Raw genomic sequence first — 57,671 nt, forward strand, 5'->3', positions numbered from 1 at the left:
TTTCTAGAGCTTGTAAATTGTCATTACTAACTAATTCTTCATTTTTACATGAAGCAAGCACAGTTAATAACGATGCGAAAAGTATACGCTTTGTATATTTCATTGTTGTAATTTGAAGGGTTAATAAAAATTAAAACAAGGTTGAACCGCTACATACAAATTTAAAAATCTTGTATGCTTAAAAGTGAAATAAGACAGTGCTATTGTTAGTGTAACAATAGAATCGATTATTAGTAGCTAGCTTTATTAGTTACAGTAATAGCTTTGGTATTATTTTACAAATTATTTTCGGGGTATTCCTTATTTTAAAAGGTGAAGATTAAGTATCAAATAACTAGTATACTTTAACTTAATCTTCGCTTGTGAGCAAATATATAGATGTTCCTTAAACACAGATATAGATAACTGCTTTTTTCAATTAAATGCTGCTTTTCTTCTGTTAAATTAGAAGCCTCTTTATTTTTTACTCAAAAAATTAATTAAAAAATAATTGATACGATATTAAAATCTTAATCTAATAGATATAATCGATACCAAATAGTTACTGGACTAGTATAGTTATTATGACTATAACCATCGTTAGCTGCATTCCAAAATTCACTATATGGACGACGATCTGTATTGATTGGTTTGTCGTTTACAGTTGATGATCTACCGCTTCCGATCCATGCTTTTCTTTCACTATTATATTCATATGAATTTACAGCTGTTCCGTCTTGACCAGGTAAAACAGTACATTGTGAGTCACATTCTCTAAATATTGAAACGATTCTAAATCTTTCACCATTGATTTCATCTACTTCAAAATCAATAAAAGCACTTTGGTTTCTAATAGGATACCACTGACTGTATTTGTAGAAATCTAAAGAAACATGTTCAAAACCATAACCCCAGTCCATAGAATGAATATCATACCATTCGTTAAGATCTTTATTATGCTTTTGAACTTTAAACCAACCTCCAATTTCTAAACCAGAAGTACCATGATCGTACACATAATAATTTAATTGTACAGCATCTGGATTAAATCTGATAGTTCTTCTAGAGATTAAATCACAGTTTCTTTGTGTATAAGAAACATTACTTGTTACTTTAAAAGGCCTGTTATTAGAGATATAATTTACTTTATATGAAATTGGGTATCCAGGGTTAGTTGCAGATACATTTGCTCCTTTTTCTAAGAAAGATTTTACACCATCTAAGTTACCTGCTATAGCTTGTAAACCAGCAGTAATTCCAGTTTGTGCATTTCCACCAATTTGTTTTACTCTAACAGAGGCCGTATTTAAAGTTTCTTTATATTTAGATTCAGCATCGGCAGTAATACTACCTATACCTCCTTTATAAGCAAATTGTAAGGCAGCTTCCACATTTCTAGCACTTTCTGAAGATTCGTAAATTAAAGTAAATAATCTACCATAAGTAACAGATTCAATATATGCAGAAGGATTGGCATTTTCTGGTGTTACATTTTGATAATCGGTAACATAGTTTTCTAAGTCGCTAGGTACTACACTATTGTTAAACCAACCGTTATTACCAATTAAACCAGCTTTAGGTGTTACAGTAGCAGTAAAAAAACGTTGTTTTAAAGTAACAGCATAGCGTGTTTTTTGCTGACTAAAGTTTAAGCCTAACTGACCAGCTACATCAACACCAAAACCAGAATAACCAGCATTTAGAGCAAACTGTAAATCGCTAGTATTATGAATTCTTTGAATAGAAACTTCAAAAGAAGCAGGGAAAGAAGCCCCAGAATTATAATAGTTATTTAAAATACTATTTAATTGGTTACGAACTGTACCAGGAGTAGGGGATTTAACTACTGTAGATGTAGAAGCTGCAGTACCAGAAATAACTGTTAAACCAATTTCAAGATCATTTCTAGCGTCACCATAAATAGGTACAGAAGTAGGAGCACCGTCTTGAATAGTTCTAGCACCTACAACATTTCCAGGCCAAAGTAAGCTTCCATTAGGGTTGATTAAAAAGAAATCAGAATCGGTTTTATCGAAACTTACTTCTTCAGTTGTACAGTTGGCTTCAACCAAACCTTTACCAGCTGTTTCGTCTTTTATTTTGTTGACAAATAAATTACTGATTCCGTCGGGGATATCATCATTTAAAAATTGCTCTTTAACATTTAGAGCTTGTAAGTTGTCATTACTAACTAATTCTTCATTTTTACATGAAGCAAGTACAGTTAATAACGATGCGAAAAGTATACGCTTTGTATATTTCATTGTTATAATTTGAAGGGTTAATAAAAATTAAAACAAGGTTGAACCGCTACATACAAATTGTTTCAAAATGTATGCTAAAAGTGAAATAAGAGAGCGCTATTGTTTGTGTAACAATAGAATCGATTATTAGTAGCTAGCTTTATTAATTACAGTAATAGCTCTTAGGTATTATTTTATAAATCATATTCGGGGTTTTCCTTATTTTTAATAGAGAAAACTAAGTTGTAAAAAAACTAGTATGTTACAACTTAGTTTTCAAAGTGTAAGTGTATATCTTCCTCAAATAATGCTAAATAAAATGATATTTTTTCAGCTTAAGAGAAAGGGATGTTTTTTGAAAAACTACTTAATTTAGTTTAAGAAATACATATTAAATAGTAATGAAATTCTATCATATTCACCACCATAATATCCATCAATAGAATTTAAAAATTCAAATCTACTTTGTACGTTAGAATCTGGAATTGTAATTTTTTTGCTACGACTATCGTGACCGATCCATTTCTTTTCATTTGCATTGTACTCAAAATTAATAACAGCAGTTCCTCCGTTTGGCTGTACTACCCATTTGTCATCAGCTTCACCTGCAACAGAAACAATTCTGAAACGCTCTCCATTAACTTCATCAATTTCAAAATCAATAAACTTACTGTAATTCCATATTCTATTTGTAGTGTCAAAACGATAGAAGTCTCTTACAGAATGTTCTCTACCGAATCCCCAATAAATAGGATCGTCTACATTATACCAAGTTTTAGTGCGTTTGTTATACTTTTGTACTTTAAAATCTCCAAATAACTCTAAACCAGAAGTACCATGATCATATCCCCAATAGTTAGTAATAACATATAAAGGATTAAATCTTACAGTTCTTCTTGAAACTAACTCACAGTTTCTTTGTGTATAAGAAACATTACTTGTTACTTTAAAAGGTCTGTTATTAGATACGTAATTTACTTTGTATGAAATTGGGTATCCAGGATTTGTAGCAGATACATTAGCACCTTTTTCTAAAAATGCATTGATACCAGTTAAATTACCAGCAATAGCTTGTAAACCAGCTGTAATTCCAGTTTGTGCATTTCCACCAATTTGCTTTACTTTAACAGAAGCAGTATTTAAAGTTTCCTTATACTGAGATTCAACATCAGCAGTAATATTACCAATACCACCTTTGTAAGCAAATTGTAAAGCAGCTTCAACATTTCTTGCGCTTTCTGTAGATTCATAAATTAAAGTAAATAATCTACCATAAGTAACAGATTCAATATATGCAGAAGGATTTGCATTTTCTGGTGTTACATTTTGAAAATCGGTAACATAATTCTCTAAATCACTAGGAACTACACTTTTGTTAAACCACCCATTGCTACCAATTAAACCAGCTCTAGGCGTTACAGTAGCTGTAAAAAAACGTTGCTTTAAAGTAACTGCAAAACGAGTTTTTTGTTCGTTAAAGTTTAAACCTAACTGACCAGCTACATCAACACCAAAACCAGAATATCCAGCATTTAAAGCAAATTGTAAATCGCTTGTATTGTGAATTCTTTCAATAGAAACTTCAAAAGAAGCAGGGAAAGAAGCACCAGAGCTATAATAGTTATTTAAAATACTATTTAATTGATTACGAACTGTACCAGGAGTTGGAGCTTTTACTACAGTAGATGTAGAGGCAGCCGTACCAGAAATAACTGTTAAACCAATTTCAAGATCATTTCTAGCGTCACCGTAAATAGGAACAGAAGTAGGAGCTCCGTCTTGAATAGTTCTGGCACCTACAACATTACCAGGCCATAATAAACTTCCGTTTGGATTGATTAAAAAGAAATCAGAATCTGTTTTGTCAAAACTAACTTCTTGGGTTGTACAATTAGCTTCAACTAAACCTCTACCTGCTTTTTCTTCTTTAGTTGTCTTAACAGATAAATTACTGATTCCATCAGGGATGTCGTCATTTAAAAATTGCTCCTTTACTTCAAGAGCTTGTAAATTTTCATCGCTTACTAATTCTTCATTTTTACAAGATGCAAAAATTGTTAGCAATGAAATAAAAATTATACGATTCGTATATTTCATTTTCATGTATATGAAGGGTTAAAAAATATTTATTAAAAATAAGTTGGTTGAATAATAATTACAGAGAAAACTCTGAATTCCGGAAAGACATAAATACCGTAACTCAATAAAACAATAATAGTATATCGATTTAGTAGCTAGCTTTATTAGTTGTTATACAAAGTTGCCGTTATTTTAGGGATAACGTTCCGGGGGTACTACTTATTTTTCTTAAAAAACAGCTTGTAGATAACTAGTATACTACATTTTACCATGTTTTTTATTGGGGCGCAAATATATACATGTTTTTTGTTTGCCAAAGTTTTTTTACAGGAAAAACATAAAAGAAGTATAAATGAAGTATGTTTTTTTTGGTTTTTTTACCTTTTTTTAACCTTTTTTTTATGTTTATGATAAATGAGAGTGTTAATTCACAGTGTACTCTAAGATAGAAGGAAGTTGTGTTTTGTTATAATATGGTACCGTAATAGCATCTAAAATATCTTCTGTTACGTCAGGATAATTTACTTTTATAATTGTGTCTGATTTTAACCATTTTTCAATTTTTGGCAGCTGTTTCTTATTTAATTTTTTTAGCACCGGTACTCCCATTTCTTTTAATGCTAATGCGTTGCATTGTTGTTCGTATTGATTTTTCATTGGAATTACCATTAATTTTTTTCGTAGGAAAAGCGCTTCAGCAGGAGTTTCGAAGCCAGCACCACATAACACACCATTAGAAGCAGCAATACTTTTTATAAATTCTTTTGCATTTATAGGACGAATAGTAATATTATTATGTAGTTGAAACTGGCTGGTGTGTTTAGAAAATACTTCCCATTTCACTTTTTTGAATTGTGATAAGATTTTAATTAATTTTTTATCACCATATGCAGGTAAGTATACAGTATAATGCCCTTTTCGTGTACTATTTTTATAACGAATTTCTCTACGTATAATAGGTGAAAATGTAGCAGAAGAATAGGTTTTAAAATGAAATCCAAATTTATTTTTAGCTGGTGCGTAATATTTCAATAATAACTTTTCAATTTTAAATTTACCGTATTTAGGAGCATTTTCGTCTGCGACTGCATTTTGATGGCTCAATGAAATAATAGGGGCATTACGAAGTTTGCATGCCCAAGCTGATACAGGTTCAAAATCATTAATAACTAAATCGTATTCGAGTACAGGTAAATTTTTGACTTCTTTCCAGAGGTTTCGGAATTTTGTTTTTTTAAGCGTTTCCCAAATATCAACTCCACCTTTTTTTCCAAAAATAAAACTCAAGCCATATAATTTGTACTTTATTTCGAAAGGAAAAGTGAGTTCAGATTGATAACCGCTCACTAGAATATCTACTTCAGCACGTTTTTGTAAATAAGGTACTATCTCTAAAGCTCTGCTAGCATGTCCGTTTCCAGTTCCTTGAATTGCGTATAATATCTTCATAATTATTTAGAGGATTTTTGAATGTTGAATTCCTGAAGTAAATCAGCAAAGAGTTGACTATTGTTTTTTTCAGTTTTAGTCAAATCCATATCAGAAGTTTCGACATTTTCTGGGACTTTCTTGGCTAATTCATCTTTTTCATATTCGTACAATTTCCATTGTTTATTGTTGTATTCTAATGCTGTCAAATTTTCAATCCAATCACCAGAGTTTAGATAGATTGTTTCTCCTTGTTCGTTTCGAATAATTTTCATCTCTGGTTGATGAATATGACCACATATAACATATTCATAGCGATTATCTATAGCAATATCAGCAGCAGTTGTTTCAAAATTGTTAATGAATTTTACGGCACTTTTTACGCTGTTTTTTATTTTTTTACTGAAAGAGAGTCTATTGTATCCTAGCGTTTCGCTAATCCAATTGACAGCTGTGTTTAACATGATTAAAAAGTCATAACCAACACCGCCCAATTTGGCTAACCATTTTGAATGTTGCATGGTAACATCGAATACATCTCCATGAAAAAACCAGCCTTTTTTTCCATCGATGTCTACTACTAATTTATTCACAATTTCAAAGCTTCCTAACCTAAATCCTTTAAACTTACGGAGCATTTCGTCATGATTACCAGTAATATAATATACTTTAGTGCCAGAAGTAATGAAAGACATTAATTGCTTAATTACTTTCATGTGTGATTTAGGGAAATAACGTTTGTTGAATTGCCAAATATCTATAATATCACCATTTAAAATTAAAACTTTAGGATTAATGGTTTTTAAGTAGTTGTTTAATTCGACAGCTCTACAACCAAAAGTTCCTAGGTGCACGTCTGATATTACGGCAATATCGAGTTTACGTTTTTTACTTTTTTTCATTATTGAAGTACATAAGGTGTTACTAGTTACACCAAAGGGTATATAAACTAATTTGTACTAAATTATGATTTATGTGTTTTTGAATAGTAAAAACTTAATTAATAGATTGTTATAGAAAGTTGAAGTTAAAGTAAGCTTTGTAAATTTTTTGTAAATAAAAAAGCTCAGAGTAAATCTCTGAGCTTTTGTGTTTTATGTTAAGTTTTTGAATATTATTTGTTATACAATACCCAAGTTCCTTGCTCAATTAAAGGAATAGCTTGTTTGTATTTTACTTCTTTCTCTTCGCCAGACATTACGTTTTTAATTGTAACACGCTCGTTACGACCAATTTTTGGTTGTTCTCGAACAACAGTTTCTACAACTTGTTGTTCTTGAGTTTGTTGCTGACGTGCATTACTGAAGGCTTGTTGCGTAGAGTTTTGAACTTCGTCTTTACGCAAATCTAATTGCTCTCTTTGTTGTTCGTGTGCTTCAGAAATTTGAGATTCGTCTTCTGTAGGTAATTTTCCTTTGAATAAGAAAGAAAGTACTTCTTTATTAATTTTATCAATTGTTAACTGGAACAATTCAAAAGCTTCGAACTTATAGATTAAAAGCGGATCTTTTTGCTCATAAGTAGCATTTTGAACAGTTTGCTTTAATTCATCCATTTTACGTAAATGATCTTTCCAGTTTTCATCTATAATGGCTAAAGTAATATTCTTCTCAAAATCTGTTACTAACGATTTGGCTTCTGTTTCGTAAGCTTCTTTTAAGTTTGTAACTACACGAATTGTTTTAGTACCATCTGTAAAAGGAACTACAATTCTTTCGTAACGATCTCCTTCATTTTCAAATACATTCTTGATTACTGGGAACGCTTGAGTAGCATGTCTTTCAGAATCTTTTTTGTAGTTTTCTGAAACAATTTTATACAATTGTTCAATTAATTCTTGCTCTGTTTTACTATTGAATTCTTCTTCTGAGAAAGGAGAAGTCATAGAAGAGAAGCGAATTAATTCAAATTCGAAATTTTGGAAATCTTTAGTTAATTTGTTTTGACGAACTACTGCATCGCAAGTATCGTAAATCATATTAGCTACGTCAATCTGTAATCGTTTTCCATCTAAGGCATGACGACGACGCTTATAAACGAATTCACGTTGTGAGTTCATTATGTCATCATATTCTAATAAACGCTTACGAATACCAAAGTTATTTTCTTCTACTTTCTTTTGCGCTCTTTCAATAGATTTTGTAATTAATCTATCTTGAATAACTTCACCTTCTTTTAATCCTAATCGGTCCATCATTTTTGCAATTCTGTCCGATCCAAATAAACGCATTAAGTTATCGTCTAAAGCAACGAAGAATTGAGAAGAACCAACATCTCCTTGACGTCCTGCACGACCTCTTAACTGACGGTCTACACGTCTAGAATCATGTCGTTCTGTTCCAATAATTGCTAAACCACCAGCAGCTTTTACTTCATCTGAAAGTTTAATATCGGTACCACGACCAGCCATATTGGTTGCAATTGTTACTTGACCTGGTATACCAGCTTCTGCAACAATATCTGCTTCTTTGTTATGAAGTTTTGCGTTTAAGATATTATGAGAGATCTTACGCATCTTTAACATTCGTCCAAGTAATTCAGAAATCTCTACAGAAGTAGTACCTACTAAAACAGGTCTATTTTCACCTACTAGCTTTACAATTTCATCAATTACAGCATTGTATTTTTCTCTAGTTGTTTTGTATAATAAATCTTCTCTATCATCACGAGCAATAGGTTTGTTCGTAGGAATTTCAACAACATCTAGTTTATAAATTTCCCAGAATTCACCTGCTTCTGTAATAGCAGTACCCGTCATACCTGAAAGTTTACGGTACATTCTGAAATAATTTTGTAAGGTTACAGTAGCAAAAGTTTGTGTAGCATCTTCAATTTTTACATTTTCTTTTGCTTCAATTGCTTGGTGTAAACCATCTGAGTAACGACGACCGTCCATAATACGACCTGTTTGCTCATCTACAATCATTACTTTGTTTTCAACAACAACATATTCTACATCTTTTTCAAACAAAGTATAAGCTTTTAAAAGCTGATTCATGGTGTGAATACGTTCACTTTTAACGCTAAATTCACGATATAAATCTTCTTTTAGTTCTGCTTTTTGCTCTGCGGTTGCTTCAGCATTTTCTATTTCGGCAACTTTAATACTAATGTCAGGAAGTACAAAGAATGTTTGGTTCTGAGTTTTTTCAGATAAATGACCAATTCCTTTATCAGTTAAGTTGATTTGATTATTTTTTTCTTCGATAGTAAACCATAAGTCAGCATCAACTTCAGGCATTAATTTATTATTATCCTGCATGTAGAAATTCTCTGTCTTTTGAAGAACTTGCTTAATTCCTTCTTGAGATAAGAATTTAATTAATGCTTTATTTTTAGGAAGTCCTCTATATACACGTAGTAAAAGGAATCCTCCATCTTTTGTATTTCCATCTTTTAAAAGCTTTTTAGCTTCTGCTAAAACACCAACTAAGTATTTACTTTGTAATGATACTAAATCAGCAACTAAAGGCTTTAATTCATTAAATTCATGACGATCTCCTTGTGGTACTGGACCAGAAATAATTAATGGCGTACGAGCGTCATCAATTAATACAGAATCTACCTCATCAATAATAGCATAATTAGGTGCACGCTGTACTAAATCTTCCTTAGAAGAAGCCATATTGTCCCTTAGGTAATCGAAACCAAATTCATTATTAGTTCCATAAGTAATATCTGCATTATAGGCTTTTCTTCTAGCTTCTGAATTTGGTTGATGGAAATCAATACAATCTGTAGATAATCCGTGGAATTCGAAAATAGGAGCCATCCAAGCACGGTCACGTTTTGCTAAGTAATCGTTTACTGTAACAACATGTACTCCTTTACCAGTAAGTGCATTTAAATAGACAGGTAGGGTAGACACTAATGTTTTTCCCTCTCCAGTCATCATCTCAGCAATCTTACCTTGGTGTAAAACAGATCCACCAATTAATTGAACATCATAATGAATCATATCCCAAGTGACTTCTTTACCAGAAGCATCCCAAGAATTTTCCCAAATAGCTTTATCGTCTTGTAATACTATGTGTTCTCTTGAACCAGATAATTCGCGATCAAAAGGAGTCGCAGTTACCTCTAACTCTTCATTTGTAGCAAATCTTTTAGCAGTTTCTTTAACTAAAGCAAAAGCTTCAGGCATAATATCTTCTAATACTTTTTCTGAAGCAGCATAAGCATCGTCTCTCAATTTATCTATTTGTGCATAGATTTCTTCCTGACGATCAATATCAGCTGTTTTAACCTCAGCTTCTAATTTTGAAATTTGTTCTTCAAAAATAGCAGTAGCTGCTGAAATTTTAGATTTGAACTCAACTGTTTTTCCTCTAAGTTCATCGTTTGTTAAACTAGCTATTTGATCTTCAAAAGATTTTACTTTATCTACAATTGGTTGTAATAGTTTTAAATCTTTTTGTTGTTTATCACCAACAAAAAGTTTTATAATTGAGTTTAACATGCTCATTTTGTGTGTGTTTTAGTCTAGCGCTTAGTTTAAGTCCCGTCAATTAATTATTGAGGTACTAAAAATAAGCAAAAAAAAAGCCTCTAAAAGAGACTCTTAAATTTTATTATTATGTTTAATATTCATCTTCGTTCCAAAGATAATCTTCTTCGGTAGGATAATCTGGCCAAATCTCAATGATAGAATCGTAAATCTCACCCTCATCTTCGATGTCCTGTAAATTCTCTACCACTTCTAAAGGTGCTCCTGTACGAATTGCGTAATCTATTAATTCGTCTTTAGTAGCTGGCCATGGCGCATCTGCTAAATAAGATGCTAATTCAAGTGTCCAATACATTTCTAAATCTGTTTTTGTTTTTCTGCAAAAATAAAATTTAAACTGAAAAAGTCAAGTTTTTTTTTGAAAATGTAAAATCAATAAAAAAAGAACTTCATTTTAAAGCTTAGTTGGTATCCATTTTACCTCTTCCGCTTGAAGAAGCAAGGACAACTTTCGTGCCAACACAAAAAGGTAGTCAGAAAGTCGGTTTAAATACATTAAAATACTAGTATCTACAGGTTCTTCTTCATGTAAAGCAACGGCTAAACGCTCGGTTCTTCTACATACGCAGCGTGCTATATGACAGAATGACACTGTTTGATGTCCACCAGGTAAAATAAAATGCGTCATTGGCGGAAGCGTTTCATTCATGGTATCCATTTCGTTTTCTAAAAAATCGATAGATTCTTGATTGATTTTAGGAATATTTAAACGTTCCTTCCCATTTTTCAAAACTTCTTTCTCCGGTGGTGTTGCTAACATGGCACCAAGTGTAAATAACTCATCTTGAATTTTAATTAAAGCATTTTTAGAGACCTCATCAATCTGCTGATCTCTAATTAAACCAATATAGGAATTCAACTCATCTACTGTACCATAACTTTCAATACGTAAATGATATTTAGGAACACGAGTACCTCCAAATAGGGCAGTAGTACCTTTATCTCCTGTTTTAGTATATATTTTCATCTTTTTAGTGTCTGTATTTAATATTGCTAATTTCGTTCTTTATTTACAATGTAAACCAAAAAATAGCGTTTTTTGTTTTAACAAAAAGTGATTGAATAAAAGATTAATTATTATAAATTAATTAAATGTTTAAAAATGTATAAGATTTACAATACAGAGGTGTTTAATTTTTCTAAAATATACTCAGGGCATCGAGTAGGACGCATGGTTTTTTGATTTAGAAAAGCCAAAGTAGTGTTACCAGTACAGATTAATTCATTATGCTGATTATGTATCTCGTATTCAAATTCAATTTTAACTGAAGGCCGCTTTTTAAGTATGGTAGTGATTGATAAATCGTCGTCGTAATAAGCAGACTTTTTAAAGTTACAATTCAGGGAAATAACTGGAAGTATTATTCCTGTTTTTTCCATATATTTGTACGTAACCCCTAGGGAACGTAGCCATTCTGTTCGACCAATTTCAAAATATTGCGCATAATTTCCGTGATACATTACCCCCATTTGGTCAGTTTCTGCGTATCGAACCCTTACAGTTGAATTGTGTTTTATTAACATTAAATTTTTTAGTGAATCTTACATAAAAAAAAAATAATAATCAATACCAATTTGATTTTTTTTTACTGAAATTTATTCACACTTTTGTTCGCCCGTAGGGAGGGGATATAAACATATATTTTTCACAATGTTGATTTTGTGGGATTAATTTTTTTCTGAAAAACTTAAATGAATAAATCTGCTGAATTAGTTTGGTTAAACTGTTTGTCTTTTATAAAAGACAATATTAAGCCTCAGGCGTATAAGACATGGTTTGAGCCTATTAAGCCTGTTAAGTTGTCTGGAGAGGCATTGACTGTTCAGGTTCCTAGTAAGTTTTTCTATGAGTGGTTGGAAGAGCATTACATAAAACTACTAAGGGTTGCTTTAATTAGGGAATTGGGTGAGCATGCAAAATTGATTTACGATGTTCGTATGGAAAATACATACAGTAGCAATAGTCCGCAAACTGTAAAAATTCCAAGTGCGAATAGAAATCCATTGAAACCGCAAAAGGTAACGGTTCCGTTAGAATCTAAACGTGAACTGAAGAATCCTTTTGTAATTCCTGGGTTGCAAAAAGTAAAAATAGAATCGCAATTAAATCCAAATTACAATTTTGAAAATTTTGTAGAAGGAGATTCTAATAGGCTAGCACGTTCTGCTAGTATGGCTGTTGCAAATAAACCAGGAGGAACTTCATTCAATCCATTGTTGATATATGGTGGAGTAGGATTAGGAAAAACACATTTAGCACATGCCATAGGTGTAGATATTAAAGATAAATACCCAGATAAAACAGTATTATACATTTCTTCTGAAAAATTTACACAACAATTTATAGATTCAGTAAAATCGAATACTAGAAATGATTTCATTCATTTTTACCAAATGATTGATGTGTTGATTATAGATGATGTACAGTTCCTGTCTGGTAAAGCTGGTACACAAGACGTATTCTTCCATATTTTTAACCATTTACATCAAAATGGAAAACAGGTTATCTTAACTTCAGATAAAGCACCTGTTGATATGCAAGATATTGAGCAACGTTTATTATCTCGTTTCAAATGGGGACTTTCAGCAGAATTGCAAAGTCCAGATTATGAAACAAGAATTTCGATACTTCAAAGAAAGTTATTTAGAGATGGTGTTGAAATGCCAGAAGATATAATAGAATATATCGCTAAAAATGTGAAGTCTAATGTACGTGAATTAGAGGGAGTAATTATATCTATGATTGCACAAGCTTCTTTTAATAGAAAAGAGTTTACGTTAGAGTTAGCAAGGCAGATTGTAGATAAGTTTGTTAAGAATACTAAGAAAGAAGTTTCTATAGATTATATTCAAAAGGTCGTTTCTAAGTATTTCGATATGGATGTAGCTACTTTACAATCTAAAACAAGAAAACGTCATGTAGTTCAAGCACGTCAGTTAGCGATGTATTTTGCAAAGCGTATGACTAAATCTTCTTTAGCTAGTATTGGAAACCAAATTGGTCAACGAGATCATGCTACAGTATTACATGCTTGTAAAACGGTAGATAATTTAACTGAAACTGATAAGCAGTTTAGAAAGTACGTTGATGACTTAACAAAGAAATTAACATTTTAAAAATATAACACTTTATGAAGATACTTATGGTATGTTTGGGGAATATATGTCGTTCACCACTAGCCGAAGGGATTTTAAAATCTAAAGTATCTTCTGAAGGAGTGTTAGTAGATTCTGCAGGAACTTCAGGTTTTCATGAAGGTGTATTACCAGACAAAAGATCGATAGCAATTGCTAGTATGAATAATATCGATATTACAGATCAACGTTCGAGAAAGTTTATAGTAAACGATTTTGATAATTTTGATCTGATTTATGCGATGGATGTTAGTAATTATAATAATATTCTTAAATTGTCGAGAAATGAAGCAGATGCAGCTAAAGTAAAAATGATTTTAAATGAATCGTATCCAAATCAAAATATAAGTGTCCCAGACCCTTATTACGGGGGAGATGATGGTTTTAAGAATGTTTTTAATATGTTAGATGAAGCCTGTGAAGTAATTGCTTCTAAAATCTAATTCTATTTATGTTAGGTAAATTATATTTAATCCCCACAACTCTAGGTGAAACTGAGCCTTTAGAGGTAATGCCAATTTCTGTAAAAAAAGTTATTGAAACCTTAGATTATTTTATTGTAGAAAATGAAAAATCTGCAAGAAGATTTATCAAAAGAATAACACCTAACAAACCACAACCGCAGTTACATTTTATGTTAATAGATAAATTTTCTCACGAATTAGAAACGAGAAACTATCTAGACGTGTGTCAAGAAGGGATTTCAGTTGGAATTTTATCTGAAGCAGGTGTTCCTGGTGTTGCAGATCCTGGTGCTACCATAGTAAAACAAGCGCATGAAAAAGGAATCCAAGTAATACCTCTTGTTGGGCCATCGTCTATTTTACTTGCTATGATGGCTTCTGGTATGAATGGACAAAATTTTGCTTTTAATGGCTATTTACCGATAGATAAGGCTGATAAAAAAAAGACAATAAAGGATTTAGAAAAACTCTCAAGAGATAAAAATCAATCTCAGATTTTTATAGAAACACCGTATAGGAATGGTAAAATGCTAGATGCATTAAGAGGAACGTTACATCCTAATACACGATTGTGTGTAGCTTGTGATATTTCTTTGCCAACAGAATATATACGAACATATACAATTAAGAAATGGAAATCAGAAAACCCTGATTTACATAAAAGGCCTGCAATTTTTATTATACAGGCCTAGTCAATTTGTTGTCAAAATGTCTTTGTTACAAAAACTTGTTGTAACTTTAAATATTATTACACAGTAGCTTTTTTATCTGCTTTTATGTAGGAAACATCATATCCAGAAAACTTCTTCATATAAGATTCGATAGAAGTTCCAAATGAGTCTTTAAATTGGAATTTACCATAAGAGCGTAAGAATTTTTTTACGTTTCCAGCTCCAGCTAAATGAGCAGCAGCTAAAATTCCTGATTCTGTAATGGTAATACCATTTATACGTTTTCCTACAAAACGGGAAATATCCCTTCTTAAAATCCATTTATTCACCTTACAAAGTGCAGTGAAAGCCCTCTCTTGTAACTCAGGGGTTTTCAGGAATTTTTGTGTATCATAAATCTTAAAACGACGTAATGTACCTTTTCCGAATTGGTATTTTCCTAAATAACCTAATGAGTTTACAACGGTGTATTTACCTTGTGATTCTTTAAAAGCCAAAGCTTCTTTAAATCCAATAAAATCTTTTTCTAAGATTAGTACGTCTTTAGAAGTAACGTAGTTTATTGGCGTAGTTTTATCTATTAATTTCCCCTTTTCTTTTGTAAAACTAGATAGTGTAATGAATATTAGTAATAACCCTAAATTTCTGATAATTAGAATACTTTCTGTTTAGCGGGCGCAAAGATACGGCAAAAATATGGATGGTTAACTATCGCTGAGTTTTGTATATTTTAAGGTTTTATCGCTTTGATAAAAAAACAATGATTATTTTAATGATCTCATAATGAGACGCTTTGTGTAATTGTTAAAAAATCTAAAAAGGAGTTAATAAAATGTGGATAATTTTTTGTTAAAATTATCTTCTAATCCCTTGATTATTAATCCATCTTTGGTATTTAGTAGCATTTCTATTGTGTTGTGCTAGAGTTTTAGCAAACTCATGAAAACCGATATTATCAACACTTGCACACATAAAATAATAGTTGTGTTTTGCTGGATTTAAAACAGCATCAATAGCAGAGATATCTGGCATACCAATAAGTGTAGGAGGGATTCCTACATGTTTATAGGTATTATAAGGTGAATTTTTAGTGTTTTCTATGTCTTTAAATAACACTCTTTTTACAATAAAATCTTGACCATTAATTTCTTTCAAAGCATAAATAATTGTTGGATCTGCTTCTAGAGGCCAGTTACTCTTATATCTATTTAAATATAAACCAGCTACTACAGGTCTCTCAGAAATTTGTGCTGTTTCTTTATGCACAATAGAAGCTAATCCAATTACTTGATCTTTCGTTAAACCAAGTTTACTAGCTTTCGCTAATCTATTTTTATTCCAGAACTTATTGTAATATTTCAACATAGTATTTCTGAAATTCTCTGGAGTAGTATTCCAATAAAATTCATACTGATTAGGAATATACATTCCTAAAACAGATTTTTCTGTAAAATTATTTTTAGAAAGAAAAGATGTGTCTTTAAAAGCATTTAAAAGAGAAATACTATCAGATTCTATTTGTTGAGCAACTCTGCCAGCTAACTTTTCTAAGGTATCTTGATTGTTAAAGGAGACTTTTATGGGAGTTTGGTTACCAGAACGAAATAGGTTGACCAAATCATTCATGCTCATCCCTTTTTTTAAAAGGTACATACCACCTTTAGGTTTTGTAAACTTTTTTTGCTTAGCTACCCATGTAAAATCATCTGAGTTTTCTACAAAATCTGCTAACTTTTCATTTAGGAAAGTCATAGAACTATTGGTAGGTATATATACTTTACTGTCTTTAATAACTGCAGGAGCAAAGATTTTGTTATAAAAATTATAGCCTACTAAACCACCTATTATTAGTAGTATAAATAGAATTCCTAAAATGATTTTACTTTTCATTGATTAATTGAAATAAAATTTCGTCTTTAAAATTACCTTTTGAGAATATCCAATCACGTTTAATACCAGCTTCAATAAAACGATGTTTTTTAAATAGTGCTAAACTCTTTTTATTATCACTAGTAATATTCGCAAACAATTGGTGTAAATGTAAGTCTAAAAAACTATAATTAACAACTATTTTTAGAGCTTCAGAAGCATAACCTTTTTTCTGATAGTTATTATGTATAACAATACCGATTCCTGCTCTTTTATGTTGAGGGTTAAAATCAAATATATCAATTAGTCCAACAGTGAGAAGAGAGTTTTTCTCTTCAATAACCAAACGTAATTGTTTGGCTTCGTAAATGTCTAAGTGGCAGTTTTCTATATATTGTTTTAGTAGAAACTTAGAAAAAGGAGTTTGTGTATGACTTACTTCCCAAAAATCTTGGTTATTTTCTATTCGAAATAAAAAATCAAGATCTTCTGGCTCTATAGCCCTAAGTTGTATGTGTGTTCCAGTAAGAGTATGCATTAAATCTCTATATTTCCTTCAAATACAAATGTAGCAGGACCAGTTAAGAAGATATTATGATATTTCTTGTCTTCTATATCAAAAGAAACAGATAAATCACCTCCTTGAACTTTCAAGTTGATATTGTTATTCTCTGTTTTACCGAGTGTGTGCATCGCAATGGCAGCGGCAGTTGCGCCTGTTCCGCATGCTAATGTTTCATTTTCAACACCACGCTCGTATGTGCGTAAACGAAAAGAATTATTATCGGTTTGTTCTACAAAGTTAACGTTACTGCCTTCTGGACCATAAATATCATTTCTAATTGCTTTCCCTTTGCTATATACGTCAAATACATCTATTTCTTGAACCAGTTCAACATGATGTGGAGATCCAGTATCAGCAAACACATAATTATCATGAATTTGCACACTATCTACGTCAATCATTTGCAAAGAAACAATACCGTTATCGTAAGTAGCGTGATGTAGCCCATCAATAGCATTAAAAGTAGCTTTTTCTTTTATAAGCCCAAGTTTATTAGCAAAAGCAACTATACATCGGCCACCATTTCCACACATAGTACTTTCATTGCCATCAGCATTGTAATAGACCATTCTAAAATCTGTATTATCATCATTTTCAAGTAAAATGAATCCATCTGCACCAATTCCAAAATTACGATCACATAATTGACGAATTGCCATATTATTTTCTTTTGGAAAGATTTTTGATCTATTATCGACTAAAATAAAGTCATTGCCTGTTCCTTGATATTTATAAAAAGCTAAATTCATACGAGCAAATATACATATTTAGTAAGGAATATGGGGTTGTTAAATGGCGGTTAAAGTCCGTTAAAGAGAAGTTAAACACATTGGCTTAAAATGTTAAAATTGTATATTTGAGTAACAAAAAATTTAATATAATGAGAAGAGTATTTGGAATATTGGGAATAGCTTTTTTAGGAGGAGTTTTTGCTTTAGGAGGATATAAATTATTTGTAGAAAGCCCCCAAATCATTGTAGAGAAATCGACAGAACCAGCTTTACAAACTGTAAAAGCGAATTATATACCAGCTGCAGTTAATAATACATCTGTACCAACAGATTTTACAGAAGCGGCAGAATTAACTGTTAATACAGTGGTACATGTTAAAAATACGGCATTAAAAGAAGTGTATAATCCTTTTGAACAGCTTTTTGGAAGAAATGGAAATAGAACACAAAAACAAGTAGGAACTGGTAGTGGAGTAATTATATCTTCTGATGGTTATATTGTAACGAATAACCATGTGATAGCAGGAGCTACAGAATTAGAAGTTACTTTAAATAATAGAAAAAAATATAAAGCAGAATTGATAGGAGCAGATAAAGATAATGATATTGCTTTATTAAAGATTGATACTGACTCTGAGTTACCATATATTGCTTTTGGAAATTCGGATAATGTAAAAATAGGAGAATGGGTTCTAGCAGTTGGAAATCCGTATAATTTAAACTCTACTGTAACTGCAGGTATTATTAGTGCAAAAGGAAGAGATTTACAAGGGAATTCTAACATAGAATCATTTATTCAGACTGATGCTGCAGTGAATCCAGGAAATAGTGGAGGAGCATTAGTAAATACTAGAGGAGAGTTAATTGGTATTAATACAGCAATTACTTCTAGAACAGGTTCTTTTATTGGATATTCGTTTGCTGTTCCATCTAATATCACTAAAAAAATTATAGATGACTTATTAGAATTTGGAGGAGTACAAGAAGCTTTAATTGGTTTTGCGCCTGATTTTGAAAATTCTGAAGAAATAGAAGGAGTAGTTATAGGTGAAGTATTTGAAGATAGTGGAGCATTCAAATCTGGATTAAAACAAGGAGATATCATTACAAAAGTAAATAATGTTAAAATCTCAAAATTCTCAGATTTAAAAGGACAGCTTACAGCTAAGCGTCCAGGAGAAAATGTAAGTTTAACTATTAGTAGAGATGGAGATATATTAGTAAAGAGTGTAGAGTTGACTAAGAGAATAACTTTACCAGTTAGTAAAGTATTGAATACAGAGTTTAAAAATTTAGATGATAACGATAAGAAAAAATTCAAGATATCTAAAGGAGCTAAAATTACAAGAACTAAAGATCCTGCCTTTTTAGAGGTTGGAGTTGGTGAAGGATATATTTTAACAAAAATTAATGGTAAAGAAGTAGAATCTGCTGAAGATGCGGTTAGAATGTTAGATGGAAATTACCAAAGAAGATATATCTTAGAAATGATTAGTCCAAGTGGACAAGTAGAAAGATTTAGGTATTAACTTAAAGTATTAAATAATTAGTTCTTGTAATGTAAAAAGAGCGACAAGACTAGTATTTAAAAAGTATAGAAAAAACTCAACATATTTTGTGTTGAGTTTTTTTGTTTTTAGAGTTACGAAATCGTTTGAAATAACTACTTTTGCAGCAAATTTTTTTAAATTTAGTTAACACAACTATGTCAACAATAACAAATTACGAAAAAGAAGTAGTAAATCAAGCACAAGTTAGAAGAGCTACCACTGAATTCATCAATATTGTAAATGATTTATGGTATGATAAATCAATTGAATTGGTGTTATTTAGAAATCCATTAGTAGATAAAAGAGCTAGTGAAGTTTTAAACTTAATAGATTACGCAGGAGCTTTTGTAGCGAAACCAATTTCAATTCAAGATGCTTTAGAAATAGCTAAAGCAATTCAGTCTATAGATTTACCCGCTTCAAAATTAGATATAGGTAAATTAGCATATGAATATCACTTAATAGATGATGCTAATTTAAATAAGGTAGATTTTGTTAAGAAACAATTAGCAGACGCTACTGAAGCAAATGGTATAGAGCCTAAAGATGTTGTTTTATACGGATTTGGACGTATTGGACGTTTACTAGCGAGAGAATTAAGTAGTAAAATGGGAAAAGGTTCTCAATTACGATTAAGAGCTATTGTAACTCGTGGTAAAATAGATCAAACTGTATTAGAGAAAAGAGCTTCATTATTAAATGTAGATTCTGTACATGGAGATTTCCTTGGAACAGTTCAAGTAGATGCAGAAAATAATGCGTTAATTATTAACGGTACTACAGTTCATATGATTTCTGCTAATGGACCTGAAGAGATAGATTATACTGAGTACGGTATAAACGATGCTTTAATTATCGATAATACAGGAGCTTTTAGAGATAAAGAAGCGTTAAGTCGTCATTTAACAGCTAAAGGAGCAAGTAAAGTATTATTAACAGCTCCAGGAAAAGGAGTTCCAAATATTGTTCACGGAGTAAATCATTTAGAAAATGACCCAGATACAATAGATATTTTTTCTGCAGCATCTTGTACAACAAATGCAATTACACCTGTTTTAAAGGTATTAGAAGATAACTACGGAATTAAGCAAGGGCATCTTGAAACAATTCATGCATATACTAATGATCAAAACTTAGTAGATAACATGCATAAAAAATATCGTAGAGGAAGAGCAGCAGCATTAAATATGGTAATTACAGAAACTGGGGCAGGAAAAGCAGTTTCTAAAGCATTACCAGCATTAGAAGGAAAATTAACTTCAAATGCTATTCGTGTACCTGTACCTAACGGGTCGTTAGCTATTTTAAACTTACAATTAAATTCAGAAACTACTGCTGAAGCTATTAATGCTATTATGAAACAATATGCGTTAGAAGGCGATTTAGTAGAACAAATTCAATATTCATTAAGCAATGAGTTAGTTTCTTCAGACATTGTAGGAACTACAGCACCATCAATTTTTGATAGCAAAGCTACAATAGCAGATGGAAATACGATTGTAATTTATATTTGGTATGACAATGAGTATGGATATTCTCACCAAGTTATACGTTTAGCAAAATACATAGCAAAAGTTCGTCGATATACTTATTATTAGTAGTTAACTACTATAGAAATTTTAAAAAGTCCAGAACTATCTATTCTGGACTTTTTTTTATGAAAAAATAGTACCTTGCATCTGCAATTTTTTAAGTTATCAACCATGAAATCATTTCTTACATTTTTTACTTTTTTATGTATGTTACAACAAATAAACTCTCAAGAACTTCCATATTATGAAATTCCAGAAGCTCCAGCAAATTATACAGCAGGTACTGTTGCTGGTAGAATGATAGACGGATTAGGTTTTCGTTACTATTGGGCAACAGAAGGATTAACAGAAAAAGATTTAGCTTATAAACCAGGAGAAAAAACAAGAAGTATTTTAGATACAGCAGATCATATCTTAGTATTATCTATTATGACATTAAGTGCTTTAGAAAAAACAGATATGGTATTTCCAAAACAAGGTTCTTTATCTTTTAAAGAAATGAGAAAAATGACATTAGAAAATTTTAAAAAGTCAAGCGATATTTTAAAAAAATCTAAAGATTTATCTGAATACGTAATGAAGATTAAAAGAGGTAACGGAGAAGTAGCAGAATATCCTTTTTGGAATCAATTAAATGGGCCTATAGCAGACGCTATTTGGCATGTTGGACAAATTGTATCTTTTCGTCGTTCAGCAGGTAACCCACTACCAAAAGGAGTTAGTTTATTAACAGGGAAAGTTAGAAAATAAATGAATATTAAAGAAAAAATAGCATCTCTAAGAGAAGAACTCAATCAACATAATTATAATTATTATGTATTAGATAATGCAACTATTTCTGATTATGAGTTTGATATTAAATTAAAAAAATTAGAGAAGCTAGAAGAAGAAAACCCAGAGTTTAACGATCCAAACTCTCCAACGCAACGCGTAGGTGGGCAGATTACGAAAAACTTTGAAACAATTACACATAAAAATAGAATGTATTCTTTAGATAACTCATATTCTAAAGAAGACTTACTAGACTGGGAAAAACGTATTCAAAAAATTCTTGGAACAGATGAAATAGAATATACCTGTGAATTAAAATATGATGGCGCTTCTATTAATTTAACTTATGAAAACGGAGAGTTTCTAAGAGCTGTAACACGTGGAGATGGTGTACAAGGAGATGAAGTAACTACTAATATTAGAACAATAAAGTCAATACCATTAGTAATAAAAGAGGATTTTGTTTCTAATTTTGAAATGAGAGGAGAAATCATATTGCCGTTAGATGGTTTTAATAAAATGAATGAAGAACGTGTTGCAAATGGCGAAGAACCTTATAGAAACCCTAGAAATACAGCTAGTGGTAGTTTAAAATTACAAGACAGTGCAGAAGTTGCGAAAAGACCACTAGATTGTTTATTATATCAAGTAGTAACAGAAGAAAGAAAATACGATACACATTATGGAAGTTTAGAAGCAGCGAGAAAAGCTGGTTTTAAAGTGCCAGATACTATTGCTTTAGCACCTTCTATAGCAAAAGTATTAGAGTTTGTTAACTATTGGGATGAAAAACGCCACGATTTGCCTTATGAAACAGATGGAGTGGTAATTAAAGTAAACTCATTACAACAACAAGAAGAATTAGGATATACTTCTAAATTTCCAAGGTGGGCTATCGCTTACAAGTTCAAAGCAGAACAAGTAACCACGGTTTTAAATGAAATTACATATCAAGTTGGAAGAACAGGAGCAATTACACCAGTAGCAAATCTAGAACCAGTTCACTTAGCAGGAACAATTGTAAAACGAGCGTCATTGCATAATGCAGATCAAATAGAGAAGATTGATGTGCGTGTTGGAGATACTGTTTATGTAGAAAAAGGAGGTGAAATTATTCCAAAAATTATAGCAGTAGATTTAACGAAACGTTCTGCCGATTCTCAACCAACCCAATACGCTACGCATTGCCCAGAGTGTGGCACAGAATTGATACGTAAAGAGGGAGATGCAAAGCATTATTGTCCGAATGAATTTGGATGTGCTCCTCAAATTACAGGAAAAATTCAGCATTTTATCAGTAGAAAAGCAATGGATATTGATGGATTAGGTGCTGAAACAGTAGATTTACTATATAAAGAAGGATTGATTAAAAACTATGCTGATTTATATGAATTAAAGGTTGAGCAAATTGTTCCTTTAGAAAGAATGGCAGAAAAGTCTGCACAGAATATGATTGAAGGAATAGAGAAATCGAAAGAAATACCGTTTGAAAAAGTATTATTTGCACTTGGTATTCGATTTGTGGGAGAAACTGTTGCTAAAAAATTAGCAAAACATTTTAAATCAATAGATAATTTATTAGCTGCAGATTTTGAAACTTTGGTAGGAGTAGATGAAATAGGAGATAAGATCGCAGAAAGTGTAATTAGTTTTGCAAAAGATCCTAAAAGCCTTGCACTGGTAGATCGATTGAAACAATATGGAGTACAATTAGAAATATCTCAAGAAGCTCAGGAAAATCAATCAGATAAATTACAAGGTAAAATATTTGTGGTTTCAGGGGTTTTTCATCAAGTAAGTAGAAATGAGTTAAAGAAACTCATAGAAGATAATGGAGGAAAAGTAAGTAGTTCAATTTCTAAAAAAACAAATTTTATTGTTGCAGGAGATAATATGGGACCAAGTAAATTAACTAAAGCGCAAGATTTAGGTGTTCCTATTATTTCTGAAGAAGAATTTATAACAATGATTAGCTAAATAGATTATTGAAATTTAATATTAAAATAGCATTAACAATAAGTTTTGTAGCTGCATGTATTTTGTATTTATACATGCTAGCTACAGTAACAAATGATATTGTTTTAAGGAATGCATTTAAACCTGTTCCTATTTTAATACTTTTAATGCTGTATAGTTTTGAAAGTAAAAAAATAGATCCTTTAGTAATTAGCATGTTTGCTACTATGGTAATAGCAGATATTATTAATAATACGATTAATATGTTCCATATTGCTATTTTGATCTATGGAATAGCCAATTTATTTTTAATAAAGATAATAGCAAACCTCCTTAAAAAGGATGCGAAAAAACAGATTTTAAAGTATTTTTTATTAGCTATTATGTTGTTTATAATAGTCTTTGTTTTTGTAGTTCAAAATAAAGGAAAATCGTTTTACCCAATCATCTTCTATGGTTTAACAATGAGCTTAGCGTTTGCTATTTCATTGTCTAATTACTTACATAATATGAATGTAGCAAATGAGGTATTATTAATCGCTATGGGAATTAGAGTTATATCAGATTCTATTTATGCTGTAGTTATTTTTAATGTCTCTAATGTGTATTTTGATGTAGCTTCATTAAGTATTTACATGCTATCTTGTTATGTTTTTTATAGAGGATTTATACTAAAAGATAAAATAATAAATTAATGAAAAATATCCCTCAAAGAATCACAATTATAGCATTACTGTTTTTATTAGTTTCAATGCTAGAAGTATATGGAACAATAATGAATAATAAGTTACTAGAATTTATATTTAAACCTTTAATTACGGTTGTACTAGCAATTCTATATCTTGTTTCTGTTAAAAAGAGAAGCTTTTGGTTTGTCTCAGCCTTATTCTTTTCGTTTTGGGGAGATGTGCTATTACTATTCCCGAAAAAGTTTTTTATTGGAGGATTGGTTTCTTTTCTTATAACACATATCATTTATATAAAAATAATTAGAGGCTTCTTCACAACTGTAAAAACGAAAACTGTTATTTATGCAGCAATTCCATTTGTAGTGTATTTTTCTTTAATCGTAATGTTAATCAAAGAAAATTTAGGAGAGTTATTTGTGCCAGTTATTGTGTATGGAATTGCGATTTCTACTTTTGGAACAGTGGCTTTATTAAATTATATAAAAAATAAAGCAACCGAAAATTCATGGTTGCTTATTGGTGCTTTGTTATTTATCCTTTCAGATAGCATTATAGCGATTAAAGAGTTTTATTTCAGTGCTTCTATTTTACAGGTATTAATAATGATAACATATATAGTGTCACAATACCTAATTTGTAAAGCAGTTATTATAAAACATAATCATTAAACAGCTTTTAATTAGTTATAAAAAAGGAATGTCTTTTCTATTTAAGTAAAGTAAGCCAATACCAGAAAGTAAGGTAATAATTGCCATAATAAATAATGCGCCACCATCATTATTATGCTGAATACCAATAATAGTTAAATGAGACATAATAGCTCCTCCCATTAAACCAATAGTTAAAAATGCACCTAACCATGTTTTTCTAGGAACAAAAAGTAAAATTGAAGCAATTAACTCTAAGATTCCAGTACCAATTCTCATGAATTTTTCATGTTCTCCTGCAATTTTAGTAAAAAGCTCAACACTTTCAGGAGCTCCTGAAAATTTAAAAAATAATGTTTGTAGCATGATAATTGCAGCAATAAGTTTGAGTAATAAAGGTATATGTTTCGTCATAAATTTTATTATTTATTACTTACGTAGACGAATAAAAAAGGTGATCTTTTCAAATTAAAACTAAAAAAGTTAAAACTTTATGAAAAAAAACTACATTCTGTTAATGTTTATAATAAGTCTGTTTGGATGTAAAGAGCAGAAAAATAAAGGCTTAGTAGTTGAGTTTAAAGATGAATTTGTATTACAAGATTCTTTAGCATATAAAAATACTATAGTAGGTGGTTTGTCTGGAATAGATTATGATGGTACGAATTTTTACTTTGTAATAGATGATTCACAAAATCCTAGAATTTTAAAGTCAGTAATAACTTTTAATGAAGATACAATTCAGAAGATAGATTTTGTAGATTTAATAGAGTTAAAAGATTCTTCAGAGTTTTATAAAGAGCAAGCCTTAGATTTAGAATCGTTAGTGTTTAATGCAAAAGAAAAAGAATTTCACTTGGTTTCAGAAGGAAGTATTAAAAAAGGAAAAGAACCTTCTGTTTTTGCAATAAATGAAGGAGGGGAGTTTATAAGTTCTTTTGAAATACCAGAATATTTTAAATCAGCTTCTAGGCATAATGCCAGTTTCGAAGGGTCTTGTAGAAGCATAGATAATACAGGAATGTGGGTTGCAATGGAAGGAGTTTTAAAAGTTGATGGTGAAGAACCAAGTTTAACTGAAACATTGTCTCCTGTAAGAATTACGCTTTTTAATGATGGTGAAAAGAAAGCAACCAAGCAATATGTCTATATGCTAGACAAAGTAGAAAAACCTAAAAAAGGAACGATCAATTTAAATGGGTTAACCGCTATTTTAGAATACAAGAAGAATACATTTTTGGTGGTAGAAAGAGCTTATCAAAGTGGATATGGAAGCTATGGGAATACTGTAAAATTATATAAAGCAACGGTAGAAGATAAAACGACAAATACATTAGCTTTTGAAACTTTATCAAATAGAACTTATATACCTTTAAAGAAAGAACTGTTATTGAATTTCAATACAATTAAACCAAATCTAACTAAAGGAATTATAGATAATATTGAAGGAATAACATTGGGACCTAAATTATCTAATGGAAATAGTTCGTTAATTTTAATATCAGATGATAATTTTCAGCTATATGATACGCAAATAAATCAGTTCATAGTTCTAGAAATCAAAGAAAAAAATTAAACAACCATTATAAAATTTGTATATTCTCTATATAAACACAGAAACATTTTAAATAAAGCATTAATTTTACAGGAAAATTAAGAATTTAAATGCAAAAATTTATAGGTACAGGGGTTGCATTGGTTACACCCTTTTTTGAAGATGGGAGTGTAGATTTTGATGGTTTAGAACGATTAGTAAATTATCAAATAGAAAACGGAATTAACTATTTAGTTGTGTTAGGGACTACGGGAGAACCAGCTACGTTAACAACTGAAGAAAAAGAAGCTGTAAAAGCCAAGATTATAGAAGTAAATAAAGGCCGTTTGCCTTTAGTATTAGGAATTGGAGGGAATAATACTGCTGCTGTAGTTAACGAACTTAAAAATACAGATTTAACAGAGTTTGATGGTGTGTTATCGGTTTCTCCTTATTATAACAAACCTACGCAAGAAGGAATTTATCAACACTTTAAAGCGGTAGCAGAAGCAACAGAAAAACCTATAATTTTATATAATGTACCAGGAAGAACAGCTTCAAATATGTCGCCTGAAGTAATAGCAAGGTTAGCAAACGATTTTGAGAATGTTATCGCAGTAAAAGAGGCTAAAGGAGATATGGTACAAGCAATGAAAATTATACAAAAAGTACCTAAAGATTTCTTAGTAATATCTGGAGATGATATGATTGCGTTACCAATGGTATTAGCTGGTGGAGCAGGAGTTATTAGTGTAATTGGAGAAGGATTGCCGAAAGAATTTTCTCGTATGATTCAATTAGGGTTAGAAAGTAAAGCAAAAGAAGCTTACGAATTACATTATAAAGTAGCAGATAGTATTGATATGATTTTTGCTGAAGGAAATCCAGCAGGAATTAAAAGCATGCTTCAAAAAGTAGGAATATGTTCAGATGAAGTGAGACTTCCTTTGGTAAAAGCATCAGAAGAATTACAAACAGAAATATCAGACTTTATAGATAGATTATAAAGTATTATAATAGTATTTTTCATAAAAAGCTAAACTAGAGCATGTCCAATGTTTTTAGTTTAGCTTTTCTTGTTTAACATAGATCAATACTACCATTTATTGTAGACTATTCACTGACGTTTTTAAGCATTTTATTGAAATTTTATAATTGATAACAATAAAAGTTAACTCAAGGTGTTTTTTAATGTTACGGATTTAAAAAATTAAAAGTAACTGTAAAAACATAAGTCCCTAAAAAGTTTATCAAATATTATAAAACAATGAGAGTCAAATTAATTACGTTTATTGCACTAATAGCATTAAACTTCCCTTACGTTATTCATAGTCAAACGAAAGCTTACTATAATACATCCACAACTACAGAGAATAACGAATCAAGATGGATGACAAATTTAGATGATGCAACTAGATTAACAGAAATGTCAATTCCAGGAACACACGATACAGCTTCCTTATATGGAGGCGATTTAGCGGAAACGCAATCAATGAGTATTCCAGAACAATTAAAAGCAGGTATTCGCTTTTTGGATATTCGCTGCAGAGTAATCAATAATGCATTAACGATTCATCATGGTCGATTCTACCAGCACATCACATTTGCTGGAGTACTTCAACATGTAAGTAATTTCTTAAAAGCAAACCCAGGAGAAACAGTTTTAATGAGAGTAAAACAAGAATATTCTTCTGCATCAAATGCAGAGTTTATTAGGATTTACAATAACTACGTTAAAAATTTAAGAGAAGAAAACCGCATATATGAAAAGCCTAACCCAAAAGCTACTTTAGGAGAATTACGCGGAAAAATAACAATTATAGAACAGGTTCATGGTTTACCTGGAATTTATTGGAATTCATTAAAAATACAAGATGATTATTCAGTTCCAACGCTTTTCCATATTCCAAGTAAATACAGAAAAGTACTAAGTCATATAGATGTCTCTAGTAAAGATTTAAATAATATTTACTTAAATTTTGCTAGTGGTGTAGGCGCTTTTGCGTATCCTTATTCTGTTGCATATCGTGTGAATAGAGTAGTATATGAAAGAATTTCTAATGAATTGAATCAAGCAAGGGAAACTGGTGAAAAACCAATAAAAGTAGGAATCATTGCTATGGATTACCCAGGTGATGAGCTAATTAAAAATATCATAAAGCTAAATCAGTCGAATTAATTAGAAAGAAACGATTCAAAGAACACTTTTAATATCGAATGTAAATCTTAGAACAACAATGAAAAAATATATATACACCTTTGCCTTAGTTTCATTAATAACATTTGTAACTGCATGTCAAACAGAAAATGAAACAACATCTAGAGTAAATATAAACTCAGAAAATATGGCTTTTACTGAGTTTTTAAATGGATATATCGACGGAAATAAAGAAGTTTCAGAAGAAGAAACGTTATATACAGACGCTGGCGCATATCTATACGAGTTACAAAAAGACGTATCACAAGAGTCATTAGAAAAAATAGCAAAAAACTTATATTTCGTACTAGGATATTATGAACCAAGTACTAAAGAAAGTATTTTACTGGATAAAGAAGAAGAAACTCTTCTATTAAACTTAATGGATTATCTAAAAAGCAAATATTAGTTAAATCAATAAAGTTTTATGTATAAAAACCATACGCTTGTGCCTAAAGTGTATGGTTTTGTAGTATAAGTAACTGTTTGTTTATAAGTGTTTAAGATATTTAATGATAGGATAATTAAATAAAACAAGTACTTATGAAACTAACCAACATACTTTTTATAGGACTATTGTGTATTTGTTTTTCTAATTGCGCACCAACTAAATTAGTAGAAGCAGAAACATTAGGGGAACAAAATTCTACATTTTCTTACATTCCGTTAGATCCATTACCGGTTGCTACAGCCTTAGGATATAGTTGTAACTACCCTCCATATGAAGAAGGAAAGAAAGTGCCATTTAAATCACTATTAAATTCATTTCCAGATCAAACAGTACGTTTGTCTATTGCTAAAATAGAAAAAGACGGCTCTATAACTTATGGAAGTATTGTTAAAGCCTCTGGAGAAGGTCAAACTTATGAGGTCACATTAGATTACATCAATGTAGATGTAACTCAGATTCCGTTTTTTTATAGAGAAAAATATGAATATCCAGCACCAGTTAAAACAGAAATAGATTCAATTAAAGAACGAAAAATAATTTACCAAGTAGAACCTAGTATTCGTTTTAGACAATACAATGTAAATGCTAATCAGGAGAAAATAAATTTTTTCAAGCAAGAAGAACGAGAATTAAAAGAAAGCATTAAAATACTGTTACCAGGAAATGGGTGGGAAGAAAAAGTTGTACCAGTATATATTGGAGTAGGGCTAAGAGTGGTAGCTAGGGTAACAACTTTAAAAGGAGACGTAAATCTTTCAGGACTTGGAGTAATAGCAAGTGAAGCAAAAGCAGGAAAATTAAAAGGGAGTTTAAGTGTACAAACATTAGGGATTACGGGGAAAAGTGTTTCTTCAGCATTACCATTGCCAAGTGAAATAAACGAAACAACAATTCAGAATGCAATCTTAGCCATAGGAACAATAAAAGCACAATTATATGCAAATCCAGTTAGTAGTGGTGAAGGAAATGAAACGGCCAATAATGATATTGTAATTACGCCTAGAGTCGTAGGTATATATAAATCCTTTAAAGGTGGGCCAGAAGTAATTAATCCAATTATTTCTGAATTAGCCAGAAAACCAATTCTTTGGTATCGTCCTTGTAATAAAGTGCAAACCTATCAAACAACTGTGACAGATTAATGTAAATAAAATATAAAAAGAATTCAAAGCTCATAACTTAAGATTATGAGCTTTTTTGCATCTTTGCTATAAATTAAAAATAAGGATAAATGTTATCAGAAAAAATAGAATCAGCATTAAATAAACAAGTACAGATAGAAGCACAATCATCTCAAGTATATTTAGCTATGGCATCATGGGCAGAAGTACAAGGATTTGAAGGTGTTTCACAATTTATGTATGCACATTCAGATGAAGAAAGAATGCACATGTTAAAATTAGTAAAGTTTATTAATGAAAGAGGAGGACATGCAATGGTACCAGCATTAGAAGCACCATCTCCAAAATTTGGTTCTTTTAAAGATATGTTTCAAACGTTATTAGATCATGAAATAATGGTATCACAATCTATCAATGATTTAGTACATATAACATTAGAAGAAAGAGACTATGCTACACATAATTTCTTACAATGGTATGTAGCAGAACAAATAGAAGAAGAAGCTCTTGCTAGAAATATCTTAGATAAAATTAATTTAATTGGAGATGATAAAGGAGGATTATACTTATTTGATAACGATATAAAACAATTAGTGGGGCAAGAAGAAACGTCTCAATAAATATTTAACAAACGTTTAGTAGTTTATTCATCTTAATTATACGTAATTGCGCTTTCACTTAGTGAAATGAATTCATTTTAATAATACATAATTAATTACTAATTTTGCAAAATGCAAAAAATGATCAGAAGAGTATATTTTATTTTTTCGTTTTTAATACTTGTTTCTTGTGGAGAGTACCAGAAAGTATTGAACAGAGGTACTATTGAGCAACAGTATAAAATGGCCGTAAAAATGTATGAGGCCAAAAAATATAGCAAAGCATTACGTTTATTTGAAAAAGTAACAGCTGCTTACCGTAATAAGCCTCAACAAGAGCGTATTCAGTTTATGGTAGCAAATTCTAACTTTAATGAGAAAAATTATAGTATAGCAGGGTACTACTTTAACAGGTTTGCTCAAAACTATCCTAAGAGTTCAAAGAAAGAAGAAGCAGATTTCTTATCAGCATTAAGTTACTATAAAGCTGCACCAGTTTACAGTAAAGATCCTACAGATACTAAAAAGGCATTAGAATCTTTTCAAGCTTTTATAGATAAGTATCCTAATTCATTACGATTAGACGAGGCAAATAAATATTATAAAGAGTTACAGTATAAATTAGAAACCAAAGCATTTGAAATAGCAAAAGGTTACTATACTACTGCAGATGCATATCCTGGTAATTATAGAGCTGCTATAACAGCTTTTGATAATTTATTATCAGATTATTTAGGAACAACATATAAAGAAGAAGCGTTGTATTACAGATTAAAAGCGGCGCATGATTTTGCATTAAAAAGTACCAACAGAAGAAAAGACGGACGTATAAAAGCTGCTATTAAAGCATACGAAAAGCTAAAACGTAACTTTCCTGAGACTAAATATAAAGAAGAGTCTGATAAAATGTTGGCTACATTACACAAAGAACAAGAACAATTACAGCAATTTAATAGTAAAAGTTAAATATGAACTATAAAGAAACTAAGGCACCAGTATCAACAGTAACTTACGATAGAGAAGCAGTTGAGGAAGCTACAGATAATATTTACGAAGCAATTTCAATTATTGCTAAAAGAGCTACTCAAATAAACTCTGATTTAAAGAAGGAGTTAGTAGATAAGTTAGATGAGTTTGCTACGTACAATGATAGTTTAGAAGAAGTTTTCGAAAACAAAGAGCAAATTGAAGTTTCAAAATTTTATGAGCGTTTACCTAAGCCAACAGCTATTGCTGTAGAGGAGTGGTTAAGCGAAAAAATTTACCATAGATCTCCAGACACAAAATAATATTAATGTCTGTACTTCAAGGAAAAAAGGTATTATTAGGAATTACCGCCGGAATAGCTGCATATAAAACTGCAAGTCTAGTCCGTTTATTTATAAAATCAGGCGCAGAAGTTAAAGTAGTAATGACTCCTGCGTCTAAAGATTTTATTACACCGCTTACATTATCAACACTTTCTAAAAATCCAGTACATTCTACATTCTACGATCAAGAAGATGAAAATGAATTGTGGAATAATCATGTAGAATTAGGACTTTGGGCAGATATTATGCTAATTGCACCTGCAACAGCTAATACATTGTCTAAAATGACAAAAGGTACTTGTGATAACTTATTGCTAGCAACATATTTGTCAGCAAAATGCCCTGTATATTTTGCTCCAGCGATGGACTTAGATATGTATAAGCACCCGTCTACTAAAAAAAGTTTAGATAGTTTACAGTCGTTTGGAAACATTATGATTCCAGCTACTTCAGGGGAATTAGCGAGTGGATTGGTAGGTGAGGGAAGAATGGCAGAACCAGAAGATATTGTTAGCTTTATTGAAAGTGATATCATTTCTAAATTACCATTAAAAGGAAAAAAACTACTATTAACTGCAGGTCCTACATACGAAGCCATAGATCCAGTTCGATTCATAGGGAATCATTCTTCAGGAAAAATGGGATTTGAAATTGCTAAAGCAGCTGCTACATTAGGAGCAGAAGTGTTTTTAGTTTCTGGACCATCGCATCAATATGTAAAGCATTCATTAATTAATAGAATAAATGTAACTTCTGCTCAAGAAATGTACGATGCTTGTCATAAACATTTTAAAGAAGTAGATATAGCTGTATTATCTGCAGCAGTTGCAGATTATCGACCAAAAAATGTTGCAGATCAGAAAATAAAAAAGAAAGATGCGTCGTTAGTAATTGAGTTAGAACCAACCAAAGATATTTTAAAATCATTAGGAGCTATTAAAGAAGAGCAACTATTAATAGGCTTTGCTTTAGAAACTAATGATGAAGTATGTAATGCAAAAAAGAAGATAACTTCTAAGAACTTAGATGCTATTGTCTTAAATTCTTTAAGAGATAAAGGAGCAGGTTTTGCAGGAGATACAAATAAAATTACTATTATTGGTTCAGATTTAAAGGAAACTACCTATCCTTTGAAATCTAAAAAAGAAGTAGCTAAAGATATTATTAACGAAATAATAAAGCGACTTTCAAATAAGTAGTTGTTACCTCGAGCATTATTGAGTTTACTATACTAAACGAAGATAAAATTGCGCAGTAAGCGAGAGGATATTAATTTAAAATAGGTCTCAACTGCGCTTGACCTGACATTAGAAACGTATGTTTTTTAAAAGAATTTCTTATGTTTTTGTATTGTGTTTGTTTTCGTTTATAACGGTAACAGCACAAGAGGAGTTAAACGCCGTAGTAGCTGTAAATGCAGATAGAGTACAAAGTACCAACAAGCAAGTATTTAACACATTACAGCAATCGCTTACAGAGTTTATCAATCAAACAAAATGGACAAATAAGAAGTTCTTACCACAAGAAAGAATTAATGCAGCGTTTACCATTATTGTAAATGAACAAAATGGGAGCAATTTTAACGCTACATTACAAATACAAGCCTCTAGGCCTGTATATAATTCAACTTATGAAACACCAATATTAAACATCAACGATACGAAGTTTAATTTTCAATACAATGAGTTTGAGCCGTTAATCTATAACCCAAACTCTTTTGATTCTAATCTCGTATCGATGATTGTTTTTTATGTTTATATAATTATTGGTGTAGATGCAGATACTTTTGCTTTAAAAGGAGGAGATAGCTATTTAAAACAAGCTCAAAATGTAATGTTACAAGCGCAGCAAAGTGGTGATCCATCTTGGGAAAATCAAGTAGGAGAACAAAACCGTTTTGCATTGATAGATGGTTTATTGTCGTCTAAATTTACACCACTTCGTAATATCTATTATAACTACCATAGAAAAGGCTTCGATATTTTTGCAGATAATGAGCTAGAAGCAAAATCTGAAATAGCGAATAGTATTATGCAATTAGAGAAACTATTCAATATAACAGTAGGAAATTATATGATCCGTGTCTTTTTAGACGCAAAGTCAGATGAAATTGTAGATATTTTTTCTTCAGGTAAAACAATAGGAAAAGAGCAGAAGTTAAAAGAATTACTAGAAAGAATTGCGCCTACACAAAACAATAAGTGGAAGGAAATTAAACTTTAACAATTCTTTTTCATCAATAGTAACTTCAAAAGAACGTTTTAGTATACGGTATTTTTCTAAAATTCCTTATTTTTATCGGCTCTAAAAGTAAGAATTTGTTACACAATCTATCCATACAAAATTATGCTTTAATAGACCAACTTACGATCAATTTCTCAGATGGTTTATCCATAATAACGGGAGAAACAGGTTCAGGAAAGTCTATACTTCTTGGAGCATTAGGACTCGTCTTAGGAAATAGAGCAGATTTAGCTTCCTTAAAAAACAACGAAATAAAATGCGTAGTAGAAGCAGAATTTAATATTCAGGCATATGTATTACAAGATTTTTTTGAGAAGAAAGATTTAGATTACGAAGATACAACTATCATTAGGAGAGAGATTTTACCATCAGGAAAGTCTAGAGCATTTGTAAACGATACTCCAGTTACACTAAGTGTATTAGGAGAATTAAAATCGAAGTTGATAGATATTCATTCACAACATCAAACATTACAATTGTCGGATGTACTATTTCAATTTTCTGTTATCGATGCACTTGCTAAAAATGATAAACGAATTGCTTCTTTTAAAAGAGGATTGAAAAAGTATAATACTTTAGTTAAAGAACTACTTTTACTAAAAGAAAATCAAGAAAACGAAACGCAGCAATACGAATACAATCTACACTTATATAAAGAGTTAGAAGAAGCTAATTTCCAATTAAATGAACAATCAGAATTGGAAGAAAAATTAGACTTACTAAATAACGTAGAAGATATTAAAGTAAGCTTATCTGAAGCAATACAACTAACTACAAACGAAGAAATAGGAATTCAGGGTTTATTACATAACTTAGAAAACAGCTTACAAAAAATAAGCACATTTTCTAAAAAATACGAAGAGATTTCTACTAGAGTTTCTAGTGTAAAAATAGAATTAGATGATGTAATTACTGAGTTAGAGAATGAGAATGAAAATGTTGAGTTTAATCCTAATGAATTAGAGCAAATTAATGATCGATTACAGTTATTATATTCATTACAAAAAAAGCATCAAGTAGATACTTTAGAAGGATTAAATGAAATTAAAGAGCAGTTAGAAGAAAAAGTAGGTAGTGTAGAAAATGCTACGGAGATTATAGATAAAAAACAAGAAGAAATTAATGGAGTTGCTAAAAAGCTAGATGAAGTAGCTGTATTAATTTCAAATGCTCGTAATAAAGCAATTCCTAAACTGAAGAAAGAATTAGAATTTTTATTATCAGAATTAGGAATGCCTAATGCACGCTTTTCAATTACACTAGAACCATCTGAAACCTATCTTTCAAATGGAAAAGATGAATTGAAGTTCTTATTTTCTGCTAATAAAGGAGGAAATTTTGGAGAATTGAAAAAAGTAGCATCTGGAGGAGAATTATCTAGAATTATGCTATCTGTAAAAAAGATTCTTTCAGAAAACATAAAATTACCAACGATTATTTTTGATGAAATAGATACTGGAGTTTCTGGTGAAGTTTCAAATAAAATAGCCAATATTATGCAGCAAATGAGTCAATACATGCAAGTAATGGCTATTACACATTTACCACAAATAGCGTCAAAAGGTAATTCGCATTATAAAGTATATAAAAAAGAAGTAAAAGGTATTACAACGACCAACTTAAAACAGTTAGATACTGAAGAAAGAGTAGTAGAAATAGCAGAAATGTTAAGCGGAAAAGATATATCTGAAAGTGCATTAATACATGCCAAAGAACTATTAAATTAAGGAGAATGAGTGATAATAGAGCAGAGAATCTATTTTTTGAAGCAGATCAATTAATAGATGAAAATAGAATAGTTGAAGCAAAAGAAATGTTGTTAGAATTGTTAAGTGAGTTTCCAGATTATGGAAGAGCACACAATCACTTAGGCTGGTTATACAATATCAAATTTAATAACTACCCCAAAGCAAAAAAACATTTAGAACTAGCAATAAAGTTTGCTAAAGATTACCACGCAGCATATAGTAATTATGCATACTTGCTAATAGACATGAATCTTAATGATGAAATGATTACATTTGGCAAGAACGTTATTAATAGTACTACAGTAGATAAGTCTACTATTTATAATAAAATGGCACAAGCATATGAGTTAAAACAAGACTTAATGAATGCCTATAAACATTATAAATTAGCTATTAAAGAAACATTAAATAACAAAACACTCGATGCTATTTATGCATCTTCAAACAGAGTGAAACGAAAAATGAGCCTAATGCAAAGGCTAAAACTAATTAACCAATAGAAAACAAACACTAAAACATGTATAACTTATTAAAAGGTAAGAAAGGAATTATTTTTGGAGCTTTAGATGAGAATTCTATTGCTTGGAAAGTAGCAGAAAGAGCGCACGAAGAAGGAGCAGAGTTTGTGTTAACAAATGCACCAATTGCGTTACGTATGGGGCAGTTAAAAGAATTAGCTGAAAAAACTGGTTCTGAAATTATCCCAGCAGATGCTACATCTGTAGAAGATTTAACAAATCTAGTTGAAAAATCTATGGAAATTTTAGGTGGGAAAATAGATTTCGTATTACACTCAATTGGTATGTCTGTAAACGTACGTAAAGGACGTCATTATACAGATTCTAAATATGACTTTACAACAAAAGGATGGGATGTTTCTGCAGTTTCATTTCATAAAGTAATGAACGTGTTGTATAACAAACAAGCCATGAACGAGTGGGGAAGTATTGTTGCATTAACTTACATGGCAGCTCAGAGAGTATTCCCAGATTATAACGATATGGCTGATAATAAAGCATATTTAGAATCTATTGCACGTAGCTTCGGATATTTCTTCGGAAGAGATCATAAAGTACGTGTAAATACAATTTCTCAATCTCCAACGCCAACAACGGCAGGTCAAGGAGTAAAAGGATTTGATGGATTCATTAGATATGCAGAGAAAATGTCTCCATTAGGAAATGCCACAGCTTTAGAATGTGCAGATTATACAATCTCATTATTCTCAGATTTAACTAAGAAAGTTACATTACAAAACTTATTCCACGACGGAGGATTCTCTAACATGGGAGTAAGTGATGCTGTAATGGAACGTTTTACTGAAGAATAAGCACCCTATAAATCAATCTAAAAAATGCAAATCATCAGATTTGCATTTTTTATAAACACTAGAACGAAATGAAGCAAATAGAGATTTTAGAAAAAGAATTAGAACCGTTACGAAAAGCATTACAGGAACACGAGTTATATAGCTTGTTAAATGAATTAGAGGATGTAAGAGTTTTTATGAAAGAACATGCCTTTGCAGTCTGGGATTTCATGTCTTTATTAAAATCTTTACAAGCACAATTAACCTGTGTTTCATTACCTTGGAAACCTGTTCAAAATCCAGTTACAGCTAGATTTATTAATGAAATAGTCCACGGTGAAGAAACAGATATTAATGAATTAGGCGAACCTAAAAGTCATTATGAGATGTATATAGAAGCGATGGAAGAAGTTGGTGCAGATACCTCTCAAATTACGAAATTAATATCAGAAATTACTACTATAGACAGTGTGTCTGAAGTTATAGAGACTTTACAAATTAATGAAGCAACTAAAGAATTTGTTAAGTTCTCTTTTGATGTTATTAGCACTCAAAAGCCACACATTATTGCATCGAGTTTTACGTTTGGTAGAGAAGATGTGATACCAGATATGTTTTTAGAAATAGTTAATAAAGCAGAAAGCTTAGAAAATAAAAGCTATGCGAAGCTAACATATTATTTACACAGACACATAGAGTTAGATGGAGATGAACATGGACCTTTATCGTTGCAAATGATTGAAGAATTATGTGGAGAGGATTCTAAAAAGTGGGAAGAAGTTGAAAGCTACGCTAAAAAATCGTTAGAAAAGCGTATTGATTTGTGGAATGGAGTTGTTGAAGAAATAAAGAAATCAATTTTAGTATGAGTGAAATAAGATTATCACTTATTGTACCTGTATACAATAGACCTGATGAAATTGATGAACTTTTAGAAAGCTTTACAAAACAAGATTTTACAAAAAAATACGAGATTGTTATTGTAGAGGATGGTTCTAGTGAGTCTTCAGAATCTATTGTAGAAAAATATGCCTCTCAATTAAATATTAGTTATTTCTACAAAGAGAATAGTGGCCCTGGTGATTCTAGAAATTACGGAATGGAAAGAGCAGCAGGGAATTACTTTATTATCTTAGATTCAGATGTAATTTTACCAAGTCATTATTTAACAACAATAGATACTTTTTTGAATGAAAACTATCTAGATTGCTTTGGAGGAGCAGATGCTGCTCACGAGAGCTTTACAGATCTTCAAAAAGCAATAAATTATGTAATGACTTCTTTCTTTACTACAGGAGGAATAAGAGGAGGAAAGGTAAAAGTTCAAAAGTTTGAACCTAGAAGTTTCAATATGGGAATTTCTAGAGAAGCATTTGAAGTTACAGGAGGTTTTTCAAAAATTCACCCAGGAGAAGATCCAGACTTATCTCAAAGAATCGTAAATAAAGGTTTTACTACTGGATTCTTACCTAATGCCTATGTGTATCATAAAAGAAGAATTTCTTGGGAGAAGTTTCATACACAAGTGAAAAAATTTGGATTAGTTCGTCCAATTTTAACGAAATGGCATCCAACAACAGCAAAACTCACTTTTTGGTTTCCAACATTATTTACAATTTTTACAATCGTATCTTTAATAGGTGGTGTTTTTTATAAACCAATAGTGCTAATACCCTTAGCGAGTTATTTACTATTAATATTGTTACATTCTACAATTTTAAATAGAAGTTTAAAAGTAGGAATTTTGTCTGTTTATGCCGTATTTATACAATTTTTTGGCTACGGACTGGCTTTTTTGAAATCTACTTTTTACATTCGCTTACTCAATAGAAATCCGGAAATACAATTTCCAAAATTATTTTTTAAATAGGTGAAGCGAATATTAGTTACAGGAGGCGCAGGTTTTATCGGATCACATTTATGTGAACGATTATTAAAAGAAGGAAATGAGGTAATAAGTCTAGATAATTACTTTACAGGTAATAAAAAGAACATTATTCATCTTATGGATAATCCTTACTTTGAAATTGTAAGACACGATATTACAGAACCTTACTATGCCGAAGTAGATGAAGTTTATAACTTGGCTTGTCCAGCTTCACCAATTCATTACCAACACGATCCTATAAAAACGATAAATACTTCTGTTGTAGGAGCTACTAATATGTTGGGATTAGCAAAAAGAATAAATGCGAAGATTTTACAAGCTTCTACAAGTGAAGTTTACGGAGACCCTAAAATACATCCGCAACCAGAATCGTATTGGGGAAATGTAAATCCAATTGGTTTACGATCTTGTTACGACGAAGGAAAACGATGCGCAGAATCGTTATTTATCAATTATCATAAACAGAATAATGTACGAATTAAAATCATTCGAATTTTTAATACCTACGGTACACGTATGAATACCAACGATGGTCGAGTGATTTCAAATTTTATAGTACAAGCCTTAAAAGGTGAAGATATTACAATTTATGGCGAAGGAAACCAAACTAGAAGTTTCCAATATGTAGATGATTTAATTGAAGGTATGATACGTATGATGAATACAGATGATACAGTAACTGGGCCTATTAATATTGGAAATCCTGGAGAGTTTTCAATTTTAAATTTAGCAGAAAAGATTATCGAGATTACAAACTCTAAATCGAAACTAATTTTTAAACCTTTACCTGAAGATGATCCGATGCAACGTAAACCAGACATTTCTTTAGCAAAGAAAACATTAAATAACTGGGAACCAAAAGTATCGCTAGATGAAGGTTTATTAAAAGTAATTGAATACTTTAAAGGAGAAATTTAATTAGTAACTCGAATGATAGAGTAACTCAGAAGTTTTGAAGAGTAATTATTAATTATATACAAAATAGTATTTTAAGTGTTTAATTAATAGTACTTATGAACTCTTTGATGATTGTTTTATCAGAATATATTTGAATTGAAGTACCAAAATAATTCGAATCAGCATTGTTAGTATCAATTTTCTTGGAAGCAGAACTATGAATCTCAGTCAAACCAATTTCTTTAAATAAATGTGCATTTAAAGGTGTAATACCACTACCAGCCATAATAGTAATTTTATTGCCAAAACTCTTTTGTAATTCGTGTAATAAAGCTAAACCTTTTTCAGCGGTATTAGCTTGTCCAGAAGTTAAAACTCGTTCAACACCTAAATTGATTAATTGTGTAACGGCTTCATAAGGATCGTTTACTAAATCAAAAGCTCTGTGAAAAGTAAAAGAAAGCGGTTTTGCTAATTCAAACAATTCCTTAGTTCTTCTAATATCAATAGTATTATTAGAATGTAAAACTCCAGAAACAATCCCATGAACGCCTAATTCTTTACACAAAAGAATGTTTTGTTTCATTATTTCAAACTCATCATTAGTATATACAAAATCACCACTTCTCGGACGAATTAATACAAAGGTTTCAATTGTTAGGTCCTGAGTAATTTTTTTTAATAAACCATAAGAAGGTGTAATTCCGCCCAAGCTTAGTTCAGAACATAATTCTATTCTATGCGCTCCAGCTTCTTGCGCATTAAGTGCAGATAGATAAGAATTTGTACAGATTTCTAATTTCATTATTCAATAATAAGTTCATCCATAAATGTCCATGCCTTATGCCCAGCACCTTGTCTACCTTCAGGAATTAGCCCATAATTAGGAATTCGAATTTTAATTTTTTGAGCATTTTTATTTGTAAAAGTTGCATTAAAATTAACGAGTAAACTATCATTCTCAACCTTAAATAACGTTTCTTCACCATTATCGAATGTTACACCTATATTCTTAGGAGCATAAATCCATTGTCCATTTCCATTATGAAAACGCGTACGAATAGTATTAATAACTGTAGGTTGTTCAAGATCTAGAGTAATTAAAATATCATCACCAGCAAAGCCTAGCCATTCTTTATCTCCAAACCTTTTATTACTTCCAGAAACACCATTAATCAAAGCTTGTGTACCACCAGCGTTATAAGATCTATGTGGTTTTGGAGCTAATGTAATTTTCTTTCCTACTGCTTTATGGAGATTAATTTTTTGTTGAAAAATATCACGGCTTAATTGGTTTCCATCTGCATCAAAAACAATAGCTTTAATAACAGTAGAAGAATCTATTGGAAAAGGAACTGTATATTTTTTATCTACAGTAAAAACCGGATTTTTACCATTAAGAGTATAAAAAATAGATGCATTATCAAAAGGTGTAAACTCATAAAAAAGCTCTCCATTTTTAGAAGTTAATTTACCTTTAAGTTCATATAAATGATTTGCATAGTTTACTTTTTTAACATCCAATCTTTTTTGAAAAAATAACAATCGTTTTTTAAACTCGTTAAAATTTTTACGACTAGGAGTAGACCATAAAACTTCTGCTAATGCAATAGCTCTAGGAAAAGCCATGTACTCTACTTTTTCAGGAGTTTTCATGTATTCTGTCCAAACATTTCCTTGTGCTCCTAAAACATATTTATGCTCCTCCTCAGTAAGCTCTTTAGGAATAGGATTGAATTGATATGCCTTTTCCAAAGGAAGAAAACCTCCAATAGCTACAGGTTCATTTTCATTTTCAGATTGATAGTAATCGAAATAACAATGAGAAGTTGGAGTAAGAATAACATTGTGTTTTTGTTTTGCAGCTTCTACAGCACCTTTTGTTCCTCTCCAAGACATTACAGCTGCATTGGGAGCTAAACCACCTTCTAAAATCTCGTCCCATCCAATAATTTGTTTCCCTTTAGAATTGATATACTTTTCCATTCTAGAGATAAAGTAACTTTGTAAGCCGTGTTCGTCTTTTAAATTTTTTTCTTTTATCAATTGTTGACAAAAATCAGAATTTTTCCATCGTGCTTTTGGTGCTTCATCACCACCAATATGAATGTATTTACTAGGAAATAAAGTGATAACTTCATCAATAACGTCTTCTAGAAATTTAAAAGTAGTTTCTGTAGGACAATATACTTCCTCAAATACGCCCCATTTAGTGGCTACTTTAACAGAATCTCCAGTACAGCCTAATTCTGGATAAGCAGCAATGGCAGCTTGTGAATGTCCAGGCATTTCTATTTCTGGAATGATATCTACAAATCTTTCAGAAGCGTATTTTACAACTTCTTTAATTTCTTCTTGTGTGTAATAACCACCATATTTTTTTCCATCAAATTTATGAGGTTGATCATTATAATGGTTTTTTAAGGTTTCATCTCTATAAGCAGCAATCTCTTGGAGTTTAGGAAATTTTTTAATTTCAATTCGCCAACCTTGATCTTCCGTTAAATGCCAATGAAATGTATTGAATTTTAATGAGGCTAAGAGATCAATGTACTTTTTAATAAAAGCAACAGGGAATAAATGTCTCCCCACATCTAAATGCATACCTCTGTAAGAAAATCGTGGAGCATCTTTAATCTCTAAGCACTGTATAGGAAACTCTTTAGCGGTAGATTGTACCGGAAAGAGTTGTACTAAACTTTGTACACCATAAAAAATACCTCTAGCTGTTTTTGCTTCAATACTAATCTCCTTTGATGTAACTTTTAATTCATAAGCTTCATCATTTTGAATATTTGTATTTAATCGTAATGAAATATTTTTAGAACCTTTTGCAACTAATTCAATAGAATAATTTGTTTGAATGTATGATTTTAAATAATCGGCTACACCACTTAAATTTTTATCGACTTCTAATCCAGTTTTAGAACTCAATACAAAACTTCCTTCATGTAAAACCTGAGTGTCTGGAATAGGAATAATTTGAGCTTTTACTGGATTTGAAGCTGTTTTAGAACAACTTAAGAGAGCACATATAGCTATAACTAGGAGAATATAATTTTTCATTTGAATGATCTTAAAGACTTAAAAGTAAGCATTCCATTTTAAAAGTATTCTAATTATTAAGTTTTGAAAAATAAACAAATTATGATTTTAGTATCTTAGAAACGTCAAACAAGAACTAAAACCAAATGAAGTTTAAACAACTACTATTGCTTTCTTTTGTCATATTGATAAGCAGTTGTAAAAAGAAAACTATTTCTCCAGCAAAAAAAACACAACCTTTAATTTCTTATGTGAATCCCTTTATAGGAACAGGCGGGCATGGACATACATACCCAGGAGCTACAATGCCATTTGGAATGATGCAATTAAGTCCAGATACACGTTTAGACGGTTGGGATGGTTGTTCAGGCTACCACTATTCAGATGAATATATATATGGTTTTTCACATACACATTTAAGTGGAACAGGTGTATCAGATTATGGAGATGTGTTATTATTGCCAACCAATAAAACAGTTTTTAATAATGGAGCCAATGGAAAAGAAGGGTATCGTTCTAAATTCTCTCATAAACAAGAAACAGCTACGCCAGGTTTTTATAAAGTACATTTAGAAGATACAAATATAGATGTAGAATTAACGGTTGCTGAACGTAGTGGAATACATAAGTATCAATTTCCTTCTTCAGAAAACCAAGTGGTGATTTTAGATTTAGAACACCGTGATGAATTATTGGACAGTAAAATAAAATGGATTGATAAAGATAGAATTCAAGGATATCGATTTTCTAAAGCTTGGGCAACAAATCAAAAGTTATTCTATTCAATGACGTTTTCGCATCGTTTTGAGTTAGAAAAATATAAAGAAAATGAAAATCTAAAGGCAGCTATTAAATTCATTAACCCTAAAAATGAACCTGTATATGTAAAAATAGGAATCTCTGCTGTTGATGAAGCTGGTGCTAAAAAAAATCTAGAAGAAGAAATAGGAGTTAAAACGTTCGAACAAATAAAAAAAGAAGCGCAAGAAACGTGGGAAAAACAACTCAATAAAATAGTTGTTGAAAGTCCAAATAAAGAATATTTGACTAATTTTTATACAGCGCTTTATCATACAATGATTGCTCCTAATATCTATCAAGATGTTGATGGACGTTACAGAGGAATGGATTTAAAAATTCATGAAACCAAAGATTTTGATTATTACACGGTATTTTCTTTATGGGATACTTACAGAGCAACACATCCACTATATACTTTAATAGAACAAAACCGTACCAATGATTTTATCAATACATTTTTAGCAAAATATGATGAGGGTGGTATTATGCCTATTTGGGATTTATCTGGAAATTATACAGGTTGTATGATTGGTTATCATGCTGTGCCTGTAATAGCAGATGCTTACATGAAAGGAATACGTAATTATGATGCTGAAAAAGCTTTAACAGCGATGAAACACTCTGCAACTAGAAATAAATTAGGGTTGGCATCGTATAAGAAATTGGGATATATTCCAGTAGAGGAGGAAAGCGAATCAGTTTCAAAAACTTTAGAATATGCTTACGACGACTGGACAATTGCGCAAATGGCAAAAGCAATGGGAAAAGAAGCTGATTATAAAAACTATATTCAAAGAGCGCAGTACTATAAAAATATATTCGATCCACAATCTCAGTTTATGCGAGGACGATTTAGAAATACATGGTTTGCACCTTTTGATCCATATGAGGTAAATTTTAACTATACAGAGGCAAATGCATGGCAATACAGTAACTATGTACCACAAGATATTGTGGGGTATACAAAGTTATTAGGAGGGAAAAAGATACTTGAGAAAAATTTAGATACGTTGTTTAAAGCAGAATCAGAAACTTCTGGTCGTCATCAAGTAGATATTACAGGATTAATAGGTCAATATGCACATGGAAACGAACCAAGTCATCACATGGCATATTTGTATAATTTTGCTAATAAACCATATAAAACGCAAGAAAAAATATACCAAATACTTACTGAGCAATATACAAATTCACCAGATGGAATTTCGGGAAATGAAGATTGCGGACAAATGAGTGCATGGTATATTTTTAGTACACTAGGTTTTTATCCTGTAACACCGGGAGCTAATGAATATGTAATAGGAACTCCATTATTAAATAAAGCAACATTACATCTCGAAAATGGAGAGTTGTTTACGATGAAAGCAGCAAATATTGATGCTGAAAACAAGTATATAGAAAAAGTATTTTTAAACGGAAAAAAGTTAGAAAGAACTTTTATTACTCATAACGAAATTATGAAGGGTGGCATTTTAGAGTTTATAATGTCAGATAAACCTAGTAATTGGGGAACTACAGATACTGCGAATCCAACATCAGAAATAAAAGACCACATTATTGTACCAGCACCATTTATAGCAAAAGGAGATGTCGCTTTTAAAGGAAGTACAACTGTTGTTTTAGCAAATGCAGATAAGAATACAAAAATTTATTATGCTATTAATGATAGAGGTTTTAAAGAATATGTAGCACCAATAACAATTAGCGAAAAAGCAACATTAAAAACGTATGCAACTATTGGAAATAAGCAAAGCGCTATCATTAGTACAGATTTCTCAAAAATAGATCCTAATATTAAAATTACATTAGAAACAGAATATGCGAATCAATATAATGCAGGAGGAAATAATGCCTTAATTGATGGAGTTTTAGGAGCAAAAGACTTTAGAACTGGAACATGGCAAGGATATTCAGATGTAGATGTTATAGCCACTGTAGATTTAGGAAAATCTAGACCTATTAATATGGTATTTGTTAATTTCTTAGAAGACCAGCGAAGTTGGATTTTCTTACCTACAGAAGTCTCTTGTTTACTATCTAACGATGGTGAAAACTATACACCAATAGATTACAGTCCAAGAAAAATTGAAGCTAAAATTCCTAGAGAAGATGTTAGCATTAAGAAAATGCATTTCAAACAACCTTCAAGATCATATAGATATGTTAAAATCATAGCTAAAAAACTAGGAAAATTACCTGAATGGCACTTAGGATACAAGCACGATGGAAGGTCGTGGATGTTTATAGATGAAATAATGATAAAATAATATAATGAAACGTAGAAAATTTATAAAGAAAACTTCATTTTCTAAATTAGGTTTGTTGCTCATTACAATTTTATGTAGTTGTAATACTCCTAAAGAAGAGAAAAAAACGGGAACAATAACAGAAAATCAAACGATAAGAAAACCTTTAGTCATTGCCACTTGGAATACTCCTAAAGCAGTAGAAGCTGCAGCAAAAGTATTAGAAAAAGGAGGAAATGCTTTAGATGCAGTTGAACAAGGATGTAGAGTAGAAGAAGCAGATCCAAAAGGGCAATCCGTAGGAATTGGTGGACTTCCAGATAGAGAAGGACATGTAACTTTGGATGCTTGCATAATGAATGATAAAGGAGATTATGGAGCAGTAGTAGCAGTAGAAAATATAAAACATGTAATTTCTTTGGCTAGAAAAGTAATGGAAGAAACACCACATGTATTATTAGCAGGAAAAGGAGCAGAGCAATTTGCCATAGAACAAGGTTTTGAGAGAGAAGATTTATTAACACCAGCTTCTAAAAAAGCATGGGAAGAATGGAAGATAAAATCAGAGTACAAACCTATTATCAATATTGAAAACCATGATACCATAGGAATGTTAGCAATAGATGATGAAGGAAATATTTCGGGAGCATGTACAACCAGTGGTTTAGCTTACAAGATGGCGGGTAGAGTTGGAGATTCACCAATTATTGGAGGCGGATTATTTGTTGACAATGAAATAGGAGGTGCAGCAGCAACTGGATTAGGAGAAGAAGTTTTAAAAACAGTTGGAAGCTTTTTAATTGTAGAATTAATGCGACAAGGAATGTCTCCACAACAAGCTTGTGAAGAAGCAATAAAGAGAATTGTAGAAAAACCAAATAGTAACTATAAGAATTTTCAAGTTGGTTATATAGCAGTGAACAAAAAAGGAGAAGTAGGAGCTTATTCGATTCATGAATGGTTTAGCTATAATTTATATGCAGACGGAGAAAATAAAAACATAAAATCAGACTATTATATTAAAAACTAAAATAACTCTATGACAACAACTAATAAATCTTACAAAACAGCTTTTATATTCTTAACGTCTTTGTTCTTTTTATGGGGATTCATTACAGTACTTGTAGATTCTTTAATACCAAGGTTAAAAGATGTTTTTACATTAACGTATTTTCAAGCGGGATTAGTTCAGTTTGCTTTCTTTGGAGCATATTTTGTTCTGTCTATTCCAGCAGGATTTATATTATCTAAAATAGGGTATAAAAAAGGAATTGTATTAGGTTTATCTACAATGGCTATAGGATGTTTATTATTCTATCCAGCTGCGTCGTATCGAGTTTTTGGAATTTTTATGTTAGCATATTTTGTACTTGCTGGAGGAATGACAATTTTACAAGTGGCAGCCAATCCTTATGTTGCTGTATTAGGTTCAGAAGAAGGTGCGAGTAGTAGATTAAATTTATCTCAAGCATTTAATTCTTTAGGAACAGCGATTGCTCCTGCTATTGGAGCAATGTTTATATTGAGTGATACTGTAAAAACAAAAGAAGAAATTGCAGGTTTAACAGCAGTACAAAAAGAAGCTTATTTAGCTTCAGAAGCTTCGGCAGTACAATCTCCATTTTTAGGAATCGCAGGATTTGTTATTGTACTTGCTATCGTATTTGTTTTTGTACAGTTACCAAAACTAATGGAAAAAGTTCCCGAAGGAGGTTATAAAACACTATTAGGTAAGAAATCATTAATGATGGGAGCTTTAGGAATTTTTGTTTATGTTGGAGCAGAAGTTGCTATCGGGAGTTATTTGGTAAATTATTTTATGGATATGAACTTATTTGAAGCCATAAAGAATAATGAAATGATGAGAAGTATTTCAGAAGGGATTTTAAACCAAGATTTATCTGCTGTGGATAATAAAGCAATAGTTGGAGCATTTGTGACTTTTTATTGGTCTGGTGCTATGATTGGGCGTTTTATAGGGGCCTATTTAACAAAGATCATCGCGCCATCAAAAGTATTAAGCTGGTTTGCTATTGGAGCTTTAGCGTTAATCTTAATATCTATTAATACAAGTGGATTTGTAGCTATGTGGAGTATTTTAGCAGTAGGTTTATTCAATTCAATTATGTTTCCAACCATTTTTACATTGGCAATAGATGGATTAGACGATTTAAAACCGCAAGCTTCAGGTATTTTATGTACTATGATTGTTGGAGGAGCCATTATTCCTCCATTCTATGGATTATTAACTGACAATATTGGGTTTAAACTGGCTTTTATTCTAGTTTTATTATGCTATGCATACATTTGGTACTATGGGAAAACGAAAAGCAAAGTGGTTCAATAAATAGTACGGAAGTGAAGCTACAGCAATATTTTTAACAAGCAGATTTAATTTTAATAAACTATTTTTGGTCATATGAATGATCAATTAATGAAAAAAACGGGGACTTTTTTCATCGTTATCTTATTATTAGTTGGATGCAATTTTTTGTCTCCTACTAAGAACTTGGAAAATAAAGCGAATGAAATAAGTAAACTACAAAAGTTAGCCAGAAAAGGGCCAAATAATGATTCTACTCTTTTTTACATTAAAAAGTCTCAAGAACTACTTAATAGGAGTTTAGAAACTCTAGATACATTACATCTAGAGAATATATACTTAAAAGGATACTATTTTAAAAGAGAAAATAATTTAGATTCTGCTAGGTTTTATTTTCATGAAACAATTAAACAAGTAAAGAAACACAAAGGTGTAAGTAGAAGTCTTGTATATTTCAGAAATGCTTGGGAGATGGAGGAGTTATTAAATAAAAAAGGTAACGCTATTAGCATAGCAAAAGATTATATAGAAATTTATGAAAATGAAGGGAAAAGATATGCAAGTAATTTAGCATATGCATATAATTATCTTGAAAGAGTTAGTTTGGACTTACAAGATTTTAAAGAAGCTTCTAAGTATAATGAAAAAACACTAAAAGTATCAAAACAAGCAGGAGACTTAGATATATATACTACGGCTGCTTGCTCGAAAATAAGTAGATATTACTTCTTAAAAAGAAAAGATGAAGCGTTTAAATTATTAGATAGCATAAATAAATTAGAATTAGGAACAGATGCAAAAAGACAAATAAAGAGAAGTTATGCTATTCTGAATTTTTATGAAGGAAAGTTGTCTTTGGCAATCGAGTATTATAAAAATGTAATAGAATTAACAAAACTATTTAAGAAAGAAAAATACTTAGAAGTAAGTGAAGCAGATCATAATTATAATTTTTTAGAAGCATATACAAATATATCCGAAGCTTATATAGAGAATAAAGATTACGAATCTGCTAAAAAATATTTAGACACAACAAAAAGTATAATCACTATAAATTCTTATGAACCATATGTCGATTTTTATTATAGTTTACGATTCTTATTGCATTACAATACAAAAAAGAATCAAAATGATGTACTTGAAGAATATAAAGAGTTAATAAGTGATAATAGAGAAATACTTAGGAAGAATATTGGGGAAAAGCTATATGCCCTACAACTAGCAAATGAAAAAGAGAAAAAGGCATTGGAAGAAAAGAATGAATTGGAAGTAAGAAACATAAAACTTTTTGCTTTTAGTGGAATAACTGTTTTACTATTAGTAATTGGCTTTCTGTTTTATAGGCAACGCAATTATAAGTTCGAAAGACAAGAAGTGCAAATGCAACAGCGTTTATTACGTTCACAAATGAATTCTCATTTTTCATTTAATACATTATCTGTAATTCAAAATCAGATTCAAGAAAATCAAGAATTAGCCGCAAATTATCTAACAAAATTCTCAAGGTTATTACGATTATTATTAAGTAACTCGTTAAGTAATTATGTATTATTTGAAGATGAATTAGAATTATTAAAGAAATATCTCGATTTACAATTATATCGCTTTCCAAATGAATTTGAGTATACTATAGAATTAGAAAATTTTGAAGAAGATGATCTATTGTATATTCCACCAATGTTAATGCAACCTTTTATAGAAAATAGTATTGAGCATGGTTTTGTTGGTATTGATTATAAAGGAATAATAAAAATACAGCTGAAACTGATAGATGATAAATACCTAAGTTGTATTATAGATGATAACGGTATAGGATTACAATCGATAAAAAAAGAATATAAAACATCGGTTTCTACTGATTTGATATCAAAATTTACTAAGAAAGTTACCAAGCAAGAAATTAGTATTTTAGACAAAAAGAAACTCAATTCGAAAGAATCTGGAGTTCGTGTTGAATTTTTAATCCCTTATAAAGTTACAAATAATGATTAAAGCGATATTGGTTGATGATGAAGCATACATGCGTGAAAAAATCAAAGAAAAACTAATAAAATCTTTTAATGATAAAATTCAAATAGTAGGTGAAGCAGGCAGTGTAAATGAAGCTGTAATATGTATTAATGAACAAAAACCCGATTTACTTTTATTAGATATACATTTAAAAGAAGGAACAAGTTTCGATATACTTTCTCAAGTAGATCATAAAAATGTAAGCATCATTTTTATTACAGGTTATGATGAACATGCCATTAAAGCTATCAAAATTGGCGCTTTGGATTATATCATAAAACCAATTGATAATATTGAGTTCAATGAGGCAATAGGTAAAGCTATAGAAAATAATTTAGTAAAAGATAAGGCAACAGAAAAGTCAATTGAAATAACGAAAGAACACTTTTCAGGAAATAGTAATGATAAACGCATTGTTTTAAAAACATTAGAAAATATTTATGTTATAAATGAAGACGATATTTTCTATTGCAAATCTGAAAGTAATTATACCACATTTTATACACAAAAAATAGATAGAATTGTAGTTTCTAAACCTATAAAAATGTTTGAAGAATTATTATCTAAAGATACTTTTATTAGATGTCATAAATCCTATTTAGTGAATAAAAATCACGTAATCCAATACAATAAACAAGGAATGTTAATTATTAATGCTAAAATCCAAGTACCTGTATCGAGTAGAAGAAAAGATCAGATTATACAGGAGATTTTTAAATAACGTTAATACATTTTTTATAAGCGTTAGTTAATTCAAAAGATACTTTAATGAAGTTTTAGTGTGAAAAAGATAAAGAATTTGTTTATTTGAAAATTAAAACAAACAGTAAATGAATAGAATATACATTAAATTTTTGGTAATGCTACTAGTATTTATTTCTTGTAATCAAGAAGAAAATATAGTTAGTGAACCTATAAGTAAAGAACCAACTACCTTAAAAAAACAGAATGGAAGAACTAGAAGTTTTAGTGATTTTCAGACGAACAATATAGATCTGTTAGAAAATAAAATGCAATGGTTTGGATATTTAGTTTTAAGAGCAACTAATAATAACATAAGAGCTAGACAAGAATTTCTAGTTATTTTAGAAAATAGTAGAAAAAGAAATGTTCTAAAATTAGAAACTTTATTAGGAGAAAATGTAAATAATGAAAGATTTATAGAAGCATTAAAAGAAACCTATTTACACTATCAATATTTAACTGAAAGCGATGGTACAATTAGGCCTATGGAAAGACCTAGACCAGGTGGTGGACCAGGAGAAGACCCTGGCTCAGATTCTGATGTTAGGTCGTCTAGTGATTTTCAAATGTATATTTCATATTTGTTAGATGATTGTCTTGAGTTATATTTTCCAAATGGATACACCGATTTAGATGGTGATTTATATGATTTTACGTCAATGATATCATCTGCTCATCCTTTAAATAATACTAATTATAATGATGAAGCTTATCTGTTTTCAGACTCTGGTTCAATCTTAGGCTCTAGTCCAATTTCAATTAGTGAAACTAGTGTAGGAGAAGCTACTAGAGGTTTAATGATGATAGTTAGGCCAGTTAGAAGTCAAGATGCAAGAGGATGCCAATATTCAGAGTATTCTTCAATAAATGATTTTACAGATTTTTTAGCGAATTAAGCAATTAATTTTAAGAAAAAATAACGAAAACCTCTTACGTAAAGTAAGAGGTTTTTTTATGGATTTTTTTAGAACTAACGTTAACGAATTTGTTAGGTGCGTTCATGAATTTTGGATTGTGGTACTGTGAGATTTAATGCAAATTTACTCCTGTTAATAGTATCGAATAATAAATAGTATGAATAAGTTAAAAACAAACCGATCAAGAAGAATCATTGCTATATTCTTTATCCTTAATTTTTTAAGTACCATAGTGCCGGTTAATTTATTATATGCAAATAATAATGGACCTAAAGCTCCAGAGGCAGGAAGTTTTGAACCTGTAGACGCGACAGATATGGTTAATTTATTAACAGGAGATTTTTCTTATGTGCTTCCTTTATTAAATGTACCTAGTCCAGAAGGAGGTTATCCTATTTCTTTATCGTATCATGCTGGAATAGCTATGGATCAAGAGGCGTCTTGGACAGGATTAGGATGGAATTTAAATCCAGGAGCTATAAATAGAAGTGTAAATGGATCTCCTGATGATTATGATAGAATAAAAGATTATGAACATTTATACGATCAAGGAGGTAAAGAAGAATTATTTACAGCAGGTTTCAGTTATTCAGATCCAACAGGTACAGGTTCAGTTGGGCTAGATTTTTCTTGGGGAACTAATAAATCTTTTGGAGGTAGTGTCAGTTTAGGGCTTGGAGTTGTAAGTGGAACGATTGGTGAAAGTAATTCAATAGGGGTAAATATTCCTTTCTCCACAAAAAATGGAGGAGCACTAACTCTTGGAGCAAGTTTAAGTGAGGGAGGAAGTTTGAATGGAGCAATTGATTATTCTTCTAATACAGAAGGTTTCTCTGTAAGTGCAAATACAAACGGAGGTATAGGAGTTGGCATAAACAGTGCTTTAGGAAACAATAGAAGTTTGGGAGTTGATTTTAGTTTTAGTCAAAATGGAATAGGAATATCAGGAACTGTTAATAAAAAAAGCGGAGGCAGAGTTGTAGGAGGAGGCGGAGCAGGTTTTAATATTTCTTTTGCAAGTACAATAGAGCAAGGGAATTATTTATTTAAACAATCTTCATGGAGAATTCCAATTAGTATTCCTACTCCAATTGGAACTTTTGGCGCTCATTTTGGTAAACAAAAAATTAAATGGAGTATGAATAAAACTAATACAAACTATTTATATGGTCCATTACATTTTAATAAGAACATACAAAATCGATATAAAGTTTCTTCTTATAGAAAGGATTTTAATGCTCCATGCAATAATGGAATTGGAAAAATACTTCATTCTATAGATTATGTTGATACGTTAGAAGAAGCAGAGCAAATAAAAAATAATAAAGAATATACTACAGTTGATGGATGGAGAATATGTAATTGTGAAATTGAAACAGAAATAGAATCACTTATGGATATTTATGAGTTTCCACTTGATCAAAAAGTATTTACAAATTTAGATGAAAATAATGCAATATTTCCTAATCTAGATTCATTTAATGTAGATGCTCAAGGTATTTCTGGTAACATGTCCATAAAACATTTTGAAAATGGAAACTTATTTGGGTTAGAAAAAAGTCTTCCTATGCATGATATTTCATTTTCTATTAACGGAGAGTTTTATAATGATCTGGATCCTAAATTTACTTTTGAAAGTAAACCAGAATTTTATTTTGATAATGAGTTTACTTCCTATTTAGAGACGACACCAGCAACTTTTAATACAAGTGGAATAATTTATAATTCTGCATTAGATTATAATCAGTATAGCAATCCTAATGGTCCTGCACAAAGAAGAGTAGTTTCTAAACATATAGAATATTTTACTAATGATGAAGTTCACAATGAAAACTACCAAGAAAAGTATATAAAAGGATATTTAAAGCCTAGAAGTTTTGAAAATATTATTAATCCAGACCCAAATGGTATAGGTGCATTTACAATAACAAGTAATGATGGTAAAAAGTTTCATTATTCAATTCCTGTTTATAATCAAGTAACTGTTACTAGAAGTATAGGTGCAATAAAAGATAATAACGGTAATGCAAAACCACAAGAAGAAGCTTATTTTGAACGTATACAAGACACACCTTATGCAACACATTGGTTATTAACAGCTGTCACAGGACCTGACTATATTGATATAAATAATAATCATATACCAGATGAAGATGATTATGGGTATTGGGTGGAGTTTGACTATGGTAAATGGTCTGATGCCTATGCATGGAAAGCTCCTTATGGAAAAACATATATTGATTCTAAAGACGATGATGATTTTAAAACTAAAATAAATGGATTTAAAGAAGTTTATTATTTAGATGCAGTTAAAACACGTACACATACTGCTTTATTTAGTAAATCTCTTAGGTATGATAATTTTAGTCATAATTGGGAATATAAATCTGTTGATTGGACTCAATCAGAACAAAATTCAAATGATTTTATAGAAGTATTTACAATACCTTCACAGCCTTCTCTAAAACTAGATAAAATAATTTTATTAAAAAACGAAGATGCAAATAATATTAGTAAAACTAATGGGGATATTCCTAGTATTTCAACAGGTTCGGAAAATATTTATTTTAGAAAAGAAGGGAGTACACCCACAGTATATTATTTTAATAAGGAAGATAGTGTTTTAGATTATTCAGATATTGATTCTAATACATTACAAAAATCTATTAAAATTATAGACTTAAGTTATGAAATACCTCAAACATCTTTGGTAAGAGGAACTCCCAATGTTTCTATACCTCATACAGGAAGATTAACTTTAAAATCTGTTGATTTTAAAGGAAAGTCTGATGCATCTATTTTGCCTCCATATAACTTTAAATATTATAACGAACAGGCATTTAATCTTGATAATAAAAATTCTTGGGGATATTATAAAAATGAACCGTGGATGTGGTCTTTAAAAGAAATAGTAACTCCAGAAGGCGGAGCGATACAAATAGTATATGAAAGTGACGACTTTAATAAACCTGTAATTCAAAATAACAGATTATTTAGTAGAGGTTTAAAATTTAGTTTTGGTAATAGTACTAATCGACCACCTCAATATGATTTGCCACCATCTGCTATAAACGATCATTATATGAATTTAGTAGTACGTTTAGATGAAGAAGACCCTATAGTAAGTGAAGAAAACATTGATTTAAGAGATTATTTTGATCCAAGTAAACCACTATATATTGATTTATGGTTTATGTCTTTTGTTAATTATGAACGAGGAGGAGCACAAGGGGGACATAATTATTCTAGGAACCATATAGATATTATTGGACAAGAAGTAGAGGATTATACTGTGTTTGATGATCATATAATATTACGAAATGTAAAAGCGAAAGCTCCTTTTTCTGTAGGAAATGATATAGGAATCCATAAAGCTTCAAATTATAGTGCTAATAATTATACAAGTATTGATTTTGGTACAAATAAAAAAACTCCTAGATACGATCTTTATTGGGAAGAAGAAGCAAATACATATGACAAACACAGTTTTTCATTACAATACAAAATAATAGCAAATGAAGATGTTACGGATCAAAAAGATGGTGATTTAAGAGTTAAGAAATTAATTACAACTAATGGAGTAGAGTCGTATACAACTAATTATTTATATAATCAATTAGGTCATATGTCTGATCCATCAGATGTTAATTATAAATCTTCAGGAACTGTAAGTTATATTCCTGATGAAGATAATAATCCAATACCTTATAGTACAGAGTTACCGGCTCCTAAAGTAATGTACGAGTATGTAACAATTCAAAACGAAAATTCACAGCAAGCGACACAATATCATTTTAATGTGATGAAAGAAAAAGATCCAAATAGTTTAAAATTTGGAGATTTTCTTGAAATTCAAAAAACTGAGCATGAACAAGAAAATAACAATAATCGTAAAGTTCAATTTGCTGAAATAATGATTCATGATAATCTAGCTGCTATTGGACAAGTATTAGATATTTCTTCATTTAATAAAGAAGGACATTTATTATCTAAATCGGAAAATGAATATTTTTCTATGAATGATAGATTAAATAGACAAGGAATAGATCAACAATCCTATCAAACGTATAAGTCAATTAAATATAAAGATAATTTAGAACGAAAAGATAAATGGCTTATAAATTCTTCATCAAGAAGAAACTATGCACAAGCTTTAAAAAGTTCAAAAATTACTTCAGGAGGCTATTCTACTGTAACAAAATTCTCTAAATATGATCCTTTTTCTGGAGCAACATTGGAAACAAAGTCAATGACAAATGAAGGCCTTCATATTAAAAATGTTGTAATCCCTGCCTATCATAAGTATCCACAAATGGGATCAAAAGCTAATACTCCATCTAATAAAAATATGTTATCTCAAGAAGCAGCTAGATATGTGTTGAAAAATTATACTCAGCCTTTAAGTGTTAATATTACAACATGGAATGACGATTGGACGTATAAAAATCCTGACGGAACAACGACGACACCAACAGATACAAATCATAAGATATGGCGTAGACACAAATCCTTTATTTGGGATGGTGAACTTAATGAAGATGGAACTTATGTTAATTATAATTATAGTAGCAATAACGATGATGGTTTTGATTGGACAAATCCTTTTGCAGTGCAGCCAAGTCAGTGGAAACAAGTAAGTGAAACAACATTGTATGATCATTATTCTAGACCAATTGAAGTAAAAGATATCAATAATAATTATGCTTCAACTAAAATGTGGGATAATAATACAAAGGTAGCGTCTTCTAGTAATTCCAAATACAATGAACATTTTACTTCAGATGCAGAAACAATAGAAGGTAACTATATAGGTAATGGTGTATTATTTACTTATATAACGGGTATTGTTAGAAGTGAAGAAAAATCGCATACAGGTAAATATTCTTTAAAATTGAATGCAAATCAAAACGCATTTTCTACAGTGCTAAAACCGGGAGAACATAGATCTGGAAAATATAAAGTATCTGTATGGGTAAATAAAGAGAACTACGAATCAGTTAGAATTCGTCATAATAATGGAAGTATAGATACTTTTAATGGAGAAACAATTATGGCAGGAAACTGGGTGCAATTGAATCATGTTATTAATTTATCTAAAAATAAACTGGAAAGAATAACTATTAGATCTACAAACGATAATACTTTTTTAGATGATTATAGATTATATCCTATTTCATCATCAGTAAAAACTTACGTTTATAACGATTATGATGAGCTGGAAGCAATATTAGGAAGTAACAATATAGCTACTAAATATCAATATGATACTGCTGGAAGGTTAATACGTATTTACCAAGAGATTCCTGATAATAAAACAATTATTGGAGGTTTTAAACGTGTGAGTGAATACCGTTACAATTACGCTAGGGATATCAATTAATTATATCAATAAATAAATCTATATATCAATATCATTATTAAAAATCATATTAAAATTATAGATGAAAATCAAATACCACGCTAATGAAAAG

The 57,671-nt window shown here is 30.6% G+C and carries 49 protein-coding genes (2 of these 49 cut by a window edge); 33 read left to right on the plus strand and 16 right to left on the minus strand.

The features are described from left to right. The 9 genes from ACKTTC_RS02005 to ACKTTC_RS02045 all read right to left on the minus strand — a co-directional run. On the minus strand, positions 1-103 hold the 5' end (the start) of the coding sequence (locus ACKTTC_RS02005) for a thiol-activated cytolysin family protein (RefSeq protein ID WP_408037799.1). It extends 1,610 nt beyond the left edge of the window; 103 of the gene's 1,713 nt are visible here — the first part of the coding sequence; the start codon lies at positions 101-103; its stop codon lies off the left edge, out of view. 406 nt (positions 104-509) lie between these two features. After that, positions 510-2,243, minus strand: coding sequence for a thiol-activated cytolysin family protein (locus ACKTTC_RS02010; RefSeq protein WP_408037801.1), 1,734 nt, complete (start codon positions 2,241-2,243; stop codon positions 510-512). Between the two features lie 351 nt (positions 2,244-2,594). Then, positions 2,595-4,325 carry a thiol-activated cytolysin family protein gene (locus tag ACKTTC_RS02015; RefSeq protein ID WP_408037803.1) on the minus strand — a complete coding sequence of 577 codons (1,731 nt, stop codon included), beginning with the start codon at positions 4,323-4,325 and terminating at the stop codon, positions 2,595-2,597. A 399-nt stretch (positions 4,326-4,724) separates the two neighbouring features. After that, entirely contained in the window at positions 4,725-5,750 is a 1,026-nt protein-coding gene (locus tag ACKTTC_RS02020) for a glycosyltransferase family protein (protein WP_408037805.1), read from the minus strand. A gap of 2 nt (positions 5,751-5,752) precedes the next feature. After that, a complete protein-coding gene (locus ACKTTC_RS02025) occupies positions 5,753-6,631 on the minus strand; it encodes a UDP-2,3-diacylglucosamine diphosphatase (protein WP_408037807.1) in 879 nt (292 codons plus the stop codon). Between the two features lie 212 nt (positions 6,632-6,843). After that, on the minus strand, positions 6,844-10,194 hold the full coding sequence (gene secA / locus ACKTTC_RS02030; RefSeq protein WP_408037809.1) for a preprotein translocase subunit SecA: 3,351 nt from the start codon (positions 10,192-10,194) through the stop codon (positions 6,844-6,846). A 115-nt stretch (positions 10,195-10,309) separates the two neighbouring features. Next, positions 10,310-10,531, minus strand: coding sequence for a DUF2795 domain-containing protein (locus tag ACKTTC_RS02035; RefSeq protein ID WP_100924424.1), 222 nt, complete (start codon positions 10,529-10,531; stop codon positions 10,310-10,312). Positions 10,532-10,630: 99 nt separating this feature from the next. Continuing rightward, entirely contained in the window at positions 10,631-11,203 is a 573-nt protein-coding gene (locus ACKTTC_RS02040) for a cob(I)yrinic acid a,c-diamide adenosyltransferase (RefSeq protein ID WP_408037811.1), read from the minus strand. A gap of 146 nt (positions 11,204-11,349) precedes the next feature. Beyond that, entirely contained in the window at positions 11,350-11,760 is a 411-nt protein-coding gene (locus tag ACKTTC_RS02045; protein WP_408037813.1) for an acyl-CoA thioesterase, read from the minus strand. A 168-nt stretch (positions 11,761-11,928) separates the two neighbouring features. Between ACKTTC_RS02045 and dnaA the strand changes: the two genes are divergently transcribed. Genes dnaA through ACKTTC_RS02060 form a run of 3 tightly spaced genes read left to right on the plus strand, consistent with a single transcriptional unit; the run spans position 11,929 to position 14,527 of the window. Beyond that, positions 11,929-13,353: a chromosomal replication initiator protein DnaA gene (gene dnaA / locus ACKTTC_RS02050; protein ID WP_408037815.1), complete on the plus strand. Its 1,425-nt coding sequence runs from the start codon at positions 11,929-11,931 to the stop codon at positions 13,351-13,353. A 14-nt stretch (positions 13,354-13,367) separates the two neighbouring features. Further along, positions 13,368-13,814, plus strand: a complete 447-nt coding sequence (locus ACKTTC_RS02055; RefSeq protein ID WP_408037817.1) for a low molecular weight protein-tyrosine-phosphatase — start codon at positions 13,368-13,370, stop codon at positions 13,812-13,814. An 8-nt stretch (positions 13,815-13,822) separates the two neighbouring features. Next, entirely contained in the window at positions 13,823-14,527 is a 705-nt protein-coding gene (locus ACKTTC_RS02060; protein ID WP_408037819.1) for an SAM-dependent methyltransferase, read from the plus strand. Between the two features lie 56 nt (positions 14,528-14,583). On the opposite strand, the gene ACKTTC_RS02065 is transcribed toward ACKTTC_RS02060, so the two are convergent. The 4 genes from ACKTTC_RS02065 to dapF all read right to left on the minus strand — a co-directional run bounded on the left by ACKTTC_RS02065 (position 14,584) and on the right by dapF (position 17,689). Next, positions 14,584-15,165, minus strand: coding sequence for a peptidoglycan-binding protein LysM (locus ACKTTC_RS02065; protein WP_408038162.1), 582 nt, complete (start codon positions 15,163-15,165; stop codon positions 14,584-14,586). A gap of 196 nt (positions 15,166-15,361) precedes the next feature. Continuing rightward, positions 15,362-16,396 carry an endolytic transglycosylase MltG gene (gene mltG, locus ACKTTC_RS02070; RefSeq protein ID WP_408037821.1) on the minus strand — a complete coding sequence of 345 codons (1,035 nt, stop codon included), beginning with the start codon at positions 16,394-16,396 and terminating at the stop codon, positions 15,362-15,364. Then, positions 16,386-16,913: a GNAT family N-acetyltransferase gene (locus ACKTTC_RS02075; RefSeq protein WP_408037823.1), complete on the minus strand. Its 528-nt coding sequence runs from the start codon at positions 16,911-16,913 to the stop codon at positions 16,386-16,388. The genes mltG and ACKTTC_RS02075 overlap by 11 nt, the downstream gene beginning before the upstream one ends. Next, the gene (gene dapF / locus ACKTTC_RS02080; protein ID WP_408037825.1) at positions 16,913-17,689 is read right to left on the minus strand and encodes a diaminopimelate epimerase; all 777 of its coding nucleotides are present in this window, start codon (positions 17,687-17,689) and stop codon (positions 16,913-16,915) included. Before dapF ends, ACKTTC_RS02075 begins: the two co-directional genes overlap by 1 nt. 131 nt (positions 17,690-17,820) lie before the next feature. Between dapF and ACKTTC_RS02085 the strand changes: the two genes are divergently transcribed. The 6 genes from ACKTTC_RS02085 (at position 17,821) to ACKTTC_RS02110 (ending at position 24,837) form a co-directional block, all read left to right on the plus strand. Then, positions 17,821-19,200 (plus strand): trypsin-like peptidase domain-containing protein, encoded by a 1,380-nt coding sequence (locus ACKTTC_RS02085; protein ID WP_408037827.1) that lies wholly within the window; start codon positions 17,821-17,823, stop codon positions 19,198-19,200. Between the two features lie 176 nt (positions 19,201-19,376). Continuing rightward, complete coding sequence (locus tag ACKTTC_RS02090) at positions 19,377-20,819, plus strand: glyceraldehyde-3-phosphate dehydrogenase (protein ID WP_408037829.1); 1,443 nt, start codon at positions 19,377-19,379, stop codon at positions 20,817-20,819. A gap of 141 nt (positions 20,820-20,960) precedes the next feature. Next, entirely contained in the window at positions 20,961-21,503 is a 543-nt protein-coding gene (locus tag ACKTTC_RS02095; RefSeq protein ID WP_408037831.1) for a DinB family protein, read from the plus strand. Next, positions 21,504-23,501, plus strand: coding sequence for an NAD-dependent DNA ligase LigA (gene ligA / locus ACKTTC_RS02100; protein WP_408037832.1), 1,998 nt, complete (start codon positions 21,504-21,506; stop codon positions 23,499-23,501). An 8-nt stretch (positions 23,502-23,509) separates the two neighbouring features. Next, on the plus strand, positions 23,510-24,175 hold the full coding sequence (locus ACKTTC_RS02105; protein WP_408037833.1) for a lysoplasmalogenase family protein: 666 nt from the start codon (positions 23,510-23,512) through the stop codon (positions 24,173-24,175). Continuing rightward, entirely contained in the window at positions 24,175-24,837 is a 663-nt protein-coding gene (locus ACKTTC_RS02110; RefSeq protein ID WP_408037835.1) for a lysoplasmalogenase, read from the plus strand. Before ACKTTC_RS02105 ends, ACKTTC_RS02110 begins: the two co-directional genes overlap by 1 nt. A gap of 15 nt (positions 24,838-24,852) precedes the next feature. On the opposite strand, the gene ACKTTC_RS02115 is transcribed toward ACKTTC_RS02110, so the two are convergent. Continuing rightward, a complete protein-coding gene (locus tag ACKTTC_RS02115; protein WP_408037836.1) occupies positions 24,853-25,230 on the minus strand; it encodes a DoxX family protein in 378 nt (125 codons plus the stop codon). Between the two features lie 79 nt (positions 25,231-25,309). Between ACKTTC_RS02115 and ACKTTC_RS02120 the strand changes: the two genes are divergently transcribed. The 16 genes from ACKTTC_RS02120 (at position 25,310) to ACKTTC_RS02195 (ending at position 40,135) form a co-directional block, all read left to right on the plus strand. Further along, a complete protein-coding gene (locus ACKTTC_RS02120; RefSeq protein WP_408037837.1) occupies positions 25,310-26,392 on the plus strand; it encodes an esterase-like activity of phytase family protein in 1,083 nt (360 codons plus the stop codon). An 89-nt stretch (positions 26,393-26,481) separates the two neighbouring features. Further along, complete coding sequence (gene dapA / locus ACKTTC_RS02125) at positions 26,482-27,357, plus strand: 4-hydroxy-tetrahydrodipicolinate synthase (protein ID WP_408037839.1); 876 nt, start codon at positions 26,482-26,484, stop codon at positions 27,355-27,357. A 260-nt stretch (positions 27,358-27,617) separates the two neighbouring features. Continuing rightward, positions 27,618-28,529: a phosphatidylinositol-specific phospholipase C gene (locus tag ACKTTC_RS02130; protein WP_408037841.1), complete on the plus strand. Its 912-nt coding sequence runs from the start codon at positions 27,618-27,620 to the stop codon at positions 28,527-28,529. Positions 28,530-28,587: 58 nt separating this feature from the next. Continuing rightward, the gene (locus ACKTTC_RS02135; protein ID WP_408037843.1) at positions 28,588-28,956 is read left to right on the plus strand and encodes a hypothetical protein; all 369 of its coding nucleotides are present in this window, start codon (positions 28,588-28,590) and stop codon (positions 28,954-28,956) included. Between the two features lie 134 nt (positions 28,957-29,090). Beyond that, positions 29,091-30,140 (plus strand): hypothetical protein, encoded by a 1,050-nt coding sequence (locus ACKTTC_RS02140; protein ID WP_408037844.1) that lies wholly within the window; start codon positions 29,091-29,093, stop codon positions 30,138-30,140. 89 nt (positions 30,141-30,229) lie between these two features. Then, complete coding sequence (locus tag ACKTTC_RS02145; RefSeq protein WP_408037846.1) at positions 30,230-30,739, plus strand: ferritin; 510 nt, start codon at positions 30,230-30,232, stop codon at positions 30,737-30,739. A gap of 120 nt (positions 30,740-30,859) precedes the next feature. After that, positions 30,860-31,684, plus strand: coding sequence for an outer membrane protein assembly factor BamD (locus ACKTTC_RS02150; RefSeq protein WP_408037848.1), 825 nt, complete (start codon positions 30,860-30,862; stop codon positions 31,682-31,684). 2 nt (positions 31,685-31,686) lie between these two features. Beyond that, positions 31,687-32,007 carry a DNA-directed RNA polymerase subunit omega gene (locus ACKTTC_RS02155; protein WP_408037850.1) on the plus strand — a complete coding sequence of 107 codons (321 nt, stop codon included), beginning with the start codon at positions 31,687-31,689 and terminating at the stop codon, positions 32,005-32,007. Positions 32,008-32,012: 5 nt separating this feature from the next. Beyond that, the gene (gene coaBC, locus ACKTTC_RS02160; protein ID WP_408037852.1) at positions 32,013-33,227 is read left to right on the plus strand and encodes a bifunctional phosphopantothenoylcysteine decarboxylase/phosphopantothenate--cysteine ligase CoaBC; all 1,215 of its coding nucleotides are present in this window, start codon (positions 32,013-32,015) and stop codon (positions 33,225-33,227) included. Positions 33,228-33,345: 118 nt separating this feature from the next. Next, the gene (gene porD, locus ACKTTC_RS02165; protein WP_408037854.1) at positions 33,346-34,251 is read left to right on the plus strand and encodes a type IX secretion system protein PorD; all 906 of its coding nucleotides are present in this window, start codon (positions 33,346-33,348) and stop codon (positions 34,249-34,251) included. A gap of 95 nt (positions 34,252-34,346) precedes the next feature. Continuing rightward, positions 34,347-35,999 carry a DNA repair protein RecN gene (recN, locus tag ACKTTC_RS02170; RefSeq protein WP_408037856.1) on the plus strand — a complete coding sequence of 551 codons (1,653 nt, stop codon included), beginning with the start codon at positions 34,347-34,349 and terminating at the stop codon, positions 35,997-35,999. A gap of 5 nt (positions 36,000-36,004) precedes the next feature. Then, entirely contained in the window at positions 36,005-36,520 is a 516-nt protein-coding gene (locus ACKTTC_RS02175; protein ID WP_408037858.1) for a hypothetical protein, read from the plus strand. A 17-nt stretch (positions 36,521-36,537) separates the two neighbouring features. Beyond that, positions 36,538-37,350 (plus strand): enoyl-ACP reductase FabI, encoded by an 813-nt coding sequence (locus ACKTTC_RS02180; RefSeq protein WP_408037860.1) that lies wholly within the window; start codon positions 36,538-36,540, stop codon positions 37,348-37,350. A gap of 68 nt (positions 37,351-37,418) precedes the next feature. Further along, positions 37,419-38,198 (plus strand): DUF3050 domain-containing protein, encoded by a 780-nt coding sequence (locus tag ACKTTC_RS02185; RefSeq protein ID WP_408037862.1) that lies wholly within the window; start codon positions 37,419-37,421, stop codon positions 38,196-38,198. Continuing rightward, entirely contained in the window at positions 38,195-39,199 is a 1,005-nt protein-coding gene (locus tag ACKTTC_RS02190; RefSeq protein ID WP_408037864.1) for a glycosyltransferase, read from the plus strand. Before ACKTTC_RS02185 ends, ACKTTC_RS02190 begins: the two co-directional genes overlap by 4 nt. Beyond that, positions 39,200-40,135, plus strand: a complete 936-nt coding sequence (locus tag ACKTTC_RS02195; protein ID WP_408037865.1) for a UDP-glucuronic acid decarboxylase family protein — start codon at positions 39,200-39,202, stop codon at positions 40,133-40,135. 79 nt (positions 40,136-40,214) lie between these two features. Here the strand turns inward: ACKTTC_RS02195 and ACKTTC_RS02200 are convergent, their stop codons facing one another. Both ACKTTC_RS02200 and ACKTTC_RS02205 read right to left on the minus strand, forming a co-directional pair. Continuing rightward, entirely contained in the window at positions 40,215-40,919 is a 705-nt protein-coding gene (locus ACKTTC_RS02200) for a copper homeostasis protein CutC (protein ID WP_408037867.1), read from the minus strand. Continuing rightward, positions 40,919-43,180 (minus strand): beta-N-acetylhexosaminidase, encoded by a 2,262-nt coding sequence (locus ACKTTC_RS02205; RefSeq protein WP_408037869.1) that lies wholly within the window; start codon positions 43,178-43,180, stop codon positions 40,919-40,921. The genes ACKTTC_RS02200 and ACKTTC_RS02205 overlap by 1 nt, the downstream gene beginning before the upstream one ends. A gap of 125 nt (positions 43,181-43,305) precedes the next feature. Between ACKTTC_RS02205 and ACKTTC_RS02210 the strand changes: the two genes are divergently transcribed. The 8 genes from ACKTTC_RS02210 to ACKTTC_RS02245 form a co-directional block, all read left to right on the plus strand. Beyond that, positions 43,306-46,227 carry a GH92 family glycosyl hydrolase gene (locus ACKTTC_RS02210; RefSeq protein WP_408037871.1) on the plus strand — a complete coding sequence of 974 codons (2,922 nt, stop codon included), beginning with the start codon at positions 43,306-43,308 and terminating at the stop codon, positions 46,225-46,227. A 4-nt stretch (positions 46,228-46,231) separates the two neighbouring features. Continuing rightward, positions 46,232-47,236, plus strand: coding sequence for a N(4)-(beta-N-acetylglucosaminyl)-L-asparaginase (locus tag ACKTTC_RS02215; protein WP_408037873.1), 1,005 nt, complete (start codon positions 46,232-46,234; stop codon positions 47,234-47,236). 9 nt (positions 47,237-47,245) lie between these two features. Further along, entirely contained in the window at positions 47,246-48,553 is a 1,308-nt protein-coding gene (locus ACKTTC_RS02220; RefSeq protein WP_408037874.1) for a sugar MFS transporter, read from the plus strand. A 72-nt stretch (positions 48,554-48,625) separates the two neighbouring features. Further along, positions 48,626-50,521 (plus strand): histidine kinase, encoded by a 1,896-nt coding sequence (locus ACKTTC_RS02225; RefSeq protein ID WP_408037876.1) that lies wholly within the window; start codon positions 48,626-48,628, stop codon positions 50,519-50,521. Then, entirely contained in the window at positions 50,514-51,260 is a 747-nt protein-coding gene (locus ACKTTC_RS02230; protein ID WP_408037878.1) for a LytR/AlgR family response regulator transcription factor, read from the plus strand. The genes ACKTTC_RS02225 and ACKTTC_RS02230 overlap by 8 nt, the downstream gene beginning before the upstream one ends. A gap of 109 nt (positions 51,261-51,369) precedes the next feature. Beyond that, complete coding sequence (locus ACKTTC_RS02235; protein ID WP_408037879.1) at positions 51,370-52,179, plus strand: hypothetical protein; 810 nt, start codon at positions 51,370-51,372, stop codon at positions 52,177-52,179. Between the two features lie 178 nt (positions 52,180-52,357). Beyond that, on the plus strand, positions 52,358-57,580 hold the full coding sequence (locus tag ACKTTC_RS02240) for a hypothetical protein (RefSeq protein ID WP_408037881.1): 5,223 nt from the start codon (positions 52,358-52,360) through the stop codon (positions 57,578-57,580). A gap of 83 nt (positions 57,581-57,663) precedes the next feature. Beyond that, positions 57,664-57,671, plus strand: partial view of an RHS repeat-associated core domain-containing protein gene (locus tag ACKTTC_RS02245; protein ID WP_408037883.1) — the 5' end (the start) only. 5,293 nt of this gene lie beyond the right edge of the window; the window shows 8 of its 5,301 coding nt (coding positions 1-8); it begins with the start codon at positions 57,664-57,666; its stop codon lies beyond the right edge, outside the window.

The sequence above is a fragment of the Tenacibaculum amylolyticum genome, assembly GCF_964511145.1.
Lineage (GTDB): Bacteria > Bacteroidota > Bacteroidia > Flavobacteriales > Flavobacteriaceae > Polaribacter > Polaribacter amylolyticum.

Coding starts and splice junctions, on each gene's coding strand:
- ligA (WP_408037832.1), top strand. CDS start 21,504: ATGAATATTAAAGAAAAAATAGCATCTCTAAGAGAAGAACTCAATCAA.
- ACKTTC_RS02060 (WP_408037819.1), top strand. CDS start 13,823: ATGTTAGGTAAATTATATTTAATCCCCACAACTCTAGGTGAAACTGAG.
- ACKTTC_RS02220 (WP_408037874.1), top strand. CDS start 47,246: ATGACAACAACTAATAAATCTTACAAAACAGCTTTTATATTCTTAACG.
- dapF (WP_408037825.1), bottom strand. CDS start 17,689: ATGAATTTAGCTTTTTATAAATATCAAGGAACAGGCAATGACTTTATT.
- ACKTTC_RS02205 (WP_408037869.1), bottom strand. CDS start 43,180: ATGAAAAATTATATTCTCCTAGTTATAGCTATATGTGCTCTCTTAAGT.
- ACKTTC_RS02230 (WP_408037878.1), top strand. CDS start 50,514: ATGATTAAAGCGATATTGGTTGATGATGAAGCATACATGCGTGAAAAA.
- ACKTTC_RS02075 (WP_408037823.1), bottom strand. CDS start 16,913: ATGCATACTCTTACTGGAACACACATACAACTTAGGGCTATAGAGCCA.
- dnaA (WP_408037815.1), top strand. CDS start 11,929: ATGAATAAATCTGCTGAATTAGTTTGGTTAAACTGTTTGTCTTTTATA.
- ACKTTC_RS02150 (WP_408037848.1), top strand. CDS start 30,860: ATGATCAGAAGAGTATATTTTATTTTTTCGTTTTTAATACTTGTTTCT.
- ACKTTC_RS02200 (WP_408037867.1), bottom strand. CDS start 40,919: ATGAAATTAGAAATCTGTACAAATTCTTATCTATCTGCACTTAATGCG.
- ACKTTC_RS02190 (WP_408037864.1), top strand. CDS start 38,195: ATGAGTGAAATAAGATTATCACTTATTGTACCTGTATACAATAGACCT.
- ACKTTC_RS02115 (WP_408037836.1), bottom strand. CDS start 25,230: ATGACGAAACATATACCTTTATTACTCAAACTTATTGCTGCAATTATC.
- ACKTTC_RS02225 (WP_408037876.1), top strand. CDS start 48,626: ATGAATGATCAATTAATGAAAAAAACGGGGACTTTTTTCATCGTTATC.
- ACKTTC_RS02120 (WP_408037837.1), top strand. CDS start 25,310: ATGAAAAAAAACTACATTCTGTTAATGTTTATAATAAGTCTGTTTGGA.
- ACKTTC_RS02110 (WP_408037835.1), top strand. CDS start 24,175: ATGAAAAATATCCCTCAAAGAATCACAATTATAGCATTACTGTTTTTA.
- ACKTTC_RS02175 (WP_408037858.1), top strand. CDS start 36,005: ATGAGTGATAATAGAGCAGAGAATCTATTTTTTGAAGCAGATCAATTA.
- ACKTTC_RS02130 (WP_408037841.1), top strand. CDS start 27,618: ATGAGAGTCAAATTAATTACGTTTATTGCACTAATAGCATTAAACTTC.
- ACKTTC_RS02055 (WP_408037817.1), top strand. CDS start 13,368: ATGAAGATACTTATGGTATGTTTGGGGAATATATGTCGTTCACCACTA.
- ACKTTC_RS02095 (WP_408037831.1), top strand. CDS start 20,961: ATGTTACAACAAATAAACTCTCAAGAACTTCCATATTATGAAATTCCA.
- secA (WP_408037809.1), bottom strand. CDS start 10,194: ATGAGCATGTTAAACTCAATTATAAAACTTTTTGTTGGTGATAAACAA.
- mltG (WP_408037821.1), bottom strand. CDS start 16,396: ATGAAAAGTAAAATCATTTTAGGAATTCTATTTATACTACTAATAATA.
- dapA (WP_408037839.1), top strand. CDS start 26,482: ATGCAAAAATTTATAGGTACAGGGGTTGCATTGGTTACACCCTTTTTT.
- ACKTTC_RS02185 (WP_408037862.1), top strand. CDS start 37,419: ATGAAGCAAATAGAGATTTTAGAAAAAGAATTAGAACCGTTACGAAAA.
- ACKTTC_RS02015 (WP_408037803.1), bottom strand. CDS start 4,325: ATGAAAATGAAATATACGAATCGTATAATTTTTATTTCATTGCTAACA.
- ACKTTC_RS02045 (WP_408037813.1), bottom strand. CDS start 11,760: ATGTTAATAAAACACAATTCAACTGTAAGGGTTCGATACGCAGAAACT.
- ACKTTC_RS02040 (WP_408037811.1), bottom strand. CDS start 11,203: ATGAAAATATATACTAAAACAGGAGATAAAGGTACTACTGCCCTATTT.
- ACKTTC_RS02240 (WP_408037881.1), top strand. CDS start 52,358: ATGAATAAGTTAAAAACAAACCGATCAAGAAGAATCATTGCTATATTC.
- ACKTTC_RS02155 (WP_408037850.1), top strand. CDS start 31,687: ATGAACTATAAAGAAACTAAGGCACCAGTATCAACAGTAACTTACGAT.
- ACKTTC_RS02180 (WP_408037860.1), top strand. CDS start 36,538: ATGTATAACTTATTAAAAGGTAAGAAAGGAATTATTTTTGGAGCTTTA.
- ACKTTC_RS02215 (WP_408037873.1), top strand. CDS start 46,232: ATGAAACGTAGAAAATTTATAAAGAAAACTTCATTTTCTAAATTAGGT.
- porD (WP_408037854.1), top strand. CDS start 33,346: ATGTTTTTTAAAAGAATTTCTTATGTTTTTGTATTGTGTTTGTTTTCG.
- coaBC (WP_408037852.1), top strand. CDS start 32,013: ATGTCTGTACTTCAAGGAAAAAAGGTATTATTAGGAATTACCGCCGGA.
- ACKTTC_RS02090 (WP_408037829.1), top strand. CDS start 19,377: ATGTCAACAATAACAAATTACGAAAAAGAAGTAGTAAATCAAGCACAA.
- ACKTTC_RS02210 (WP_408037871.1), top strand. CDS start 43,306: ATGAAGTTTAAACAACTACTATTGCTTTCTTTTGTCATATTGATAAGC.
- ACKTTC_RS02235 (WP_408037879.1), top strand. CDS start 51,370: ATGAATAGAATATACATTAAATTTTTGGTAATGCTACTAGTATTTATT.
- ACKTTC_RS02010 (WP_408037801.1), bottom strand. CDS start 2,243: ATGAAATATACAAAGCGTATACTTTTCGCATCGTTATTAACTGTACTT.
- ACKTTC_RS02145 (WP_408037846.1), top strand. CDS start 30,230: ATGTTATCAGAAAAAATAGAATCAGCATTAAATAAACAAGTACAGATA.
- ACKTTC_RS02020 (WP_408037805.1), bottom strand. CDS start 5,750: ATGAAGATATTATACGCAATTCAAGGAACTGGAAACGGACATGCTAGC.
- ACKTTC_RS02135 (WP_408037843.1), top strand. CDS start 28,588: ATGAAAAAATATATATACACCTTTGCCTTAGTTTCATTAATAACATTT.
- ACKTTC_RS02085 (WP_408037827.1), top strand. CDS start 17,821: ATGAGAAGAGTATTTGGAATATTGGGAATAGCTTTTTTAGGAGGAGTT.
- ACKTTC_RS02035 (WP_100924424.1), bottom strand. CDS start 10,531: ATGTATTGGACACTTGAATTAGCATCTTATTTAGCAGATGCGCCATGG.
- ACKTTC_RS02140 (WP_408037844.1), top strand. CDS start 29,091: ATGAAACTAACCAACATACTTTTTATAGGACTATTGTGTATTTGTTTT.
- ACKTTC_RS02025 (WP_408037807.1), bottom strand. CDS start 6,631: ATGAAAAAAAGTAAAAAACGTAAACTCGATATTGCCGTAATATCAGAC.